Annotated in this window: 38 protein-coding genes, 5 tRNA genes and 3 pseudogenes (2 of these 46 only partly in view); 30 read left to right on the top strand and 16 right to left on the bottom strand. The window is 40.2% G+C overall.

Annotated features, from left to right (window positions below; genetic code table 11):
* The 10 genes and pseudogenes from rsxD to ACGEDC_RS18175 all read right to left on the bottom strand — a co-directional run.
* A protein-coding gene (gene rsxD, locus ACGEDC_RS18130; protein WP_394494885.1) for an electron transport complex subunit RsxD crosses the window boundary here: on the bottom strand, positions 1-1012 show its 5' portion. Its footprint begins 38 nt before the window's first position; the window shows 1012 of its 1050 coding nt (coding positions 1-1012); its start codon is at positions 1010-1012; its stop codon lies beyond the left edge, outside the window.
* 193 nt (positions 1013-1205) lie between these two features.
* Positions 1206-3724, bottom strand: a pseudogene (rsxC, locus tag ACGEDC_RS18135) (electron transport complex subunit RsxC); the annotation flags it as partial.
* Complete coding sequence (gene rsxB / locus ACGEDC_RS18140) at positions 3718-4317, bottom strand: electron transport complex subunit RsxB (RefSeq protein WP_055025920.1); 600 nt, start codon at positions 4315-4317, stop codon at positions 3718-3720. The pseudogene rsxC and the gene rsxB, both read right to left, overlap by 7 nt.
* A 2-nt stretch (positions 4318-4319) precedes the next feature.
* Complete coding sequence (rsxA, locus tag ACGEDC_RS18145; RefSeq protein WP_055025921.1) at positions 4320-4898, bottom strand: electron transport complex subunit RsxA; 579 nt, start codon at positions 4896-4898, stop codon at positions 4320-4322.
* 124 nt (positions 4899-5022) lie between these two features.
* A complete protein-coding gene (locus ACGEDC_RS18150) occupies positions 5023-6924 on the bottom strand; it encodes an EAL domain-containing protein (protein ID WP_394494888.1) in 1902 nt (633 codons plus the stop codon).
* Between the two features lie 185 nt (positions 6925-7109).
* Positions 7110-7185: transfer RNA gene (locus ACGEDC_RS18155), tRNA-Asn, on the bottom strand.
* A gap of 20 nt (positions 7186-7205) precedes the next feature.
* A tRNA-Asn gene (locus ACGEDC_RS18160) sits at positions 7206-7281 on the bottom strand.
* Between the two features lie 27 nt (positions 7282-7308).
* Positions 7309-7384: transfer RNA gene (locus ACGEDC_RS18165), tRNA-Asn, on the bottom strand.
* Positions 7385-7407: 23 nt separating this feature from the next.
* Positions 7408-7483: transfer RNA gene (locus ACGEDC_RS18170), tRNA-Asn, on the bottom strand.
* Positions 7484-7522: 39 nt separating this feature from the next.
* Positions 7523-7598, bottom strand: a tRNA-Asn gene (locus ACGEDC_RS18175).
* Positions 7599-9274: 1676 nt separating this feature from the next.
* On the opposite strand from ACGEDC_RS18175, the gene uvrB reads away from it, so the two are divergent.
* Both uvrB and ACGEDC_RS18185 read left to right on the top strand, forming a co-directional pair.
* Positions 9275-11314: an excinuclease ABC subunit UvrB gene (gene uvrB, locus ACGEDC_RS18180; protein WP_055025923.1), complete on the top strand. Its 2040-nt coding sequence runs from the start codon at positions 9275-9277 to the stop codon at positions 11312-11314.
* Between the two features lie 318 nt (positions 11315-11632).
* Positions 11633-13204 (top strand): BCCT family transporter, encoded by a 1572-nt coding sequence (locus ACGEDC_RS18185; RefSeq protein ID WP_394494891.1) that lies wholly within the window; start codon positions 11633-11635, stop codon positions 13202-13204.
* 191 nt (positions 13205-13395) lie between these two features.
* Here the strand turns inward: ACGEDC_RS18185 and ACGEDC_RS18190 are convergent, their stop codons facing one another.
* A complete protein-coding gene (locus tag ACGEDC_RS18190) occupies positions 13396-14112 on the bottom strand; it encodes a 3'-5' exonuclease (RefSeq protein ID WP_394494893.1) in 717 nt (238 codons plus the stop codon).
* A gap of 2 nt (positions 14113-14114) precedes the next feature.
* Positions 14115-15998 carry a DUF294 nucleotidyltransferase-like domain-containing protein gene (locus ACGEDC_RS18195; RefSeq protein WP_394494895.1) on the bottom strand — a complete coding sequence of 628 codons (1884 nt, stop codon included), beginning with the start codon at positions 15996-15998 and terminating at the stop codon, positions 14115-14117.
* A 195-nt stretch (positions 15999-16193) separates the two neighbouring features.
* On the opposite strand from ACGEDC_RS18195, the gene ACGEDC_RS18200 reads away from it, so the two are divergent.
* The 21 genes and pseudogenes from ACGEDC_RS18200 to ACGEDC_RS18300 all read left to right on the top strand — a co-directional run bounded on the left by ACGEDC_RS18200 (position 16194) and on the right by ACGEDC_RS18300 (position 40389).
* A complete protein-coding gene (locus tag ACGEDC_RS18200) occupies positions 16194-16514 on the top strand; it encodes an antibiotic biosynthesis monooxygenase family protein (RefSeq protein WP_394498398.1) in 321 nt (106 codons plus the stop codon).
* 1028 nt (positions 16515-17542) lie between these two features.
* Positions 17543-18178 (top strand): GntR family transcriptional regulator, encoded by a 636-nt coding sequence (locus ACGEDC_RS18205; RefSeq protein WP_065108186.1) that lies wholly within the window; start codon positions 17543-17545, stop codon positions 18176-18178.
* Between the two features lie 43 nt (positions 18179-18221).
* Positions 18222-19376 (top strand): mandelate racemase/muconate lactonizing enzyme family protein, encoded by a 1155-nt coding sequence (locus ACGEDC_RS18210; protein ID WP_394494898.1) that lies wholly within the window; start codon positions 18222-18224, stop codon positions 19374-19376.
* A gap of 110 nt (positions 19377-19486) precedes the next feature.
* Positions 19487-20838: pseudogene (locus tag ACGEDC_RS18215) on the top strand (MFS transporter).
* Entirely contained in the window at positions 20835-21905 is a 1071-nt protein-coding gene (locus ACGEDC_RS18220; protein ID WP_394494900.1) for a PfkB family carbohydrate kinase, read from the top strand. The pseudogene ACGEDC_RS18215 and the gene ACGEDC_RS18220 overlap by 4 nt, the downstream one beginning before the upstream one ends.
* A gap of 52 nt (positions 21906-21957) precedes the next feature.
* Positions 21958-22545: a bifunctional 4-hydroxy-2-oxoglutarate aldolase/2-dehydro-3-deoxy-phosphogluconate aldolase gene (locus tag ACGEDC_RS18225; RefSeq protein WP_394494902.1), complete on the top strand. Its 588-nt coding sequence runs from the start codon at positions 21958-21960 to the stop codon at positions 22543-22545.
* Between the two features lie 187 nt (positions 22546-22732).
* On the top strand, positions 22733-25015 hold the full coding sequence (locus tag ACGEDC_RS18230; protein WP_425233808.1) for an agarase: 2283 nt from the start codon (positions 22733-22735) through the stop codon (positions 25013-25015).
* Positions 24999-26258, top strand: coding sequence for an SMP-30/gluconolactonase/LRE family protein (locus ACGEDC_RS18235; protein WP_394494906.1), 1260 nt, complete (start codon positions 24999-25001; stop codon positions 26256-26258). Before ACGEDC_RS18230 ends, ACGEDC_RS18235 begins: the two co-directional genes overlap by 17 nt.
* Positions 26259-26303: 45 nt before the next feature.
* Positions 26304-28871, top strand: coding sequence for an agarase (locus ACGEDC_RS18240; protein WP_394494908.1), 2568 nt, complete (start codon positions 26304-26306; stop codon positions 28869-28871).
* 120 nt (positions 28872-28991) lie between these two features.
* On the top strand, positions 28992-29615 hold the full coding sequence (locus ACGEDC_RS18245; RefSeq protein WP_394494910.1) for a VanZ family protein: 624 nt from the start codon (positions 28992-28994) through the stop codon (positions 29613-29615).
* Between the two features lie 424 nt (positions 29616-30039).
* Complete coding sequence (locus tag ACGEDC_RS18250) at positions 30040-31008, top strand: AAA family ATPase (RefSeq protein WP_394494912.1); 969 nt, start codon at positions 30040-30042, stop codon at positions 31006-31008.
* Between the two features lie 9 nt (positions 31009-31017).
* The gene (locus tag ACGEDC_RS18255) at positions 31018-31947 is read left to right on the top strand and encodes a DUF58 domain-containing protein (RefSeq protein WP_394494914.1); all 930 of its coding nucleotides are present in this window, start codon (positions 31018-31020) and stop codon (positions 31945-31947) included.
* On the top strand, positions 31944-32447 hold the full coding sequence (locus ACGEDC_RS18260; protein WP_394494916.1) for a DUF4381 domain-containing protein: 504 nt from the start codon (positions 31944-31946) through the stop codon (positions 32445-32447). Before ACGEDC_RS18255 ends, ACGEDC_RS18260 begins: the two co-directional genes overlap by 4 nt.
* Positions 32440-33192 carry a VWA domain-containing protein gene (locus ACGEDC_RS18265; protein WP_394494918.1) on the top strand — a complete coding sequence of 251 codons (753 nt, stop codon included), beginning with the start codon at positions 32440-32442 and terminating at the stop codon, positions 33190-33192. The genes ACGEDC_RS18260 and ACGEDC_RS18265 overlap by 8 nt, the downstream gene beginning before the upstream one ends.
* Before the next feature lie 241 nt (positions 33193-33433).
* Positions 33434-34402, top strand: a complete 969-nt coding sequence (locus ACGEDC_RS18270) for a VWA domain-containing protein (RefSeq protein WP_394494921.1) — start codon at positions 33434-33436, stop codon at positions 34400-34402.
* Positions 34396-35157 (top strand): hypothetical protein, encoded by a 762-nt coding sequence (locus ACGEDC_RS18275; RefSeq protein ID WP_394494923.1) that lies wholly within the window; start codon positions 34396-34398, stop codon positions 35155-35157. The genes ACGEDC_RS18270 and ACGEDC_RS18275 overlap by 7 nt, the downstream gene beginning before the upstream one ends.
* The gene (locus tag ACGEDC_RS18280; protein WP_394494925.1) at positions 35154-36680 is read left to right on the top strand and encodes a hypothetical protein; all 1527 of its coding nucleotides are present in this window, start codon (positions 35154-35156) and stop codon (positions 36678-36680) included. The genes ACGEDC_RS18275 and ACGEDC_RS18280 overlap by 4 nt, the downstream gene beginning before the upstream one ends.
* 472 nt (positions 36681-37152) lie before the next feature.
* Positions 37153-37362: a hypothetical protein gene (locus ACGEDC_RS18285; protein ID WP_080915633.1), complete on the top strand. Its 210-nt coding sequence runs from the start codon at positions 37153-37155 to the stop codon at positions 37360-37362.
* Positions 37363-37371: 9 nt separating this feature from the next.
* Positions 37372-37809 (top strand): hypothetical protein, encoded by a 438-nt coding sequence (locus tag ACGEDC_RS18290; RefSeq protein ID WP_394494927.1) that lies wholly within the window; start codon positions 37372-37374, stop codon positions 37807-37809.
* Between the two features lie 113 nt (positions 37810-37922).
* Positions 37923-39836, top strand: a complete 1914-nt coding sequence (locus ACGEDC_RS18295) for a S9 family peptidase (RefSeq protein ID WP_394494929.1) — start codon at positions 37923-37925, stop codon at positions 39834-39836.
* A gap of 136 nt (positions 39837-39972) precedes the next feature.
* Positions 39973-40389 carry a GNAT family N-acetyltransferase gene (locus ACGEDC_RS18300; protein ID WP_055024043.1) on the top strand — a complete coding sequence of 139 codons (417 nt, stop codon included), beginning with the start codon at positions 39973-39975 and terminating at the stop codon, positions 40387-40389.
* A gap of 135 nt (positions 40390-40524) precedes the next feature.
* On the opposite strand, the gene rsgA is transcribed toward ACGEDC_RS18300, so the two are convergent.
* Positions 40525-41550 carry a ribosome small subunit-dependent GTPase A gene (gene rsgA, locus ACGEDC_RS18305; protein ID WP_394494932.1) on the bottom strand — a complete coding sequence of 342 codons (1026 nt, stop codon included), beginning with the start codon at positions 41548-41550 and terminating at the stop codon, positions 40525-40527.
* 785 nt (positions 41551-42335) lie between these two features.
* Between rsgA and ACGEDC_RS18310 the strand changes: the two genes are divergently transcribed.
* From ACGEDC_RS18310 to ACGEDC_RS18340, 7 genes are all read left to right on the top strand, one after another.
* Positions 42336-43874 carry a family 16 glycosylhydrolase gene (locus ACGEDC_RS18310; protein ID WP_394494934.1) on the top strand — a complete coding sequence of 513 codons (1539 nt, stop codon included), beginning with the start codon at positions 42336-42338 and terminating at the stop codon, positions 43872-43874.
* Between the two features lie 154 nt (positions 43875-44028).
* On the top strand, positions 44029-45549 hold the full coding sequence (locus ACGEDC_RS18315) for a sulfatase-like hydrolase/transferase (RefSeq protein WP_394494936.1): 1521 nt from the start codon (positions 44029-44031) through the stop codon (positions 45547-45549).
* 177 nt (positions 45550-45726) lie between these two features.
* Positions 45727-47094: a hypothetical protein gene (locus tag ACGEDC_RS18320; protein ID WP_119969546.1), complete on the top strand. Its 1368-nt coding sequence runs from the start codon at positions 45727-45729 to the stop codon at positions 47092-47094.
* 101 nt (positions 47095-47195) lie between these two features.
* Positions 47196-48143: a HEAT repeat domain-containing protein gene (locus ACGEDC_RS18325; RefSeq protein WP_394494939.1), complete on the top strand. Its 948-nt coding sequence runs from the start codon at positions 47196-47198 to the stop codon at positions 48141-48143.
* 97 nt (positions 48144-48240) lie between these two features.
* A complete protein-coding gene (locus tag ACGEDC_RS18330) occupies positions 48241-49800 on the top strand; it encodes a sulfatase family protein (RefSeq protein ID WP_394494941.1) in 1560 nt (519 codons plus the stop codon).
* A gap of 75 nt (positions 49801-49875) precedes the next feature.
* Entirely contained in the window at positions 49876-51771 is a 1896-nt protein-coding gene (locus ACGEDC_RS18335) for a CRTAC1 family protein (RefSeq protein WP_394494943.1), read from the top strand.
* A gap of 234 nt (positions 51772-52005) precedes the next feature.
* The gene (locus tag ACGEDC_RS18340) at positions 52006-53199 is read left to right on the top strand and encodes a cation:proton antiporter (RefSeq protein ID WP_394494945.1); all 1194 of its coding nucleotides are present in this window, start codon (positions 52006-52008) and stop codon (positions 53197-53199) included.
* 73 nt (positions 53200-53272) lie between these two features.
* On the opposite strand, the pseudogene ACGEDC_RS18345 reads toward ACGEDC_RS18340, so the two are convergent.
* The 3 genes and pseudogenes from ACGEDC_RS18345 to ACGEDC_RS18355 all read right to left on the bottom strand — a co-directional run.
* Positions 53273-54627, bottom strand: a pseudogene (locus ACGEDC_RS18345) (sodium-dependent transporter).
* Between the two features lie 259 nt (positions 54628-54886).
* A complete protein-coding gene (locus ACGEDC_RS18350) occupies positions 54887-55360 on the bottom strand; it encodes an Lrp/AsnC family transcriptional regulator (protein ID WP_055024035.1) in 474 nt (157 codons plus the stop codon).
* 610 nt (positions 55361-55970) lie between these two features.
* Positions 55971-57671, bottom strand: partial view of a TonB-dependent receptor gene (locus ACGEDC_RS18355; RefSeq protein WP_055024034.1) — the 3' portion only. It continues 846 nt past the right edge of the window; 1701 of the gene's 2547 nt are visible here — the last part of the coding sequence; its start codon lies beyond the right edge, outside the window; the stop codon is at positions 55971-55973.

The raw sequence follows: 57671 nt of genomic DNA on the forward strand, positions 1-57671 counted from the left end.
TGTAATAGTCAATAAATGGTGCGCACATGTTGGCCAATAATACGGCAAATGCTACGGCATCAGGGTATCCACCATAAGTGCGTATCACAAAAATTAACACGCCAATTATTGCGCCGAACAGTAATCTGCCTTTTGGACTCGTTGCTGCTGTTACAGGATCTGTAGCGATGAAAAATGCGCATAACATTGTGCCACCAGAAAACAAATGCAGAATCGGGCTTGCATGGGTGTCAGGGTTAAGTAAAAACGCAAAACCTGAACAAATAAAAATACTGAGTAATATTGCACTACTGATATGCCAGCGAATGACCTTGAGCTTCAACATCACCAAGCCACCAAGAAGGTAAGCCATGTTTACCCAAAACCAGCCGATACCTGTCATACCGTCAAATACGTTACGCTGCAGACTTTCTGTACTGGTCATTCCCATAGATAAATCTGTTTTAAACGTATCTAATGGCGTGGCCATCGTGTGTCCATCAACCGTGATTTTGAAGTAATCTAAACTTGCTGGGCTAATTTCAAAAATTTGGCTTAAAGCCGCTGTTATTCCAACATGGTTGGCAGTCAGTTCTGCAGGTGCTACCCAATTAGTCATTTGCAGTGGAAATGAAACAAGCAATAACACATATGCAGCCATTGCAGGGTTGAAAATATTATTGCCCAACCCGCCATATAGATGTTTAACGATCACGATGGCAAATAAACAGCCAATCACGGTCATCCACCAAGGCGTTAGCGGCGGAATGGCAACAGCAATTAGTAGTGCGGTAACTAGAGCGCTGTTATCTGATAACGCATTTTTTATCGACTTGTTTCTCAATTTCATCACAGCAGCTTCAGCAGATAATGAAACCAATACGGCAATTAATATTTGCACCAAGGTGCCCATGCCAAAAAAGTAAACTTGCGCTGCAATACCTGGAATAAGGCATAGCGCGACTCTTTGCATTACCTTATTGGTTTGCAAATTGGTACTCACATGGGGTGAAGAAGCAATTTTAAATGCCATGTTTATTCCTTTTCACTGCTCTGTTGATTCGCTAATTTTTTCGCTTTAGCTTTGGCTACAGCAGCGGCGATTCTTGCTTTTTTACCTCAGCAGCCGATTTTATTGGCTCAATTGAGGTTTGCTCTGATTGGGTGTCGCTAATGTCGGTTTCAACTGCTTTTGTTTCACTTTGCAGTGGCTGAGTAGCGCCTTGTGCGAGCTTTTTCGCTTTTGCTTTAGCGACAGCAGCGGCAATTCTTGCTTTTTTCTCATCTGCAGGAGACAAAGTGGCTGTTTCAGTTACCGAATCTGATTGTGTTTCAGGTTTAACGGTAACGGGAGTGTCAATTGCTTGTGTTTGAGCAAGGTGTTTATTATCTTGCTGCGGTTGACCAGCACTTTGGCCAGCACTTTGGCCAGCACTTTGGCCAGCACTTTGGCCAGCACTTTGGCCAGCACTTTGGCCAGCACTTTGACTAGCGCTTTGAGAGAGCTTTTTCGCTTTTGCTTTAGCGACAGCAGCGGCAATTCTTGCTTTTTTCTCATCTGCAGGTGACAAAGTGGCTGTTTCAGGTACCGAATCTGATTCTGTTTCTGGGGTAACGGTAACGGGAATGTCAATTGCTTGGGATTGAACAAGGTGTTCATCATCTTGCTGCGGTTGACCAGCACTTTGAGCGAGCTTTTTCGCTTTTGCTTTGGCGACAGCAGCGGCAATTTTTGCCTTTTTCTCATCAGCAGGAGATAACGACGCTTGTACTGACGACTGCTCGTTAACTGAAGACGACTCTATCGTTTGCTGTTGATCTTCTGATTGAGTTTCAGCTTGTTTAGCCAGTTTTTTAGCTTTAGCTCTGGCTACTGCAGCAGCTATCTGGGCTTTTTTATCATCAACAGGCACAGAGTGCTTGGTGTCATCGAGTGCTTGTTCAGAAACCTTATTATCGCTCTGTTGCGCACGTTTTTTGGCTTTTGCTCGTGCAACTGCCGCAGCTATTTGTGCTTTCTTGTCATCAACAGGTGAAGCCTGTTCTGTTGTTTGATCTAACTGTGCTGATGGTTCCTGAACTGATGCTTGATTTTCTGCCTGTTGCGCGAGCTTTTTCGCTTTAGCACGTGCAATGGCAGCGCTAACTGCTGATGACTTACCTGTGGAAGCGGCAGGTTTACTATCTGATTGAGTGTTTTGTTCTGCCATTTTCTTTTTCGCAGCCACTCTAGCCATTGCTTCAGCAACCGCGTTTTTCTTATCACTATTTTCCATCGCAGCTTTACGTTTTTCTGCGGCTAAGCGTGACTTTTCTTCTCGTGCACGTTTTTCATCTTCTAAACGCTGCAGTCTTGCCTCAAATCGGATTTTTGCTTGTTCTGCTTGTCTTTTTTCTTCTGCTTCGTTTTTAAGAGCAGATTTTGCAATACGATAATATTCAACTAATGGTATATCGCTTGGACAAACGTAACTGCAACAGCCGCATTCGATACAGTCTTTTAAATTAAAGCTGGCTGCTTTGTCATACTCTTCTGCTTTTGCATGCCAAAATAATTGCTGAGGCAATAATAGTGCAGGGCATGCAATCGCACATTCTCCGCAGCGTATACATGCTTTTTCTTCAGTATCAGGTGCTATTTCATTTTGACTTGGGGTCAATATACAGTTGGTGCCTTTTAGCACTGGAACATCAAAATCTGGTAGTGCGTAACCCATCATTGGGCCACCAATAATCACTTTTTGTAAAGGCGCCTCATCAAAACCAACTTGTTCAAGTATATCTTTAACACTTGAACCTATAGGTAACCAGTAGTTACCTGGTGTTGAGACTTGCTCACCAGTTAAAGTCACTAGGCGCTCAATTAACGGTTTCCCATGTAGCACGGCATCTTGAATAGCGTAAGCCGTTCCGACGTTATGCACAACAATGCCTTGCTGAGCAGGAATGCTGCCTGTTGGCACTTCACGGCCAGTAATGATTTGTATAAGCTGTTTTTCGCCACCAGAAGGATACTTAGTAGGGATGACTGTCACTTTGACAATCCCTTTCAATTCAGTAGCATTATCAAGTGCACTACGCATTGCACCGACAGCTTCTGGTTTATTATCTTCAATAGCAATAATAATGCGCTGAGGAGAGAGCAAAGTATTAATGATGTTAATGCCTGAGAGGATCTCGGTAGCGTTTTCACGCATAATTACATCATCTGAGGTAATGTAAGGTTCGCATTCCACACCATTAATGATAACTAAATCGATTTCACTGGCTGGGTTTAATTTTATATGGCTAGGAAAACTTGCTCCCCCATACCCGCTATGCCAGCTTGCTTGATTTTATCTAGAATTTGTTGATTAGATAAGGTTGCTAATTCACTGCTCTGATAATCAATGCTGTCGTCTTTACCATCGGCTTGTATCACACATGTCAATACGGGTAAGCCTGATGCATGATTACTTGGCTTTAACGCAATATCAGCAATAATGCCTGATGTTGGCGCATGCACTGGTAAGTACATAAAGCCTTCACCTTCAGTCAGCATTTGGCCTTTTAATACTTGGTCGCCAACCTTTACTTGTAAGCGTGCGCTGTCACCCACTTGCGGGACAGGTACAGAATAATAACGCGATAACGGTAGTCGAGCGCTACTAACTTGATTGGACACGCTTTTTAATTGTGGTGGATGGATCCCGCCTGGAGAGTGCCATAACGTCCCTTTATCAATTTGTTCTAATAAAGTTAGCACTGAGATTCCTCTTTTACTTCACGGTTAGGGGATTGAACACCTTCTACAATGGTTACTGGGATACGGCTTAACTTCCAATCCCAATTTTTAAGGTTTTGTTCAACAGGTATCATGTCAATGCAATCTACCGGGCAGGGCTCGACACACAAATCACAGCCTGTACAGTCTTTAGCGATAACGGTATGCATTAACTTACCTGCGCCTAATATGGCATCCACTGGACAGGCTTGAATACACTTAGTGCAACCAATACATTCGTCTTCGCGAATAAAGGCGACCTTTTTAATATTTTCTTGAGCGACTTCATTTAACGGCTCAGGATCAACGCCCATCAAACTGGCAATTTTTTCCATTGTCGCAGTGCCGCCTGGTGGGCATTTATTGACATTATCACCATTGGCAATTGCTTCTGCGTATGGGCGACAGCCAGGGTAGCCACATTGGCCACATTGTGTTTGCGGTAGCAGCGCTTCAACTTGTTCAACAATGGGGTTGCCTTCAACTTTAAACTTGATGGAGGCATAACCTAAAATGAGTCCGAATATGAGTGCTAATACGGTGAGCACGATAACTGCGATTACAATACTAGACATGATTATTTAACCAGCCCCGCAAATCCCATGAAGGCAAGAGACATTAAACCCGCTGTGATCATGGCGATAGCGCCGCCTTTGAAAGGTAGAGGGACATCTGCTGCAGCAAGACGTTCTCTCATGGCTGAAAATAAGACAAGCACCAATGAAAACCCAATAGCGGCGCCAAAGCCATAAACTGCAGATTGAATAAAGTTATGGTCTTCATTGACGTTCAATAGGGCAACACCTAATACAGCACAATTGGTTGTGATAAGTGGCAGGTAAATACCTAAAGCTCGATGTAATGATGCACTGGTTTTTTGAACCATCATCTCAGTAAACTGCACGACGACAGCAATGACCAAGATAAAACTCATGGTTCTTAGATAGTTGAGGTCGAAAGGCTTTAATAAGAACTCATTGGTTAAAAAGCTGAGAATACTAGCTAAGGTCAACACAAACGTTGTCGCCATGGACATACCAATGGCTGAGGCGAGCTTGCTTGATACTCCCATAAAAGGGCACAAACCAAGGAATTTTACTAACACAAAGTTATTGACTAACACGGTGCCAATTAACAGTAAGAGATAGTCTGTCATTACTACACTTATTAATTCAGATATTAGTTGTATTATCTAAGGTTTAGGCTTGAGAAACAACGGATAAAAAAAGGGTTATGTAAATAATAACCCTAATTTGTAAGATTGGACTGACATTGGTCGATTATTTATCTGTTTTAGCGATAATTTCTGGCCTAGCAATATAATAACCTTGTAATCCGTCGACTAACATTTTTTCTAATGTGAGTTTCTCATCTTGTTTTTCAACGCCTGTGGCTATGACTTTAATCCCAATTCTGCGTGAAATATCAACAATCATTCTGACAAAGAATTTGTTGTTATTATCTTGATCAATATTTTCGCTGTAACTGCTGTCTAATTTAATGACATCTGGTTTTACTTCGCGGAAAAATTTAAACGAAGAAAAGCCTAATCCGAAATGTTGAATGGCTACTTTTGCGCCCACTTTATGCATTTCGTTGACGAAACGGCTACTGGCAGTGACATTTTTTTGCATGCCAGATTCATTAAGCTCAAATACGATTCTTGCAGAGGTAGAACGGTGACTCGACAATATATCGCGTAACCATGACACAAACACTTCTTGTAGGGCTGATGAGGCACTGATGTTAATACCGAAGTTACCCGTTAGGCTTGGGTTTGAATTTAATAGTTGTAGCGTGTGCACCACAATCATTTTATCTAAATCCACATTTAGCCCATGACGTTCTGACATGGCAATGACACTGGCTGTGGGCAAGTTTGAGCCTTCACTATTATAAAAACGGGCAAATAACTCTCGATAAACATCCACTTGGTTGTTACAAGGTAAAATAGGCTGCTGGAAAAACTTGATGCCCTTACGATTAATTAATTCATTAATGGTCACTTTCCAGTGATCGTCGCCCAATTGCTGATTACCAGAAAACTTTTCGAGTATATGGTAACGATTAGGCCCTGATGTTTGAGCAATGCTGACTGCAGTATCTGCAAGTGTCAGCAGGGCATGAGAGTCACAGTTTTGTTCAAACGGCACCATTCCGCTATGGGCGATGCTGTCGGTATCAACTGTTTGAGCATATTCATCCAGGTAACGTTTTAAGCTGACTAAAAACTGTTCGCCTTCTTTAACGGTAATATCGTTGATGAATAGCGCAAAATCACTACTCGATACTCGATAATATTCATTGACCCCAGTTTTGGCTGCTGCTTGACGTATGCACGTGGCAATTTTACTTAGGTAATCATCGCCAGCTTCACGGCCATGAAGCTGATTGATACTTGATAATTCGGCAGCTTTAATAATGCAAAGCACACCAAATTGTTGTTTATCTGAATCAGTAATCGTTTTTAAATAATCATTAAATCGACGACGAGTAGAGAAGCCTGTTACAGGATCTTGATAAGCGGCTTTGGTTAATAAGTCGTTTTCTTTATGGAAGTTACCAATACTAGTTTTCAGTTCAATTCGGCTTTTCTCAAGAGCAACGCCAATGGGTTTTAATGAACCACGTAAGCGTGAGGTCTCAACAGCCTGAAAAGACAGCTTGGGGATATTATCTACGTAATCACAAATGTATTTTATGCCACGGCGATGAATGGCCATAAGTATTGCAAAGCTAATCATTATCAACAAGTAAGCGACAATTGTTAAGGTTGCTGCTTTTTCAAGGTTGACAAAACTTGCAGAAATCACCGAACTCGTACTCAGTCTGACTTGCAGTCGGCCTTCTGAGAATACTTTTGTATGGCCAAGTTCAATTTTAAAAATGGTATCTTCAAAATTGCCATCAGCTTTAGCGAGTGAACCAAACGTGAAGTTCTTATCACTGTCACTTTCATGTATGTATTGAAAAAATTGAAAAGTAAACTGTTGAGAAAGTAATTCATATAGTGATTTGCCGTCACCTGTCCAATCAGACATTTGATTAACATATTCAGTGTACTTTTCGGTCGCTATAGAACCTTGGCGCTGCATTTCTTTATTTTCTAGATCGTAAATCCGATAAAGTAATAATCCGAAAATGACAAATAAAACTAATTGGAAAGATTTTGATAAACCCATGAATAGTCCATTTCCTATAATACACAGTTGTCTTCATTCAATTTTGGTATAGCGGGAAAATAAAAAGCTACAACAAATAAAGGAGTTAACGAATAGAATTGTAGTGTAATTTACAAAAAAATATAAGGGAATTAAAAAAGATAGTAATAGGAGGAAGGTAGTAATTTTAACGATTGAATTCTTCTTGGCTCCCCAGACTGGACTCGAACCAGTGACATACGGATTAACAGTCCGCCGTTCTACCAACTGAACTACAGGGGAATTGAAGAATATATAAGAATTGGCTCCCCAGACTGGACTCGAACCAGTGACATACGGATTAACAGTCCGCCGTTCTACCAACTGAACTACAGGGGAATCGCTATTTCTTAATTGTGTTTTAATTGGCTCCCCAGACTGGACTCGAACCAGTGACATACGGATTAACAGTCCGCCGTTCTACCAACTGAACTACAGGGGAATCGATTAAAACTAAGATAAAATTGGCTCCCCAGACTGGACTCGAACCAGTGACATACGGATTAACAGTCCGCCGTTCTACCAACTGAACTACAGGGGAATCGCATTTTATCTTTATTTTCAACAAACTAAACTAAATTGGCTCCCCAGACTGGACTCGAACCAGTGACATACGGATTAACAGTCCGCCGTTCTACCAACTGAACTACAGGGGAATCGTTTTTAGCAATGTATTGCTGAGAACGGAGCGCATAGTAAAACGCCCTGATCAATGAGTCAACTCGAGATATAAAAAAAGTGAAAAATTGATGTTAACTGCTCATCTAATACCCATCGTGGCTTATAAATGCCCATAATGGCTATTTTTTACTAATCAATTTGAAAAGTAACACTTTTACTCAACGGCAATGAATCTTGTCATTTAACTCATCATCTCCACTTTAATGGGTTAATTCAAGTATCAACCACGGCAAAATAAGGTTTTAACTGCTGTCAGCGCCGATTTTCGGTTGTCTTTTTGCTTTTTATGATTGATTCAAGACGAGTATGTTATGTCGTTTAGCGATTTGGACTGCCACTAAGCTTATTTTGAACTAAGCATCAAGCACTAAATATTGAGTTAATGAACAAACAATGCACGTGAATTAATGTACAGCTGATAACCGTTAGCGAACAGCGCATAGAGTGTAAGGCGCTTAGCGGCAAATGCATAGCAGATTAAAGATAAGGTTCAGTAGAACAGATCAAGTAATGAGAAATCTTTAGTCAATAAAGGGGCGGCAGAAATGATAAATCGACATTATTACCTATATAGGTTTAAGGTTCACGTTAGCTATAAAAGCACTTCTTATATAAAGCTCTTCGTATGAAGCACTTCCTATAAAAGCAATTTGTATAAAACATTTTGTGTAGAGAGTTAAAGAAGGGCGCTAAAGAAGAGCGCTTGCAAGCGTGTGCTAGAAGAGCATGCTGAGTATCGAGCATTTCAACGTGGGTAATTAGCATTGGTTAATACTGCTGGGTAATTAACAATAGCGCTCTGAGTAAAGTAGCGTTAGAGCATCACCCTATAGAACGGCTTTCTATTGAGCTGCGGGAGTATTCAAAAAATACCGTCGTTTTTGACACTAAGCAGTAAACCTGTTCTGCAGCCTTTACTCAAAAGCATCAAGAAATGTGCTGTAAATGGCATTGTATTATTGAAGCTAAACCATAGGTTTTCATCAAACCATTGTACTAGTCTTGTATGCGCTAAAATAGGGCACTAATTTAATCAACTTACAAATGTAATTTTATTTCATGTTGCTTTTCTTACGGTTTTATTAATTTCTGTTTACGTCGATAGCCCACGATTAATGGGTTTGAAGCACTTATCCACTAAATCTGTGGATAAGCCTGTGAGTTACTCCTTAAATATGCTCTGTAACCCTTATTTTTATTGAAACAGACTTAAATTTGGCTGATATTCAACAAGATTATTTTTTATATATTTTTCAGTATGTTGAAAAAAGCAATAACTATTTTTTAGCACTTGTTATTTAGGGATGGGTAAAGTATTCAGTTATTGCACCAGATTGTGTATTAAATTGCCTAATAAACGGGGTTTTTGGTGGTTTTACGTACAAATAACATAGTGTGTAACTGTTGTAGCATTATTTCATCTTTCTTTCTTTATATTGTAATAATCTCTTGATAAGGAAGTGGGGGTGCTCTATTCGTTAGCGACTTGATTAAAGGTCATAAGGGGTGGGTATTTACGCTCCTAACTCATCACTTTAGCTCATCAATTGAATACACTTTGTTTTTTGTTTTGGGAAATTCAATCGAACGGTTAGCTAAATTTATCGGGTTCAGTATAAAATAGCATGACGTTATATAAAGGGTATTTGCTTTGACTGACACAGTATTCAACCTCGTTTCAGATTATTCACCCGCGGGTGATCAACCGACTGCGATTAAACAACTTGTTGATGGCTTAGAAGCGGGAGTGGCTAAACAAACGCTGCTTGGGGTGACGGGGTCTGGTAAAACCTTTACGGTTGCTAACTTAATTCAAACCTTAGGCCGCCCAACGATTATCATGGCGCCTAATAAAACCTTAGCTGCACAATTATATGGTGAAATGAAAGAGTTTTTTCCACATAACGCGGTCGAGTATTTCGTTTCATATTATGACTATTATCAGCCTGAAGCTTATGTGCCTGCTTCCAATACCTTTATCGAAAAAGATGCTTCTGTAAACGCCCATATTGAACAAATGCGTTTGTCTGCAACTAAGGCCTTGTTAGAGCGCAAAGATGTAGTATTGATTGCTTCAGTTTCTGCCATTTACGGTCTAGGTGATCCAGAACTTTATATGAAGATGTTATTGCATCTTCGTCAAGGCGACTTTATGGGGCAACGTGACATCATTACCCGCCTTGGTGAATTGCAATATACTCGCAACGACATAGATTTGCAGCGTGGTACTTTCCGTGTTCGTGGTGAAGTAATAGATATTTTCCCAGCAGAGTCAGAAAGAGATGCTGTCAGAGTTGAATTGTTTGATGACGAAATTGAACAGTTAAGTGAGTTTGACCCGTTAACAGGTCAAGTCACTCGAAGATTAGCACGCACCACGGTATATCCTAAAAGCCATTATGTGACGCCAAGAGAAAAAATCATCGAAGCGACAGAGCATATTAAAGAAGAATTAAGAGAGCGACGTCAGGAATTATTGGATAACAATAAGCTGATTGAAGCGCAGCGTATCTCTGAGCGAGTACAATATGATATCGAGATGATGGTTGAGCTTGGGTATTGCTCAGGTATCGAAAATTACTCTCGCTATCTTTCTGGTAGAGCTGAGGGGGACGGGCCGCCAACCTTACTTGATTACTTGCCTGCCAATGGGTTATTAATTATTGATGAGTCACATGTTACCGTACCGCAAATAGGAGCCATGTATAAAGGTGATCGTAGCCGTAAAACGACGCTTGTAGAATATGGTTTTCGTTTACCCTCTGCATTAGATAACAGACCATTAAAGTTTGAAGAATTTGAGCAATTAATGCCACAAACGGTATTTGTGTCGGCAACCCCAAGTGATTACGAACTTGACCAAAGCGACGGCGAAGTCGCAGAGCAAGTCGTTAGACCAACAGGATTACTTGACCCTGAAATTGAAATTCGTCCAGTGGCGATACAAGTCGATGATTTATTATCTGAAATTCCTAAGCGGGTCGCTGCTAATGAAAGGGTGTTAATCACGACCCTGACAAAACGAATGTCTGAAGATTTAACCGAATACCTTGATGAACATGGGGTTAAAGTGCGCTACTTGCACTCAGATATTGATACTGTAGAGCGGGTGGAAGTGATACGAGATTTACGACTCGGTCATTTTGATGTGCTGGTAGGGATTAACTTACTTCGTGAAGGATTAGACATGCCAGAAGTCTCACTGGTGTGTATTTTAGATGCGGATAAAGAAGGATTTTTACGCTCAGAACGTTCACTAATTCAGACCATTGGCCGCGCTGCACGAAACGTTAACGGCAAAGTTATCTTATATGCCGATACGGTGACTAAATCGATGGAAAAAGCGATAGGTGAAACTGAAAGGCGTCGTGAGAAACAGCACGCTCATAATGTTAAATTGGGACAAACGCCAAAAGGGGTGACTAAAAAGATCACTGATGTGATGGATTTAGGCGATCCACATCGGGGTAACAGCAAACATAAATATACCGCATTTGGTAAAGTTGCAGAGTCTGAGCCTCAATACGATACCGCTACCAGTAAAGTACAAAGCGTTGCTGAGCTATCACAGCAAATCGACGAGCTTGAAAAACAAATGCATCAACATGCAAGGGATCTTGAATTTGAACAAGCAGCGGCGCTCAGAGATCAAGTTAAGCAGTTAAGAGAGCAAATCATCTTAAACAGTTAACAAGGTTTGATCACATCGCTTTAGTATGAAACAAGCTCAGCCTTTGCTGAGCTTGTTTGTTTTTGGCATATGTAAACCGGGGCAAGACAAAAACAATTGATATTTAACTAAAAATTATTTTGATGAAAACTCAACTCATCGAAACAATAACCCGCCGATTTGCCATTTTACGCATTCATTTTGTTAAAAATATCTAACTTTTGGTGTAAATAGTGACATGAAGCAAGATTGTTCGGGTCATTTCTCAGCAAAAGCTCACCTTATAACGTAAAATATAAATACAATTTTCGAATGAAAATTTCTTCTAATTGAGGATCAATGAAAAAGAATAAAGATAAGTACAGTATAGATAATACCGATTACACAGTCGGTCAGGATAATATTCAAAAATGGGGTTTTGATGTCCACAACCCTGTTTTTGGGATCAGCGCTTCTCTCATCGGCATATTCATCATTGCCTTACTCGTTTTAGACCCTGCCACCTCCAAAGCCGTACTTGATGGAATTAAATGGAAAATCATCGGCGCATTTGACGGCTTGTTTATGTGGTCTGCCAACATTTTTGTTTTGTTCTGCTTGCTAATGATTATTTCTCCTTTTGGTAAAGTGCGTTTAGGAGGAGAAGAGGCGAAAACTGACTATTCAAGACTATCATGGGTGGCAATGTTATTTGCTGCCGGTATGGGAATTGGTTTGATGTTTTGGGCGGTTGCAGAGCCTGTTGCTTACTTCACAGGCTGGTATGAAACCCCGCTGGGCGTTGAAGCGAATACGCCTGAAGCAGCTAAATTAGCAATGGGCGCGACCATGTTCCATTGGGGACTGCATCCTTGGGCCATTTACGGTGTGGTGTCATTATCGTTAGCATTTTTTGCTTTCAATAAAGGCTTACCTTTATCAATGAGATCGGTTTTCTATCCTATTTTAGGTGATAGAACCTGGGGCTGGCCTGGTCATATTGTGGATATTCTAGCAGTATTAGCCACTTTATTTGGACTTGCTACTTCACTGGGCTTAGGTGCTCAACAAGCGGCAAGTGGTTTTCATCATATCTTTGGTATTGCTAACGGGTTAACGCTACAAATTACCATTATTTTTGCCGTCACCTTAGTCGCCGTTGTGTCAGTGATGAGGGGGATTGATGGTGGTGTTAAGGTCATTAGTAACATTAATATGTTAATGGCATTAGCCTTATTGGTGTTTGTCGCGTTAGTGACGTTTGCGGTTTCAATGGGTACCATCCCGACAACGGTCATGGGTTATATCGAAAACATCATTCCCCTCAGTAATCCTATTGGACGAGAAGATGAAGCATGGATGCACGGTTGGACTGTTTTCTACTGGGCTTGGTGGATATCTTGGTCCCCATTTGTGGGGATGTTTATCGCACGTATTTCACGCGGTAGAACCATTCGTGAGTTTATGACTGCGGTGTTAATCGCTCCAACAGTTGTTACCATCATATGGATGTCAGTATTTGGCGGTGTTGGCATTGACCAAGTGGTCAATGGCGTAGGGGCATTAGGTGAAAAGGGCTTAACTGAAGTGCCATTAGCCATGTTCCAGGTATTTGATGAGTTGCCTATTGGTAATATCATTTCGCTATTAGCTGTGGTGCTTGTTTTGGTGTTCTTTGTGACCTCTTCAGATTCAGGTTCACTGGTTATTGATAGTATTACCTCGGGCGGTAAAGTTGATGCGCCAGCACCACAACGTGTTTTCTGGGCACTGGTTGAGGGCGCAATTGCTGCAGCACTTGTGTGGGTCGGCGGCACAGAAGCTATCGAAGCTCTGCAAGCTGGCGCCATATCCACCGCATTACCTTTTACCATCATTTTACTGGTAATGTGTGTGAGTTTAATAATGGGGCTTAGAACCGAGAAACGTTAATTAAGGATTCGTTATTGGCTGTGTTAGCAATACTAATGTGTGCTAACGCCAGTAATGTTCGCTAACGCTAATAATCCAAACAATAGAAAAAGCCGATGAGTGCGTTGCACTCGTCGGCTTTTCATTTGTGGTTTGTGAATAATAGCTTAAACACAATAAGGTTACTGGGTGAGCCAGTTAAACAAACAACATTAGAGCCATAACTTTTTAATCGGTGTTTCGGGGCTAAAATGGTGCCTAATTTGCGCTTGTAATAATTCAGCAGTAGCAATCGCATCGGTGAGTGCATCATGGGGTGGGTAAGTTGGTAAATTATAGCGTGTGCGGCTATTGGCTAAACGAATAGAGTGAGGTTTAGGTTTAATAATCCAATCAAGAAACTGCTTAGGTCTAGCTTGATAAATATCAGCTTCAATTTGCATCGTATCAATCATAGGGAACACTATGCCTTCGTTAATTAAACTGCGAAGCGCAGCATCAAAGAAGTCGCGTTCAATACGGCGGTAATGCACTACCACAATTTTGCCTGCTAATTGATCTAATAACTGCTCGAGTATTCTTAATAAATCTGGCGCACCTTTTAAATCTGAGTGGGTTATGCCGTGGATGATAATTGAATCTTCTTGTAGTTTATCTTCTGGATTAATAAACCAATGCTTAGCTTGCCGACATGCGATTCGGTTTAGGGTAAATGGAACGAGTCCAATGCTAATAATGCTATTTTGCTGGGCATCTAATCCTGTTGTTTCAAAATCTAATGCCACGAACTCAATATCTTTCAACTGAGTCTCACCATGGTAGGTGTTAGCTTCGTAAAAGTGAGTTAAGCGGGCATCTTTGCTTTTTAAGGCTTTGTTTTGTAGAAATACCTTCCAGTTAAGCACTTCTTGATTCGCAAAATTTCGCATAATTACCCTTGCATGCTATTAGCGCTATAACGGAATTTCAAAAAGTTTTGCGCGCTACTTAACACCAAAAAAGCATCTTTTAAGTTGCGGCGTTCAAAACCAGACATGTTTTCAGGCTCAATATTGTTATCTGGTTCATGATCTGCCTCAATATCCAGTGCTTGATGACGAATACGCACAAGCGAGATAAGTTCCATTGCATGCTGCAAATCTTTACCTTTGGTTGGCGGTAAAATACCTGCTTCAATAATATCTTCTAATCGATCAAATGAATTTTGAGATTGTGAACCAATTGCTAACGCATGCACACGTATTAAATCAGCCAAGGGTGCTGTGCCACGGCGTTTTAAATTTATAGAGTTATTATGGCGCCCATCTTTTTCCATTACAAAATCTTTGAAAAAACCCAGCGGTGGGGTGCGATTAAGGGCATTTCTCGCTAAACATGCAAGAAAGCGGTTATTCTTTTTGGCTTTACGTAAAATGAACGCATTGAGTTGCTCAGCCCATTTAGGGCGACCATACACTCCGTATAAATCAAAAAATATCGAACAGTTAAGTAACGCTTGTGCATTAGGGTGTTCAATCCAATCAGTAAAGCATTCTTCCCACTCTGTTTGGGTTTTTCGGTATTCAGGGTTAGTGGCCATAATATTGCCAGTACAATACGAATATCCGCATGACGCTAATCCATCACATACAAATGTGGCTAAGGATGTAAAGTATTCACCATGAAGCGCTTCTTGGTAATCGTTATCTAAAATAATGGCGTTATCTTGGTCTGTTACGATTAACTGCTCGTCACGCGCCATAGAACCTAATGCAAGAAAACAATAGGGAATTGGCGGGGGACCTAATTTTTCTTCTGCAAGTTCAAGTAACCTTTGTTTAAAGCTCCTGCCAATTTCAGACATAGCGCGACCCACCATGTGGGAGTTAGCATCCTCATTCACCATGCGAACAAAGCAATCTTTAATTTGGCTTGAAAGTACGATCAAATCATCAATACTGTTTTGCTGAAAAATACTGCTAACGATTAACAGGCTGTTTTGTGATTCATAGCGAATGATGTCAGTGACTTCAATTAAACCTATTGGTTGTTTGTTCTTGAGGATAGGTAAGTGATGCACGTTATAACGAAGCATCATTAACATGGCTTCAAAAATATAAGCGTTGTGATCAAGTGAGATTAATTCTGTCGACATGATCTCATCGACTTGGGTGTTTACATCTAGCCCTTGAGCGATAACCTTGGCACATAAGTCTCGTTCAGTGATGATGCCGACAAAACTGTTTCCGCCTTCACTTGGCAAGTTAGGATCATGGATCATGGCTGCTGATACATTCTCATCAGACATGATTTTTGCCACTTGCTGAATGCTGGTGGTTGTCGCAAACATGACGGGCTCACCACTGACTAATGTTTTAACTTTTGAGGTGGTTAGCGAGTTTGCATCGTCGTTATTATCTTCAACTGCTTGCTGTAATCTAATACTGCCTTCAACTTCTACAAAGTCCGCAAAAACGTCATAACGTTCGCAAAATGCTTCAAACAATTTTTCAGGAATACAATACAGTAAGGTGTCTTTAATCGACTTAGCAGGGTAACGGACTTTATTATTGGTCAATAAGCCCATTTGACCGAATAAACCGCCTTGATCTAAACGATTGTATAACTCACCGTTGCGTCGATACACTTCTACAACGCCACTTCGGATCATAAATAAATCGTGTATTTTGTCTGCAAATTCAATGATCATACTATCAGCACGATAGTAAGAAATTTCAACGCTTTGCGAGACTTCTTCTAACGCCTGTTCAGGTAGCTGATCAAAAGGAGGATATTGGCGGATGAAGTTACGAATTTCTAATAGTTCGACTTCCATTATTCGCTCGATATTTTTAAGAATTGATTTTGTTAATACAGTATATGATATCAATGATATATATGCAGCTTAGCTAAGCCTAAATTAAAGGATTCGTTAAGGTTTAATTGATATTTTATTGATAAAGTGGGGCGAAGGTTTGATGTTAACTATCGCTATCATAATGTTTCTACAAACAGTTATTACGGAGTTATGATGACCTATATTGCTATTACCCCTAAGCCACCATATTACGCTGTGGTATTTTCATCTACACGTTCCGACGTTGATGAAGGTTACAGCGAAGTTGCGACCCAAATGGTAGCGTTAGCAGCGCAACAACCTGGCTTTTTAGGAATAGAGTCAGCAAGAGAAAATATTGGTATCACTGTGTCTTATTGGAGTGATATTAATGCGATTAAACAATGGAAAGCCAATTCAGAACACATGTTAGCCCAGCAGCATGGCCGAACCAAATGGTATAGTGATTTTAAAGTTCGTATCGCGAAAGTTGAACGGGATTATGGCACGTTATAGTGCGACAAGCCTTACATTGTTAAACGGAATATTGTTTGACAAAGGTAAGTCCAAGTAGCGCAGTTAACGGGCGGCTGAAATATTCTTTTATTACATGACAGACAATGCATTATTAATGGGATACACATAACAGCGTATTATATAGCTGCTCGATAATCTTCTGGCTAAAATCTAATTTAGCAGTAACCATACCAAGCCAACCGACTGTTTAATAATGATAAAAATAAAAAATTAGGACTGAAATTATCAATATTTAGGCCGTATAAAATGAGCGCAATAATAATGTAGAGGTCTCTTGAACCTTTTATCAATCATCGAAAATTCAATAAGTTATCAGGAACGTAGATGTTTATCGAGCATAAAATATCGTTTCTTTGCTCACTGGTCTCTATTCTAGTTATTGAACATCCACAGCTCTTGCCAATTTACTTTGAGCTAGGATGAGGGGCGGCTAACATCTCGATAAATTATTTAGTTAATTTGATAAAAAGATACTTCTTTTTTAAATTCACTTCACTTCACTTCACTTCATTTCACTTCACTTATTGAATTGTAATCCTCTGCCTGTTGAGGGTAACAGGGCGGTTGTCACTACCTTTCTCACATCGATGTATACCAGCTGCCTTGTATGTAGGTATATCTATGACACCTCGTGGGCTCATACCTGCTAGTGAATGTTAAATACTCACACTCACTCATCATTGAATGCCAAAGCTGTATGACAACAGTTTTAACAGCATTTTTATATCATTTTTTCAATTACTTAAGCCATGCTGTTTACGCCTTCTTGTTGATATTTTCTCTCTATTACCATCGCTCAATCTTATCTATTGTTTATTAAATGATAAATTATTTAATGTTAATTGTTGACAATAATGGTTAATTGATAGATTGTGTAATCCAACAGTGTTTGCTGCTTTTTTGAACTTGCGTGCTGGTTTTTGACGCAAAAAATGCTGTTACTAACTCAGGATTATGTGCAATCAAGCTGCGGCACTAAACAATATCTGTGTGCCAAATGGGACGTTATGCAATTAGAAACTGATATTTATAGCAGGATTTTAGCTGATATTGCGCAGGGCGAATTAGTCAGTGGCGATAGATTGATTACGACCTTGTTAGCTAAACGCTATGACTCTAGCGTTAATCCCGTCCGTGAGGCGCTAAAGCTGTTAGAGGGCGAAGGGTTTGTAACCTTTAAAAAAAATAGCGGTGCTAGGGTCGCTAATTTTGCTTATTCAAGCATGAGGGATGTTTTTGAAATTTTGCAATTGTTAGAGCCATATTTTTTGTCTTGGTATGTCAGTAACGCAAGCCAAGAAAGTTTAGACAAGTTAGCAAGAATACATCAAAAAATGACGTTATTACCTAAGCATGAAGCGAGTCAACTTAGGCAACTTGATACAGAGTTTCATTGGGAAATGTATCGCCATCACTATAACCAAAGTGCCTTAGTGTTGTGGAAAAACAAGAAGTTAATGTTACAGGCTTTATTGGGTAATTTGGCAGTAAAACCAAGTCGATACGAGGCTATTTTACGTGAGCACAGCCATTTACTGTATTTGATAAACGCAAAAGATGAAGAGTCTGCGGTTAGAACGTTAACAAAACACGTTAAAAGTGGCGGTGATTACTGGCAAAGCAATGTTGCACTTGAAAGCTGAAAATTGAAACGGCTTAGGTTTAATTATGTATAGGGAATGACAGATGATCATAACGGATATTAATACCTTTAATTTCTGGCTGGGTTTTAGAAATGTTTGCCTGGTTAAAGTTGAAACCGATTCCGGCGTTTATGGTTGGGGAGAATCTGGCCTTTCTGGTCGTGAACTTGCTGTTACTGGTGCAATTGAGCACTTCAAACAGTTTTTAATTGGTCAATCTGCGTTAAATATTTCTCATATTTGGCAAGAGCTTTATCGAAGTCAGTATTTTGAAGGCGGTCGAGTGCTTGCCGCTGCGATTTCGGCCATCGATATAGCGTTACATGACATTGCAGGAAAGCATTTTAATGTGCCTGTTTATCAACTGTTAGGGGGTAAACAGCGAAAACAGATCCCGCTATTTGTCACTTCTACGTTAGCCTTTAATGACGACTTTGTTGATGATGTAAAAAGACTAAAGCAACAAGGTTGGCAAGCTATTAGAGCCACCACAGGCGAACATGGCTGTGCAGAACAATCAAGCTTGTTTGATGCACGAAAATCAATTGCAATCGCCGCTGAGTGGCTAACTAAAACTCGAGAGAGTATTGGCCAAGAGATTGTTTTAGGTATTGATTATCACCATAGGTTAACAGTTGCTGAGACCGCATCTTTTTGTCAAAAAATGCCTATGGGTACCTTAGATTTTATTGAGGAGCCTATTCGCGATCAGTCCTTAACGAGTTATCAAAATCTGCGCTCAATGACGGACGTTCCATTTGCTATTGGAGAGGAGTTTTCCAGTAAATGGGATTTTGCTCCTTATGTTGATACTGCGCTAACCAATTTTGCCCGAATTGATATCTGTAATGCTGGTGGCTTTACCGAGGCTATGAAAGTGGCCGCGATGTGTGAAACCAAATATATCGACATGATGCCACACAATCCATTGAGTCCGATTTGTACCGCAGCTTCGATTCATTATTGCGCTGCAATAAGTAATTTAAGCTGGCTGGAGTTACCGCCTTATGATGGTGATTTATCTGAATATGACGCCATTTTTACTCATCGGCCTCGAGTCTCTCACAATGCATATCCCGTTTCTGACCTGCCTGGTTTAGGCATTGATGTTGATGAGGCCTCATTACCGAAGCAGGCTTTCAAGTTCTGGGAGCCGCCAAGATTACATAAACCGGATGGCTCTTACACCAACTGGTAACAGGCAACATAACGAATTAAGTCAACCTAGCCAACAGCATAGAGCATGACTCATCTTAGAGGCTTGTATGAAGCTGTTATTAACAATGCTAACGCTTTCATGGATAGAAAATGAAACAAGAACAAGTTACACCTCATCAGACTAAACAAAAGTTTGCTGTACTGGCGCTGATATTTTGTAGTGTGGTTATTAATTACATGGATCGAACCAACATTTCGGTTGCAGCGCAGGCAATTTCTGCTGATCTCGACATCAGTAAATTAGAAATGGGGATGATATTTTCAGCATTTGCATGGACGTATTCCATTATGCAAATTCCCGGCGGCATGGTGGTCGATGCAATCAAGATCCGTGTTTTATATCCCTTTATATTAGTGGCATGGTCGTTAGCAACCATAGTGCAGGGGATGGTCAGTTCATTAGCAGCGTTAATCGGTTGTCGAATGGCGATTGGTTTTTTCGAAGCGCCTTCATATCCTGCTAATAATAAAATCGTGACGCAATGGTTTAAAGAACAAGAAAGGGCGAGCGCGATTGCTGTGTATACCTCAGGTCAGTTCATTGGTTTGGCATTTTTAATGCCTGTGCTGGCGGTTATTCAAGAGTATTTTGGTTGGCGTGGTTTGTTTTATGTTTCAGGTGCCATCGGCATTATTTGGGCTGGAATATGGTATTGGCTTTATAAAGATCCTGATGAGGCTGTCTCTGCTGAGACAGAAAAGACGCTGTCAGATGAGCCATTATCAAAGCAATCTCAAAAGCCTGTTCAACAAGCTGTAATCAACTGGTCAAATCTAAAAGTCGCCTTTACCAGTCGCAAGTTATGGGGCATTTACATAGGTCAGTTTTGTTTAGGCGGGACTTTGATTTTCTTTTTAACTTGGTTTCCTACCTATCTGGCTGAATATCGTGGATTAAGCGATATCAATACCGGATTTCTTGCCGCTATTCCATTTTTGTGTGCCTTTGCCGGTGTTTTGGTGTCTGGCTTTGTTTCTGATTGGTTGGTGCGAAAAGGCATTTCAAATGAAGTAGCCCGAAAAGCACCGATTATTATAGGGTTGCTGCTTTCTAGTTGTGTGATTTTCGCAAATTATGTCGATAGTACGGCTTGGATGACATTCTTCCTGTCAGTGACATTTTTGGAAATGGGTTAGCGTCTATCAATTGGGTGTTTGTTTCATTACTCGCGCCTAAACATATGGTTGGTTTAGTGGGAGGGTGTTTTAATTTCATTGGTGGATTATCTGCCGTGATCGTCCCCATTGCCATTGGATACCTAGCACAAGATGGCGACTTTAAACCTGCATTAATGTTAATCGCAGCCTTGGGTATGTGTGGTTTGTGCTCGTACTTGTTCTTGGTCGGTAAAGTCGAGCAGATAACTGTGCCATCTGATATGGAGCTTGATTCTGCGGCTGAACTAGTTGAAGCGTCAATCATTGAGGCCAAATCAAAATGAGTTTGCTGTTTTTTGGTGAAATGATGCTGCGATTAACGCCTTCAATCGCACAACAGCAACTGGTGTGTGCAGAACAGCTATCTGTAGATTTTGCCGGTGCTGAATCGAATGTGGCCAGTTCCTTGGCATTAATGGGCCATGAATGCCATTTTGTTACTAAGCTGCCAAGTAATGCACTTGGCGATCATGGCATTGCAAGCCTTAAAAAATACGGGATTCAAACTGATTATATCTGTCGAGGTGGTCAACGTATTGGCAGTTATTTTATTGAAATGGGCATGTCTATTAGGCCATCTAAAGTGGTTTATGACCGCGCTTATTCCGCTTTTTCGCAAATCTCTAATGACGAGTTTGATTGGCCAAGTATTTTGTCAGGTAAGCGTTGGTTGCATGTTAGTGGTATTTCACCAGCATTATCGACCCAATGCGCAGTAGAAACGATTAAAGCGGTCAAAATTGCCAAGTCTCTAGGGGTAAAAGTCAGTTTTGATCTTAACTATCGACGTTCGCTTTGGGATGACAGCCAAAAGGCACGTGATTATTTCAGCGAAATCCTAACCTATTCCAATCTAGCCTTTGGAAATGCTGGCGTTATAAGTGACGTGTTTGATTATCAGACGCCAGATATCTCTGAAAAAGAACTCGTCCACGTCATTTCTCAATATTCTGTTGAACGATTGGACAAAACTAGCCAACGCAGCTGGTATCAAGCTAATGATTTGGCTGAATTTTTACGAGCTAAATTTGATGTTGATTTTGCAATGACTGAGCGAGTGCATCATAGCGCTAATCAAAATACCTTAAATGGTTTTTATATTACTTCGACAACATGCAGCTTTTCAGCACCGATTACCGTAGAAATTAAAGACCGTTTAGGCACAGGTGATGCCTTTGCCGCTGGGGTATTGCACGGGATAGAACGTGGTTGGCATGGGCAGCAAATTGCGCAATTTGCCAATGCTGCATTTGCTCTAGCTCATACGGGTATTGGCGATCAAAATTGGTCAAATGAAGCTGAGATTCAATACATTGCGGACGGTAATTTATCTGGCCACATTATTCGATGAACAAGGTAACCAGTTCAGTCATTTAGGATAAAAATAGACAAAGGGAGACGACATGAGACACGAGGTGGTTGAGCAATTAATCAGTCAAAAATTGATTGTCATTATTAGAGTAAAAGACCCTAGTGACATTGAAGGCATTGTTCAATGTATGTCTGATGCTGGCGTACTTGCGGTAGAAGTCACCAGCAATACTCCAGGTTATGAAATGGCTATAACTCAGCTCAGGCAGCAATTCCCACACATGTTAATTGGTGCAGGAACGGTGACCGATCATCGAATCGCAAAACGGGCAATTAAAGCAGGTGCTCAGTTTTTGGTAACGCCTAATACTAACGAGGCGATTGTGCGACATGCCCACGCGTTGGATGTGCCTGTGGTCATGGGCGCAATGACCCCGACAGATATCGTCGATGCCTCTCAATTTAATGCTGACATTATTAAGTTATTTCCCGCAGGACCTATGGGAGCAAACTATTTACAAGCATTAGCTCATGGTCCTTTTCTTGATACCTACTTTTTCCCGTTGGTGGTATTGATGCCTCCAATATCGACGCTTGGTTTGACAGTGGAGCGTCAGGTGTTGGTATCGGCGGGAGTTTGGCGCAACCCGTTTACAGTCCGCAACAAGCCGAACAATTGACCAGAAATGTCAGTGAAATAGTCGCAAAAATTAATGCAAAAAAATTAACAAGGAAGGCAAGCTAATGACAATTAAACCTAGCTCAAGGCACAAACGTTTTTATTTATCTTTACTGATATCCAGTTTATTACTTGCTTGCAGTGATGGTGTTAATGATAACGGCAATAATCAAATCACCGAAAAAGACATGGAAGCAAGGGGTGAAACTGAGGCTGTAAACAGTATAGAACAGCAAAAAGCGCAAGCAACAGTTTTATTGTCGCCGTTAACAGGTTACGAAGATTTAAGTAAACCGGGAATACTAAATCAGTTTGATTTTGAAAATTCTCGTGGTGAGATTAAAAAAATTGATGGTAAAGAGCAATTAGTTGTTTATCTTGATTCAAAGCAGCACCATAGCGCTAGCTTTAGTGTTAAACCTGATAAAAGTTTTAATTGGCAATCGAATGAGCCAATTGGTTTTGCTGTCTCATTGGCTAACCCGAAGTCAACCTCAGTCTTTATTCATGTCAAAGTAAAAGACAGTGCTGGCTTAAGTCATAATCGAAATATTGTGTTACCAGCTAAAAGCCAAAATAACTACTTTATGTCGTTATCTGGTGAAGACTTGTCAATTGAAACAGGCATTAGAAGTAATCCTAATCCTTGGTTAACGGATTATACGCCTATAATTTGGCGTTATGGTGTGAAAAATATTGACCTTAAAAATGTCGCTGAAATTGAGTTTAGTGTTCATGGTGTGCCAGAAGACAAGCAAATCTTGTTGAGCAATTTACAATTGATTAAAGCGACAAAACTTAATGACCAATATTTAGAGAATTTAGTGGATGAATTTGGCCAAAGCACCAAGATTGATTTTATCAATAAAGTGAAATCTACAGATGAATTAATTGCCATTTCTGCAAAAGAACAAGCTAGTTTACGTAAGACCGTACCAGAGGGACGCTCAACTTTTAATGGTTGGAAGGCTGGACCTAAGCTTGATGCAACAGGATATTTTAGAGTTGAGAAGTATCAAGGAAAGTGGAGCCTTGTTGATCCTGAAGGTTATTTATTTTTCTCAAATGGTATTGCCAATATACGCATGGCAAATACTTCTACCATCACAGGGTATGATTTTAATACCACGCATATAACCCCAAGAGCTGAAGGCGATTTTACGCCTGAGGATTCTATTGGATTAAATAGGGCGCCTGAATCTGCTTGGGATACAAGGTATGTCAGTTCTGAGTTAAGAGCCAAGATGTTCAGTTGGCTGCCTAAATATGGCGAGCCGTTATCTGAACATTTTGGTTATCGTCGTGAAGTACATACTGGTGCAGTAGAAAAGGGCGAAACCTTTAGTTTTTATCAAGCAAATCTTGCGCGTAAATATCAATCTAACGACGCTGATGTGTTTATGCCTAAATGGCGAGATACCACAGTCGATCGCATGCTCAGCTGGGGCTTTACGTCATTTGGTAATTGGGTCGATCCCAGCTTTTACCAACTTAATCGAATTCCATACTTTGCTAATGGTTGGATTATCGGCGACTTTAAAACGGTCAGTAGTGGTAATGATTATTGGAGTCCACTGCCTGACCCTTTTGATCCCGAATTTGTAAAACGGGCTCATTTCACTGCAAAGCAAATTGCCGCTGAAGTTCAAAATAATCCTTGGTGTGTTGGTATATTTATCGATAACGAGAAAAGCTGGGGACAAATGGGCAGCATAGAGTCTCAATATGGTCTTGTCATCAACACGTTAGCTATAGACGCAAGCGATAGCCCAACTAAAGCTGAGTTCGTTAAGGTATTACAGACAAAATATACCGACATCGGCGAATTAAACCGCCAATGGGGAACAAATTTTTCTACATGGAAGCGAGTTGAAACCGGTATAGAGATTACTGATTTTAAGGATGAAGTGGTAACGGATTTATCGTTATTACTTGAGCATTATACCAGCGAGTACTTTGCGGTGGTGAGCGATGCTGTTGCGCAGTACTTACCAAACCATTTGTACTTAGGTGCTCGCTTTGCCAGTTGGGGCATGACACCCGAAGTGCGATCGGCCGCGGCTAAACATGTCGATGTAATGAGTTACAATTATTACAAAGAATCGGTAAATGACTCCTTCTGGTCATTTCTGGAAGGCATTGATATGCCAAGTATCATAGGTGAGTTCCATAATGGTTCAATGGATTCTGGTTTACTAAACCCTGGACTTATTCATGCTTCTTCACAAGCCGACCGAGGCGCTAAATATCAAGAATACGTTAACAGCGTACTAGATAATCCGTATTTAGTTGGCTCGCATTGGTTCCAATATATTGATTCTCCTCTGACAGGTCGTGCCTACGATGGTGAAAACTACAACGTTGGGTTCGTGAGTGTGACAGATATTCCTTATCAGCCATTAGTTGATGCAGCAAAAGCCGTCAATCAGCAAATTTATACGAGGCGTTTTGGTGATGTTTACGTTAAATAAAATGATGTCTCGGCCAATTTGCAACACTATTTCTGCCGCTGGCTATAACTATGAATATAACAGTGTTTATAACAGTAGTGATTACAGCAGTGATTACAGCAGTGATTACAGTAGTGATTACAGTAGTGATTACAATAGTGATTACAATAGTGATTACAGTATCTATGGCAATACGTGCAGTAACATAACTCGCCGTTTCGGGTCACAGGTGTTGGCGTTGTTAGTGATGTATTGCACTTTGGCTGTGAGTCATCATAGCCAAGCTGCGCCGGTGCTGAATTTACCTGAGCAAGAAAAACCAAGCTTAAGTAATATTCGATATGAGATCTTCGACGATAGAGCGTACGAAGTGTTAAACACATCTGCGCCGCTTCATACGTTAGCCTCTGGGTTTCAGTGGGCAGAAGGGCCTGTTTGGTCTTCTGCTGGCCAGTATTTGCTGTTTTCAGATATCCCTGCAGGCAAAGTATTTCAATTTCATCCCGATCAAGGGCTTAATGAGTATTTACCTGTAAGCGGCTTTTCTAATGGGCTGGTGATTAACACATCTGATAGTGAGGCTGAGCAATTAATATTGCTACAGTCTCGCTCTCGTCAGGTTGCAATAATGCAGGCGTCACTTGATAAACCTAAGGGTAACTATCAACGAGTAGTTAGTCAGTTCAACGGTAAGCGCTTAAATAGCCCTAATGATGGTGTATTAAGCCACGATGGTAGTTTACTGTTTACTGATCCGCCTTATGGACTAGCACAGCAGCTTAACGATCCTGAAAAGGAATTGGCATTTCAAGGGGTGTATCGGCTATCTAAGCAACATGAATTAAGCCTAATTGATGACAGTTTACGCTATCCCAATGGGATAGCGTTGGCTGCATCCGTGCCGTCGAGCGACAATACCTATACCTTGTACGTTGCAGCTTCAAATCCACAAAAGCCTGCCTGGTATCAATATACCTTGAATACTGATTGGCAAGTGATACAGCGTCAGGTATTTCATCAATTACCGCCAGTGAAAGACGAAGGACGCGGTTTACCCGATGGATTAAAAGTCCTGCCTTCTGGAGATGTTCTCGCCACAGGCCCAGATGGACTATGGCTATTTGATCATTCGGGAAAGTTACTAGCCAAAGTACATTTGCCCAGTATTGCTGCCAACCTTGCCTTTAACGATGACTACTCCACGGTTTTTGTTACTGCACATCAATATCTATATTCGCTCGATTTGGTCAAACAACCGCAATAGCACTTGTGGTTGATATTACCTTGGTTCATTAAAAGGATGATAAAAATGAAAAGGAAGTTTTATCTTACTAATACGCAAGCATTTCAAGCATCTGTTATTCCTTCAGCAGATCACTGTGCGGCAAATTCAAGCACTTTACCTGTTACTTTTAGTCAATCTAAAACAAAATTGAGTTCGTTATTGCTAGGCGTTTTGGTTGCGTTAACAGCTTGCCATTCACAGGAGGCAAGTATCGATAAAGCAAGTAAGGGGCAAATAGTTAATACGCAAAACCATCAAACTGATGATGTGTTTGCTGACGAAGTGGTCCTTAAACACTTGGTTGATTTTAATAATGATGAGCAGCTCAGTTGGCTAAAACTTACTGATACGCAAACCGCAGTTGTTCACAATTCCAGTAATAATAGCCAAAGTTTAAAAGTGGATTTTCCGCAAACAGCTAATATTCCCAAATTAACCATCAAACCTGATTCACCTTGGAATGTTGCTGAGTTTCCTCGTGCAAACTTAGCATTGAATGTCACGAATACCAGTGATGAATCTATTCAGCTTTATGTGGACATTACAAACCCTCTTGGACAGTACCAAAGTCGCTCTATCAGTTTAGTTGCTGGATATAATGGCACGATATATTTTCCACTGAGTGGAATTGAGGCGCAAACCGATACCGGTGTATGGGGTGACGTAAGACCTTGGAATACCAATGACGATATGATGGTGTGGCGTTCATGGCGTGAAAAAGGCGCATCATTTACTGAACTGTCGTCACTATCATTTTTTACTATTGGCAATTTACGCGCTAAGTCGGTGATAATTGATGACATTCGTATCCGTCAAAACCCGCCTGTAAAGACAGATAACCCCTTTGACTACCTCGTTGGCTTAATTGATCGTTTCGGTCAAAATAATAAACAACCCACGGCGCTACATATCAATTCAGAAACGCAATTAAAAGCGCTGGCAGATAACGAGCTCAGTCAGTTACAAGCGTCTAGTGGCATGCCTAACCGTTCACAATACGGTGGGTATACCCAAGGACCTAAATTAAACGCGACAGGGTATTTTCGAACTGAAAAAGTCGATGGTAAGTGGTGGATGGTCGATCCAGAGGGCAATCTGTTTTTCTCTCATGGGCCAGCTAATGTACGAATGGCCAACATGAGTACGTTAACAGGGATTGATTATGATGATCCTCGGATAAGGGTAAGAACCAGTGATGAAATTACACCTGAAGATTCGATGGGGATTGTGGATGTTGCTAAAGAGGTGAAAGAAAAACGCTACGTTATTTCATCATTAAGACATGACATGTTCACTTGGTTACCCGACTATGATGCGCCACTAGCTAAACATTACAGTTATCGCAGAACAACTCATAAAGGGCCAATACCTCATGGCGAAACATACAGCTTTTACCGCGCTAATTTAGAGCGTAGATATAATGAAATGGATGTTGCTTCCTATCCTGCGGTATTTAAGCCATCAAACTATCTAGAAGAAAATCAGCATCTGGAACAAAAAAAACAACATTCTTCGCAAGCTAAATACTTACAAGCTTGGCAGGATGTCACTGCAAAACGTATGCATGATTGGGGCTTTACTTCATTTGGCAACTGGGTTGACCCTGCTTTTTATCAATCCAATCAGGTTCCTTATTTTGCCAATGGCTGGATAATTGGTGATTTTAAAACCTTGTCAGGTAAAACTAATCATTGGGGCTTAATGCCAGATCCGTTCGATCCCGTGTTCGCCGAGCGAACAAAAATTACCATTGACGCCATTGCAAAGGATATTCAATCTTCACCTTGGTGCGCCGGTATTTTTATTGATAATGAGAAAAGTTGGGGTGAGAGAGAAGGCTCAGTTGAAGCGCGTTATGGTGTGATTCTTGATGCGCTTTCAAAAACCGCTAGCCAAAGCCCAGCTAAAAAAGCCTTTGTTAAGGTGCTGCAAGAGCAATATGGCGCTATTGATAACATTAATGCAGCGTGGGGAGCGCAATATACTCAGTGGAGCGATCTAAACCTTGGACTCGAGTTTGCCGACCATACACCTGAGTTAATTGCCGATTTATCACTGCTGTTAGAAAAACTTGGCGAGCAATATTTTAACGTTGTTCACAATACGCTAGAGAAGGTATTGCCGAATCATTTATATATGGGGGCAAGAATGGCAAACTGGGGGATGCCTGATGAAATCATTAAAGCATCGCTTAAATACTCCGATGTACTCAGCTTCAATATTTATGAAGAAGGGTTACAAACTGATTATTGGCAGTTTTTAGAAAAAGTGGATTTACCTGTGGTAGTAGGAGAATTCCATATTGGCACAGCAACCGACTCAGGTATGTATAGCCCAGGTATTGTCCATGCAGCGAATCAAGTCGATCGAGCGCGTATGTATAAAGCTTATATGAAAAGTGTGCTAGAAAAACCGTATATGGTTGGCGCACATTGGTTTCAATACATTGATGAACCCATTACTGGCAGGGCATTTGATGGCGAAAATGCCAACATAGGTTTTGTAACGGTCACTGACGTACCTTATCCTGAAATGATTCAAGCTGTTAAACAAGTCACCTCTACCATGTACCAACAGCGATATGGTCAATAGTGATTAGCCCTATATAAATCCAGCTTTAGGCTGGATTTATTTTTGTTCATCTTTCATTGATTGCGTGTTTTTAGTTACTGTAACATCATGAAATATACATGATATTAATGGATTATCTGAATGAACAAGGCTGTTAAGGATACAAAGCAACAGAGTAATAAGGCGATTTGCAACGTCATCAATACTGATACCAAAGCGCATTGCAAAACTTATGTAATAGCTGATATGGACATACCCCAACAAAACCTCCAATCAAATCTCCAGCAAACACCTCAACAAAGTACCCAAGATATTGAATCTCAGTCGGGAGCAACAACGCCAGTTTCATCAGAACAGCATGGAGTTAAAAGCCGTGTGCGGACCCAAGTACCTTTATTGAGTTTGGCATTGGTCAGTTTTGCTATTTTTATTGGCTGGATAATTTATCAAGCCAATATTGGTGGCAATAACATATTTTTTGATTTAGTGAGAGTCGTTCCTTACGGCGATAAAGTTGGCCACATGATGCTTTTTGGCACGCTGACATCACTGGCCTTGATTGCATCGCGAGCGGCATATTTTAACTTATTTGAACGTAAAATTTATTACGCCATTGTTGTAATCAGTACCTTAGTGTTTATTGAAGAAGTCAGTCAGGGTTTTATCGCGACACGTACCTTTGATATTGGCGATTTAACGGCTGATGCAGTAGGCATCACTTTATTTAGTGTGATCACCATTAAATGGATTAGCCGCAACCGATAGTTGAGCGGGACAATGACATAGGATTCATCAAGATTTAATAAGTAAAGTCTTCAATCTAAAAGCTATCCTTTGTTTGACTGATTGGCAGTATCGCCACAAGTATAATAGGTTTTATATAAGTGACTTATGATAATGTGTCAAATATGGACTAGACTAAGGCGCAAGTATCACACTGTGTCTTGATAACGCCGAATGGCTAGCTTTTCAATTTCATTAGGTTGCACTCGCTAATAAGTTGCACGAGTTTTATTTTTCCTTTCTAGATACAAGAACTTTCATAAGGATTTTGAATGGTCTTCTTTATCGTTTCTTCATTGTGTTCACCACAGTCCATGGGCATAAAGCTGTGGCTCACTATTCAGTTGTACATTCAAATTTCAACGACATTACACGCTAACTCAACGATAATTTACAAAGGTGATTTATGACTGTTTGTTTTGATGAAATTCAACGCTTAAAGCAAAGTATTCAAGCATCAGTCATTGGACAAGAACATGTTGTCGATGCGCTCATATTATCCTTATTAACGAATGGTAATGTGTTGCTAGAAGGCTTACCTGGCACGGCTAAAACTCGTTCAATCAAAGCGCTTTCAAATGCGTTAGAAGTGAGCTTAGGGCGTGTGCAATTTACACCCGACTTATTGCCATCTGATGTGACAGGGACTGAGATTTATCAAGAGGTTGAAGGAAAATCCACGCTGACTTTTCAACCAGGGCCAGTATTTAACAACTTACTATTGGCTGATGAAATCAATCGTTCCCCAGCTAAAGTGCAAGCGGCACTGCTTGAAGCAATGGAAGAAAGGCAAATCACTGTGGCAGGTAAAACCCATGTGCTACCTAAACTGTTTATGGTGCTTGCGACTCAAAACCCAATTGAGCAAGAAGGAACTTATCCTTTGCCTGAAGCGCAAATGGATCGCTTTATGATGAAAGTCTTGTTGGATTATCCCGATGATGAGACTGAAGTAAAAATTATTGAGTTAGTGCGTGCTGAAGAAGCCTTATCAGTAGACAAACCGGCACCGATAGATCCTACTCATATCTTTACTGCACGAGATCTTATTCATCAAATTCATATGAGTGATGCAATAACCGCTTATATAGTTGCTATTGTGATGGCCACTCGTCAACCTTCTCGTTATCCAGATTCTCCCTTGGCTCAATGGTTATCAGTCGGTTCAAGTCCTAGAGCCAGTATTGCGTTAGATAAATGTGCTCGTGCCTCGGCATGGCTTGCTGGTAAAACCTTTGTCGATCCTGACGATGTACGCTCAATAGTACATGGTGTATTGCGTCATCGTTTGGTACTTAGCTACGATGCAATTGCCGATGGGGTAACGCCTGATCAGGTTATCGATGAAATATTACGTCAAGTGATAGCGGCCTAGTCGAGCTTTATGATGGATAAATCTGACAGTGATATTTATGTTTCTATTGAGCAACTTAGAAAGCTGCAATACCAAGCTGTAGGGGTTAACTTTTCTCCACGCCAAGCAGTAAACAGTGTCTTAAATGGGCGCTATTCATCTAAGTTACGTGGTCGTGGATTAAATTTTGAAGAACTCCGGCATTATCGTCCAGGTGACGATATCCGCTGCATGGATTGGAAAGTCACTAAACGCACAGGTAAACCCCATATAAAAGTCTATACCGAAGAGCGAGAACGCAACGTATATTTGATTGTCGATCAACGTGCTGCGATGTTTTTTGGAAGTAAAGGCAAAATGAAATCAGTAATTTGTGCCGAGTTAGCAGCACTGATTGGTTGGCGCATTGTTGGTGCAGGCGATCGAATTGGCGCGTTGGTATTTAATGATGATTCTGCGTCGGTTATTCCTGCCAAAAGAGGCGGTCAGCATCTTGCGCAAATCTTTAAATCGATAGTAAAACAAAATCATCAATTAGGTGCGAGCAACAATAGCTCTCATGCCAGTGACAGCCTGAATCAAAGCTGGCATAAAACAGCACAAGTTTGTGGTCACGACTCGTTAATTATTTATATTGGTGATGGTAATGGTTGGAACGATAAAACAACATATTTAATGAAGAATATCAGACGCCATAATGAAGTGATCGCCTGCAACATTATTGATGCGTTAGAGCAAAAATTACCGAGTATGGCGCAAATGGTCGTCAGTGATGGAAAACTTCAAATCCAATTTGATGCTTTAGGCAAAACTCAGCAGCAATATCAACAACAAATAGAGTCAAAATTGACTTTATATGCGCAAACCGCCCGTAAATATCGCGTACCTTTATTGACCATTAATACCGTTGACCCTGTTAGCACTCAGTTGATCAATGCGTTTCGCCGAGGTGGTGAATGACTCAATTTGGTGATACGTGGGGCAGTAGTATTGTAAAAGACTTAATTGAAACAGATGCGCCCAATGCCATTAGCTGGTGGCCACAAACTATTGGCTGGCAGGTTGTTGCACTAATCGGCCTTACGCTTGTTTGTCGTAGACTGTATTTTGCTTGGCGTTTATACCAGCATAATCAGTATCGTCGTGATGCGATAGCATGGTTAAACTTATTACCTCCCTTTGAACAATTATCTGCTCAACCTATCTATCGTCAATTACCGAATCTTGTTCGTAAAACCGCTTTAGGCGGTTATAAGCGCACCGAAATTGCAACATTATCTGCTGATGAATGGACACAGTGGTTGAGTAAGCAATGTCCTCAAGCCAAGTTTGAAGATATCGGCTTTACATTACATGAGTTAGCTTATGATTCTGCTTTAGAAGTGAATACGGCACAGATGACGAAGTTAATTAACCAGATACGAATTTGGATAAAACAACATCGAGGTGAGTATGATTGAGTTTGCTTACCCACTATGTTTTGTTTTGCTGCTTGCCCCAGTCATTATGTATTTTATTGCGCCTGCTTATAAAGAAAAGCGCAGCTCTATTCAAGTGCCGTACTTTGAACAGTTAGTTGATATTACAGGTGAGAAACCGCAAAAAGGGGCGGTAATACTGTCAAGAAAGCATATTCAAAAATTGCTGTTAATACTTGCTTGGCTATGCATTGTTGTCGCGATGGCCAAACCTGAAGTTATCGGAACACCCGTCACCCAGCAAAAGTCGGCTAGAGACTTAATGATTGCAGTAGATCTATCAGGATCTATGGCGGTAGAAGATTTTGTATTGCCAGAAAATCAGTCTAACAAGGTTGATAGATTAACGGCAGTAAAACAGGTTTTACGTAAGTTTGTCAGTCAGCGCGACAGTGACAGGTTAGGGCTGATTCTTTTTGGCGATGCGCCATACCTTCAAGCGCCATTTACCAATGATTTAGATACATGGTTAACACTGTTGAATGACACGCAAGTTGGGATGGCTGGACAAAGTACCGCTTTTGGAGATGCCATTGGGTTATCCATTAGCGTGTTTAACAGCCATGAGACACAAAATAGAGTGCTTATTGTGCTTACCGACGGAAATGATACCGCTTCGAAAGTCCCCCTGTTGAAGCTGCAAAGGTTGCTGCGGCCTCTAATATCAAAATTTACACCATTGCCATTGGTGATCCTATCGCAGTTGGTGAAGAAAAAGTTGATATAGCTGTACTAGAAAATATTGCCACAATAACAGGCGGGCAAAGTTTTCAAGCTATTGATACACAAGCGCTTGAAAATGTTTATGAAGCGATTAATGACTTAGAGCCAGAGTTATTCGAGTCACAAACCTTTAGGCCAAAAACCAGTATTCATTATATTCCCATTGCACTGTTTTTAGGTTTGTATCTAGTGTCGTTGTTAATCGTCACCTTGCGTTTCCCTAATGTGAAAAAAGGGGCTAACTAATGGAGCAATGGTTAATCCAATTACAGCACTTTCATTTACTCCGACCTTGGTGGCTATTAGCCTTATTACCGCTGGCATATATTGTTTATCGTTTAAAGTACCGTCAGGATAATTTAGTGAATTGGCATGAGTATATGTCAGCTAAAATTTTACAAACATTGACAGTCAAAGGGGATAATCAACGGGTTATTTCACCTTTAAATTTGACCATAGTTTTAGGCATTATCAGTGTATTGGTTTTAGTAGGTCCAACATGGAAACAGCAACCAAGCCCATTTACAGAAGATAAGTCAGCGCTGATTATTGCGTTAGATTTATCTGAAACGATGGAGCAAACGGATGTATTACCTACACGCTTAACACGTGCGAAACAGAAAGTAATTGAGTTATTGGCTGTTCGCGGTGATGCCAATACAGCACTGATTGCTTACACAGGCTCGGCACATACAGTGATGCCGATAACTAATGACAGCAAGATGATAAAGCAGTTTTTAGATTCACTGAGTTTTAAGATAATGCCTAATTCAGGGAAGCAACCACAGACTGTTTTACCGATTGCCAACGGATTACTTGAAGCAACTCAAACCCCTGGAACCATTTTATTCATTACCGATGGCACCAGTGATAATGCATTTAGCGCTTTTGACACCTATTTTTCCGAGGCACAACATCAGTTAGTGGTTTGGGCGATAGGGCGTGATAATGCGAGCTCGCTTGAATCCGGCTCAACCATTATTCCAATGCAGCAAGAGCGATTAGAAACCCTTACAGATAAGGCTGGTGGACGGATAGTTATACTGACTGACGATAAACAAGATATCGAAAAGGTAAATGGCTATATAAATAATAATCTCGTTATTAGTGAAGATGAAAGCCGGCCTTGGTTAGATGCTGGCTATTGGTTGGTGTATATCATTGCAGCAATATATTTACTCTGGTTTAGACGAGGGTGGACACTGCAATGGTAAATTCGTCGATCAAATTTATCGTAAATGAACTCACCATGATGATTGTGAGTTCGTTGTCGAAAGTATCTGCATGGTATACAAAGTGGCGCACTCGAATAATGGTTTTTATTATCATTATTGGCGCTTTATTCGCTATTTTAAAACCTCAATCTTTTGCTGATTTATGGCTAACTCGAGATCAACAAGGAATGTTGCTGTTTAATATGGGTTATTACCAGCAAGCGAGTAATCATTTTAGTCTTGTACGCTGGCAAGCATTCAGTTTGTATGGCGCAGAAGAATTTGATCAATCTGCTATTTTATATGACCAGTTTGAAGATGAAATAGATCAAATTGCTCGTGCCAATGCATTAGCGCACGCAAGGCGATATGTAGCAGCTAAAAATATCTATCAACAAGTATTACAAACTGCACCAAATAATAAGCAAGCGAAGCATAATTTAGCCCTTGTTCAAGGCATTATTGATGAAGTGAATCGCATAGCTGAAAGCCAGCAGGGTGAAGCAGGAGACTCGCCACAAGAGCTAGGTGACGATCCGCAAACTGGTGATGGTGCTAAGAAAAAAGAAATGGTGTTAAAGGTAGCTGAGCATTATGACGCAAGTCAGTTGTTGCTTGACCCTAAGTTAAATGAAATGTGGTTAAGACAAGTTCAAAAAGATCCTGCGCGGTTCCTAGCGAATAAATTTCAAATGCAAACTGCCCCAACATCGCTAAACTCGCGACCGTTAACCACCAATGAGGAGAGTCAATGATGTCTTTTCTCTGCGATGTTTTTACAAGGCAGATATTGCTGTTTAAACTTTTACTTTTGCTAGTTTTAGTCCTTTATAGCTTTAGCGTGGCTAAATTTAGCCAAGCTGTTGAATCTGCAGACTCAAGTATCACACTTGAGTCCTTGATAGATAAGAATCAACTAAGCATCGAGATTCGTGTTCAAAGTAAAGCTCCTTTTGTCGTTAAACAACCTATTATTGTTCAAGTTGAAGTGTCCAGCGATCGCTGGTTTTCAAAAGGCGTTCATGTAACGCCTCCTGCTTATAAAGATATTGTCTTTTTACCTACTTCGAGTTCATCGATTACAGGAACAAAAAAGATTAATGGCCAAACATGGACATACATTATTCGAGAAATAACCTTATATCCCATGCAAGAGGGCGTTTATGAGCTGCCAGCTTTTGATGTATTTGCATCGGTTAATACAGAATATGGCATTGTTGAAGGCGTACTTAAAACTGACGACTTTCAAATTGAAGCTAGAATGCCACAAGTGGTTACAGAACTGGATACAGGTGTAGGTTTTACAACTGAGGTTGAAGATAACTTAATTGTTTCACCTTCTGTCACACTGTCTGTAAAGCATGATATCGGCAATGAAGTACTCGATATAACAGACGTAGCGAGAACGTTTAATGTCGGGGATGCAGTCACCCAAACGGTTTCTATAACTGCAAAAGGTGTCCCTGCAATGATGTTACCAGTATTAGCACAAACAAAATTGAGTGGGTTAAGTGTTTACCAGCAACCCAGTAAACTCAGTGATAAATCTAACCGAGGTGAATTAACTGGCATAATGTCGCAAACGACGAGTTATATATTTGAACAAGCAGGTGAGTTTACTACGCCTAAGCAAGTTTTGTATTGGTATAACTTACAACAAAATGAGGTAACAGAACTCACTGTGCCTTCAGTAACTTGGGTAGTCAAAGGTGGCGCTATAAGCGCGAGCAGTGATGGCACCGCTTCATCATTTAAAGCGTGGTTGAGTAAATATAGTTTAGTGATTGTCAGCCTATTCATTCTGATTTACGTGCTAACGCGACTTGCCCCGTATCGCACTAACCTTAAGGCGTTATATTTATCTTTATCTCAGTATGAAATTAAGCAATTACAAGCAAGCTTACGACAGGAATATGAGCAAGGAAATTACGCTAAAGTGTGTCAATTGTTGTACCGCTATATTGAATATCAAGATGCGCAATTATCAAAAATTGGTTCAGCAGTTTCATTGTTAAATCATCATCACTCAAATGAAAGAGGCCTAGATAATAGTCATTTAAATAATGACATTATTCTGAGTCTCAAACAGTTTTACAAATCTGACAGTGAAAAATATTCACTGCTAGAGCGGTTATTAACTCAAACATACTCAATAGATACTGCTGCACCGCTAACAGATGAACAGTTTAATACCTTATTACAGGTGACGGTATTGCTAAAATATAACCAGAGTAAGGGAAGTGGCGATATTTCTGCTAGTGCAATAAAATTAAATTAATCACAATAGCAGTAGCGGGTTATCTGATTATTTAAAGTTATAGGTAAGTGCTCGGGGCAAGTAAGGTAAGTGGCGCTTGTTTTTATACGCGTTTTTTAATGAGGTATCCATTCTGTAATCAATATTTTTGAACCAAAAGTCAAGCTACACTTTTTCACTTATTCTGAATGTTAAGTATCTCTATCATTGTCAGTGCTATTAAAAGTTGTGAATATCAATCCATACGAACAGTCTTTGGCCTAAATAACTGACTAACTGCAACGCTCAACTGATTCATTAACTGTGATATATTGAGTTTTTAGGCTGTCTCACCTCACCGACAATGATGCTTTATCTTCAGTTATGATTGGCGTGATTAATTGGCCTGATTGGTGAGTTTGATTGGTGTTAGTGAAACACTTACTTTTAATTGATGCTTATTGTCGTTTAGTTTTGACAGTACAGTATGAAACATGATGTTAACTGAGAATGTATGTCTAGCGTTTTACGATTTATTGTGGTTATTTTTGCAGCATTGGCAGTGACGTTTTTAGTGTTTTTTGTCATTGCAGCGCTAATTGAATTCCATATTCCAGAGCAAACGGCCCAACTCGTTCTTGATTCAAATGCTGATTCTTATGCTGATTTTTATGTTAATTCTTTAGCGAACAGTTCAGCTGCACAGTTTTTAATGATTTTGTAAGGCCGTTATATGTTTAGACAACACCATTATCGAGCTTGGGTTTACCTGTTGGTAAGTTCTATTTTTATCGCACAACCCCTCGTAAATTATGCTCATGCGGATGATATCGTGCCATTTACCTCTGATGGTTGTAGTGTTTTCCCCGATGGCACTTTGGCCGACAATCAATTATGGCTTGCATGTTGTACTGCACATGATTTTGACTATTGGCAGGGCGGTACGGCCAAGGAACGCCTTGAATCAGATCAACGCTTAAAGCAATGCGTCGCCAACCTTGGCCAACCGCATATAGCTAGCCTTATGCTTGCAGGTGTGAGAGTTGGTGGCAGTCCATATTTTCCAACAACCTATCGTTGGGGTTACGGCTGGCCTTACCCAAGAGATTATCAAGCCCTGTCAAAACAAGAGAAACAACAAATTCAACGAGTCCTAAATAATCAGAAATAAGTAAAATATTCGCTATAGCAGTAACTCAGTGCTAGGTTAACTAACAGTATATTAACGTTCAGAGTCGTTACGTTAGTAAGTTAACCCTTTTTCACGCAAAATAAGGACATATTATGCTGAAAACATTGATTAGTAGTGCAGTGATAACGCTAATGCTCACAGGCTGCTCGACTGCTGATAAGCAAGTGCAAGTCACCCCACAAATATCCCCACCAGCGCAAAGTGTTTTTAAAACTTATACTGCTGAGGACTTTTATAAAACCACCAGTGTGTTCGGCTCTTCTATCAACCATGATGGCACTGCAGTACTGGTAAGTAATGATAAAACAGGGATATTTAATGCTTACAAAGTGCCTGTAGACGGCTCTGAAATCACTCAATTAACATTTTCCACAGAAGAGTCAGTATTTGTAAAATCTTGGTTTCCCAATGACAATCGCTTTTTGTTTAGTGCCGATAAAGGAGGGGATGAGTTAGATCATTTGTTTGTACAAGATGTCGAAGGGAATCAAATCGATCTCACTCCAGGTGAGGGCCTCAAAGCCGTGATGTTATCCTGGCATGAAAATGCTGAGTCTTTCTTTGCGTTGACCAATGAACGTGATGCTAAATACTTTGATATTTATCAATACAACACTGACGACTACAGCCGTAACTTAGTGTACAAAAACGATTTAGGTTATACCGTTGAAACCATGAGTCCAAATGGCCGATTCATTGTATTGAGTAAAGACCATTCAAACAGTAATACTGACTTGTATCTCGTTGATTTACGCTTGAAGATGGCCAAACCTCGTTTAATTACCGAGCACCAAGGTAACGTTTCTTATTCCGCCTACACGTTTACTAAAGATAACGAGCAACTATTATATTCAACTAACGAATTTGGTGAGTTTAAGCAAGCGTGGGCATATGACATTGCAACGGGTTCTCATAAAGTTAATTACAAAGCGGATTGGGATGTTAGTTTTAGTTATTTCTCAAAAGATGGTCGATATCAAGTTACTGGGATTAATGCTGACGCACAAACGCAATTAACCATCACTGATCTTGTCGAGCAAAAAGAGCTGTCATTACCTAAGCTTCCAAGCGGCGATTTACGTGGCGTTAACTTTTCACAAGATTCTAAATCAATGGTGTTCTATATCAATTCTGATACCTCACCATCCAATTTATACAGCCATACCATTGGTTCTTCATCTGTAAAGCGTCTGACCAATTCTGGTAATCCAGCAATTTTGGAGCAAAACCTAGTGACTGGTGAGGTGGTGAGGTTTAAAAGCTTTGATGGACTTGAGATACCAGCAATTTTATATAAGCCCAAACAAGCTGAGTTTAAAAAGGTACCTGCGTTAATCTATATTCATGGCGGACCCGGTGGTCAATCTCGCAAGGGCTACTCTGCAACCGTTCAGCATTTGGTTAATAATGGTTACGCCATTATCAAAATTAATAACCGTGGTTCAAGTGGTTATGGTAAAACCTTTTTTCATTTAGATGATAAACGACATGGTGAAGATGATTTACAAGATGTGGTTTTCAACAAAAAATACTTACAAACCTTAAATTGGGTCGATGCTGACAAAATTGGCGTTATGGGAGGGAGTTATGGTGGCTACCTTACTATGGCGGCAATGGCGTTTACCGATGAGTTTAAAGTAGGTATTAATATTTTCGGCGTGACTAATTGGGTAAGAACCTTAGAGAGTATTCCGCCTTACTGGGAAGCATTTAGAAAAAGTCTTTATGATGAATTAGGCGATCCTGCCACTGATAAAGAACGCTTACATAATATTTCACCCGTGTTCTTTGGTCATCAAGTCAAAAGCCCTGTTTTAGTGGTTCAGGGGGCAAATGATCCAAGAGTGTTGAAGATTGAGAGTGATGAAATGGTTGAATCTATTCGAGCTGGCGGTACACACGTTGATTACTTGGTATTCGATGATGAAGGCCATGGTTTTAGTAAGAAAGACAACCGTATTAGTGCATCAAATAAATATTTAGTCTTTTTACAGCAGTATTTATAGCCTATTGTTGCAAGCGATTAGAAAGCCATTTGATTATCAAATGGCTTTTTTATTAGTTGTTATACAAGGTACTTTTTAATAAATTAAAGCTAAAATCATTATTAAGTCACTCACACTTATAGAGTAAGGATGTCAATTGAACACGGAGATCATTCATTCTGAAGCCCCAGATATTGTCGACCAACTGGTTGATGGGGTAAGAGCGTTTAACATAATGAATATGGGAAGTGAGCTATCAAAGCCATTAACTATTGTAATGCGAGATGGAAATGACAAGATCATTGCTGGTATTGCAGGTAGAACGATATATCAAAAATTTTTAATCAATGTGTTATGGGTAGATGAGACTTTGCGCAGCGAGGGATTAGGCCATAAATTAATGATACTGGCAGAAAAAGCTGCTATTGAACGTGGTTGCCTAGCTGCTCAAGTAGATACCTTAGCATTTCAAGCGGCAGGGTTTTACCAACGACATGGATTTGAAGTCATTGGTTCTGCACCTGCATTTGGTAAAAGTCCTGCACAATATTTTCTTTTTAAGCATTACGGCTAACTACTCAGCGTTAAAGGCATCAAGTAAACATTGATACTTGTCGATAAAATACTGATTTTTCGTTTAGGTAAGCCAATAATCGGTTCGTAAATTATTGATTAAAAACGGCCTAGGTAAATATCAGTATTGAGCGAGTTAATAATCGCCTTTTTTACGAGAGCGAGATGCTGTCTGTACTGAATTGATCATTTTCCCTAAGGCTTTATCTTTAGCGCGTTTTTGCGCTAATGTTGCCCCGTTTAATGCTTGTTCTCGCATTAGTTTTTGGTAACTAATAAGTCGTCTTTCAGTTAACTCACCTGAAGCAAGCGCGGCTTGAATTGCACAGCCTGGCTCCGCTTGATGTTGGCAATCTGAAAAACGACACTGCGATGCAAGTTGTGTTATTTCACTGAATGTTTCACTGACGCCTTGCTCACACGCACCTAGCTGTAATTCACGCATCCCCGGGGTATCGAGTATTAATCCACCACTTTGATCACCTCGAGACATCCATTTAAGTGCTCTTGATGTGGTTGTATGACGACCTTTACTGTCATCTTCTCGTATTGCGCTAGTGAGCTGAGTTGAACTTCCCAATAATCCATTGACTAAGGTTGATTTCCCTACGCCAGAAGATCCTAACAAAGCGATAGTCTGTCCTTGCTTGCAATAATCGAGTAGCGGTAATATTTCGGTTTCATCAAGAGCATTGACTGAATGCACCATCATTAAAGGATTCAATGATTGGACTAACTGAGTTTTATCTGCCACATCGTCACACTGATCTGCTTTAGTTAATATAACAATAGGAGTGACTTGTGACTCATTGGCCAGCGATAAATATCGTTCAATTCGACTTAGATTAAAGTCATTATTTAATGAGCAGACAATGAACAAACTGTCGACATTAGCTGAAATAAGCTGCGACTCAACCTTAGTACCAGGCGCTTTTCGTTGAAATACTGATTTGCGCTCAAGTAATCGAACAAACTTATGCTGTTGATCAAATAACACCCAGTCTCCAACACACAATCTATCAGTGACACTGGCTTGATGTGCCGTTTGCGACATTGCCCATTGACCGCTCGGGGTGAGTACGATCACGCCACTACGGTGTTGTTCAATAACTCGGCCAATAATTAGCCTATCATCTGCGTTGTCATTGCTAATTAATTCCATCTCTTCCAGCGATAATTGTTGCTGAAAAAAGGTTGCCAACCGAGTTGTATTAATGAAGGGGATTCACTCATTTACTGTCCTAATAAGGCGTCTTATGTGGTGTAACGTTAAGTATAGTCATCAGCTTAACTGTGCTCATTACGTGAGTCACTACTCGCGATAAATAGCATGTTATCAGATTACGAATTAACGACTTGTGACTATGGTAGCTAATTTAACTAGCGATACAGGGCGAGCAGCAAATATACTACACGTTATCAGTACGACGGCTTAATTTGTAGCCTAATTGAAGCCTGAAAATGTCAAACTGACTAGTTGATGGTATTTTGCTCAGTAGTGTTAATTAATTGCACTACAATAGCACAAGTGTGATTTGACATGTCATAACCCCACCCAGGATAAAAAACTGAACATGCTTTGTTATTAGGCAATAAATTTACGCTTAGTATCTTTTGAAACATATCCTTCTAAGCAAAAACTGAGTTTATAAAGTCTTTAATTACAATATCTTATCTTTATTCTTTGAGCATGGGATATTTTATCGTTGTAATGCTATGATTTTGAAAAAATGATTTATTCTGCTTTAACAAATTGAATAAAAATGACTCAAAATAGATATTGCAAATGCAAACATCATATGTTTACATAGTGGTTAATTTAACAAGTTTCACAAATCTGTAAACAAAATCGTTAGTAATAACAGATTGCAACTGTGGAATGATTATTAGCTAGTATTTCCTTAATTTATTCAGATGATTAAGGTTGAATTAAAAGGACGTCCTTCAATGAAGTCTATCGTTGCCAAGCCACTATTGGTCAAATCGATGTTTAAAAAAACTGCATTAGTACTTTGTATATCTCAAAGCTTGATGGCTTGCCAAAATAAAGAAGCTAATGCAGAGGTTGAGTCTGTTGTAAATAGCGCAACAGTAGAACAAGAAACATCTACTCAAATTTTGCCTTTCTCTGATCCAACCAATTCAGGTGGTTGGGTGCTTAATACTGAAATCAGTGATGAATTTGATGGCACTGAAATTGACCAAGAAAAGTGGTTTGTCCAAGGGGCAAACGGTGATTACTACATTTGGAAAGGTCGAGCACCGTCTCAGTTTGCTCCTCATAATGTGATTGTTGAAGACGGCTTTTTAAAATTACGTAGTCAGTGGGAACCTGATTTTGAATTTGCTAATGAAAACTACGCTGACGGCAAAGTCGATGCGAAATATGGTTCATTGGCTAATGGCGATCCTATGCCAATAACAACCGCAGCCATTGTCAGTAATAAACGCTTTTTAAATGGCTACATGGAAATACGTTCCAAAGCGGTTAACGCTTCAATGACCAGTGCGTTCTGGGCCATTGGTTATCAGTCTGAGTTAGATATTTATGAACAAATCGGTAATCCGAAAATCATTGGCGATATCAAACCTGATCAATCTAAGTCAACTGTTCATGATTGGAGCCCACCAGCAAAACGTCCAACTCGTGTATTCCATCACAAGGAAAATTTACCATATCGCGTTGCTGACGAGTTTCATATTTACGCAGCAGAGTGGGGCGAAGATTACTTAAACTTATATCTTGATGGAAAATTACTGCAACGCTTTACTCAAAAAGAGCTAGGCGATCGTTGGGTGCTTAATAACCCGCTTGAAATTTGGTTAGATTCTGAAATTTTTGCTTGGTTAGGGATGCCTAATAAAGAAGAACTTCCAGCTGATTTTGAAGTTGACTATATGCGAGTATGGCAAAAGCCTAACCCAGAACTTCTCGACCGTGCATTCTTCGGATTTGAAGGGCCTATACTGTTCCAAGAAAACAAACGTCCGCTTAAATTGGTACCTGAAAATTCTGAAAATAATCAATATCAAAAGTTTTGGGATATTGATGCTAACTCAGCAAACTATGCAACCATCACTAAAGAACAGCGAATCACTGGTTTACGTAGCCTTAAAATTGCCGCAGGCAAAGATGCTACAGATGAGCTAATCAAGGTTAGTTCACCTGAAAAAGCGGTGAGATTAGACAAAGGAGATTATCGTTTCTCAATGCGTCTTTGGGTTGATACTAGCAACTCTCTTAGTGAGTTTAACGTGACTGTTAATAATGCAAATGGTGATGATGCAGGCTTTGTTTTAGCACCATTCAATCTAAGCGAAATTGACCATGCGCACAAAGCACAATGGATTACAGTAAGCCAAGATATCAGCCTTAACGCGCCTGTAGCCAATGACGCTAAGTTAACAATCACGGTTGATCCAAGCCAGATTAAAGATGCGTCTGCATTGTTTTATATCGACGACATTTCAGTCGTTAAACAATAAGTTAAGCTGAAAGGAAAGCCACATAATGATTTAGTTATGTGGCTAATTTTAATGGATTTAAACCGCGTTAATAGCAGATAAAAATGTATGTTAGCGCAGTAATATACGAGATTGACTGAAGTCTGATGTATCGAGCGGTCTCAAGAGAGTGATTATGATATTTCACAATAAAACGACAGCACTAGCACTTGCATGTGTCACTGCCATGGCATTGAGTGTGTTACCGATACAAGTCAGCGCAAAGGATAGCGAGAAACAGCCCGACGTGTTGATTTTGATGTTTGATGATATGCGCTTTGATACATTCTCTTATCGTGATGGCCCGGTTAATACCCCTAATATTGATGCATTAGCGCACGAAGGCATCAGATTCGATAATGCGATGACGAGTACGGGATTATGTTCACCTTCAAGAGCCGCGATGTTTACTGGTCGCTGGGGACATAAAACGGGGCTTGATGACAACGTTGGCCTGTATCATTCTCGTTTAGACGAACTGCGTGTCGAAGAAGGTGGAGTCATCAGACGTGCCGTCGATGCCGGATATAAAGTAGGCTATGTTGGCAAATGGCATATTGGCGCACAAGGCCCTGCGTTAAGAGGGGCTGAGTTTGTTTATGGTCATGATAAAGATGTAGAGCGTCATGGTCGCCAATGGGCGCCTTACGAAACGAAAGAAAATATCGCTAAATTCAAACGTGGTGAACGCGATGCTAATGGTGAAAAGCACGAATATTACCGCACAATGCCAGGCACTTTTGAGGATACCAAAGCAGGTAAGGAAGTCCGAGAAGGGCAAAAAATGCTTAAAGCAGCGGCTAAAAAAGATGAGCCATTTTTTGGCATTATTAGCTTCGAACAACCACATCCACCATACCGTGTGCCAGAACCTTACGCGAGTATGTTTGATCCTAAAACCGTAAAACTTCCTAAAAACCATGGTGTTGAACGCGTTAATAAACCAATGTCTCAAGATGATATTTGGTGGCCTTGGCATGATGTAAGTCATATGACCGATGAAGATTGGCGCAAGTCACGCACCTTTTATTATGGTGCGATTGCCATGATAGATCATGCGGTTGGTGAGTTAATTAAAACCGCAAAAGAAGTTGGTATGTATGATGATTTACGCATTATCGTTATTGGCGATCAAGGCAGTATGTTAGGCGAGCATAACCTATACGATAAAGGCCCATATGCTTATGACGAACTCATGAGAATGCCACTTATTATTCGTGATCCGAATGTCGAACCCAAAATCATTGAACGCCAAGTGTCTATGTTAGATATCGCGCCTACGTTGGCTGATTGGATGACATTACCCAATGATGGGGACGTCGATGGCCGTTCATTAGTTCCCCTTATGGAACAAGGTGATATCGCTGATAGTAACAAAGCCGATATCGCTTTGTATGCTTACGAATGGTACAACGGCGGCTGGTTTGGTATTCGAGCGATTAGAACACCAGAGATGAAGTTTGTATGGAACCCTGGGGATAGTCGAGATGAGTTATACGACTTAAAAAACGATCCCTATGAAATGACAAATTCAATTAACGACCCTAAGTACAAAAAACAACTGAAACAGATGGTTAAGTATATGCATGATGAGCTTGTGAGAGTCGATGATCCTGCTATCACCAAATTTAAACAACATATGAAAGATATGTTGTAAACAGAATTTACGTTGGTCGGTTTGACATAACAATACTGATCACCGTAAACCACGGCATTCATTGCCACTAACCCCCTGTTTTAGATTGGAAACAGCTTTTGGCCAATGGCTAATAGCTGGGTTTTTGCGGCTCCAATGTTGGCAAAGCAGTAAAAATAATTTCAATTAGGAGACATTATGAATAGCGTTATTAATCAAAGCATAGGTAAAACAATTCAGCATTGTTTAATGGGAACTATGTTAACGCTTTCTATTGCATCAATGACTTATAGCACGTCAACAGAAGCTGCAAGTATTGGTAATCAAGGAAGATATTTCACTAACAAAGTGACTGGAACGTCAGAAACAGTCAATTTATCAGGAAACGCATCGCAGCAAACGAGTCAGCTGCAGGCTGCAATTAACCGTGCGAGTAATAAAGCAAATGGCGGTGTTGTTAAAGTTATGGGCAACGACATCAAATTAGCTCAAATCGATCTTAAAGCGAATGTAAGGTTAGAAATTCAGTCAGGCAAAACCATTAAAATGGCAGATAAAGTGCTATTTAACTTAAACCGCAATGGCCAAGGTCCCCGTGCGCCGTTAATGCAGAATGTTGAAATAACCTCAACGGGTAGCGGTCGTTTTAATATAGACGTAAATAAAAGTGCCATCTTCTCTAATGCTATTCCTGTCAGAGTGGGGTATGTCAAAAACTTCGCATTATCAAACTTTAACATCAAAGATAACTATTCTATTTTCCCTTCGTTATTTATGGTGGCAGACAGTGATGCAAGAACGGTGGCTAATAACGCAACTTATGGCCGGATCCCCGAAAAAGGCGTAGTAGAAAATATTTCTGCAACCAAAGTGGCAGCAGGCTATGCCCTAATTCAGCTATTTAGTGGTAAGAAAATGCGTCTTAAAAACTTAGACGCTGAGGGTGGGTTAACGATTAGGTTAGAACCTGGTAGTGGCCGTCCTTCTGATTATTTAAATCAGGCTGGGCCAAGAGTGGGTAACATCGCTGATATTAAGATGATTGATATTGAAAACACTGAAGGAATGGCAGCTTTGTTCCTCAAACCTCATCAAAAAATATGTTCAGACATTACCGGCTCAAACATTCGCGGCGTGAATAGTGCTTTTACTATTATGAGCAATTCCAGCGACTCTAATACATTCAGTCGTGGTTATTTTGAAAGAACAAAGTTTACTGGGCGTATTTCGTTAACTAAAACCAAAAATACACCATTGGCAGATATTGGAGCCTCTTCACAATATTTTGTTGAACCAAGTGAAAGTGTTGGCAGAACGAAAATTGCAGATTTTCCAAACGATCCATCAGGACGTCGTTGGCATACCAAGCCAATGGCACCAGTGTTAATAGCTTCGGCGTTAAATCGCAATACGGTTGGTACCTCTGCTAAAGGTCGTTTTGGGATAGATATTTCAAATGCCAATATTATTAAAACTGGCAACTATGAGCGTTCAACGAAAGTATTTTATCGTGAAGATGCAATAAAGCTGAACAATAAGCCTGCAACAGCCTGGATTAATAAATAATGCTTAATTGCCGTGAAGCAAACCATATATTGGCTTGTTATTAATACATAACCCAGTGCGGTAATTAACTTTACCGCACTGTTGATATTTGATGGGGCTATATGGATATCACAAACAAGCGAGTTCAGCTAAGTGCATTCACTGTGGTTTTGCTCATCCTAGTTGCCAGCTCATTTTCAAGTATTGCGGGATACCGATATGCCGTTATTTCTTTAAAGGGAAATCAGTTTATTACCGCTGCTGAAGAAGCGCATCATTTAGCTAGTGAATTGCATCTTGGTAATAGCAAAGAAAACAAACGCGCTTTACAGAGTCGTTCTTTCGCGGAGTTTGATGTTAATACATTGCCAAATAATGCCATAAATGAATTTACAACAAGCTGCCAATTATTGGTCGGATTAGACAATAAACTGAACAATTTACATACGGAATTAAATCTTATTGAGTTAATGGGTGAAATAAATTCAATAAAAAATGCTCAAGCTAAAAGCTTAGCAATTAACATCGTAGTTGAAGAAAGTGCTGGTTTTAAAGAAGAGGTAGCCAAGGGGTTATATAATTTTGTACTAGATAACCCGGATGATGAAATCGCATTCGAAATATTGGAACAAAAATTTTCACATAAAATAACCGCAGAGCAGCGACAAGCGTTAAGACGTCAATTACATGCAATGACACAGCCTGAATACATTAAGCGTGCTATTCAACTCACTAGTCAAACAGGGGCAATGACAGACGCTGAAACACAGTCTTTTAATCTGGAATATCTGCCTTTTTACGACTCTCCCTATGCTGAAGTTAGAGCCGCGGCAATAGAAGTGATTGGGCTTGTACAGCGAGAAGATGAGATTGAATTACTTGAACAAGCTTTGTTTGACGTTGATAACGATGTCAGTAATGCAGCCTTAACAGTGATAGGCCAAAGACAATTGAATGATCCTCAATTAATTAATGCCTTAACAATGTTACACGCACAAAATGGGCATAGTTTATCTACCGAGCATCAACAACATATTGAAGCTTTATTGTATGAATTTGGTGTCATTTGAATGAAGTAATTATCAGTAATACCTTGTGTCATTACAGAGAAGATTTGGCAAAAATATTAAATATAAATAATAACTTAGCGATAGAGAAATGGATGTTATGAACAATAAACGGATAAATAATATAGTTGAGGCTGTGAGTTATTGGCGTGGTGCGCTAATGGGGGAGTCGTTAACGCGTAATATCACAACTAACAATATGACTGCACTGTTAACAACGGCAATGCTGGCCATTTCTGTATCGGCAGAAGCTGCACCAGCGTTATCGGTTGATGCTAATACTGAAATAACGAAGGGTAAACAGCCTAATATTTTATTGATATTAACTGACGATCTTGGGTACAACGATGTCGGCTTTAATGGTTCAAAGGAAATTAAAACGCCTAATTTAGATCAACTGGCAGCGAATGGGACATCTTTTTCACAGGCATATGTCGCGCATCCATTTTGTGGCCCAAGTCGAGCAGCACTCATGACTGGGCGATACCCGCATAAAATAGGTTCTCAATTTAATTTACCGACTAAAGGCTCGTTTGTTGGGGTGCCGTTAGAAGAACAGTTTATTAGTAAACTATTACAAAGTAATGGCTATAACACCGGGGCTGTTGGAAAGTGGCATCTTGGCGAAGCGCCTGAATTCCATCCAAATGCTCGTGGTTTTGATGACTTTTATGGATTCACAGGAGGCGGTCACAATTATTTCCCACAACAATTCAAAGCGCAATATGCAGAGCAGTTAAAGCAGGGGAATACGAATATCAATCACTACATTTTACCTCTTGAGCATAATGGTAAAGAAGTAGACGAAAACGAATACATTACTGATGCTCTTTCGCGTGAAGCTAGCCGTTTTGTCAAAGACGCCGCTAAGCATGATAAACCTTTCTTCTTGTATCTTGCTTATAACGCACCGCATGTGCCACTTGAGGCGAAACAATCTGATATGGATCAATTTCCAACTATCAAAGACCAAAAACGAAAAACCTATGCTGGCATGGTGTACGCAGTTGACCGTGGTGTCGGTCAGATTGTTGAAACGCTCGATAAAACTGATCAGCTTAATAATACTTTAATCGTTTTCATGAGTGATAACGGCGGCAAGTTAAGTAAAGGCGCCAATAACTATCCTTTAAAAGAAGGTAAAGGCAGTGTTTATGAAGGTGGTTACAGAACGCCAATGTTATTCCATTGGCCTGACAAGGTGGCATCAGGGCAACGTTTTGAACATCCTGTTTTAGCGTTGGATTTGTATCCCACTTTTGCAGCGCTTGCTGGCGCTGACGTCCCGCAACAGAAACGTTTAGACGGTAAGAACATCTGGCCAGCATTCAGTGCCAATAAAAACCCTCATCAAGATGAATTATTTTATGTCCTTCGTCATCGCAAAGGCTATAGCGATGCGGCAGTGAGACGTAATGAATGGAAAGCTGTAAAACACAGTCAACAACCCTGGAAACTGTTTAACGTCGAAACTGATGCTAACGAAACTGAAGATCTCAGTTCAAAGCACCGCAATAAATTGAATGATATGGTTCGTGAGATGGAAAAGTGGAGCTGGGATAATAAACAGCCTTTATGGTTTCACGAAAACTTTGAAGGAGCGGAATGGCGTCTACATGGCATGCCACGTTTTGACAAAACTTACTCTACCGAAAAGTAATCACCACACTTTTCCGTGTTTAGTTAAGTCATCATCGTAAGCCCTTACGGTGATGCATTGCAGCAGGATGTACAAATGCATAATTTATCAAAGCGATCCCTTTCACTTGTTAGCCTTGCCGTTATGATGGCTATAGGCGGCTGTCAATCCACCCACGATAATAATAACATCGATAATGTGAAGCCTTTGCTGTCATTTAGCGACACTCACGAAGACATCAAACTAGAGAAAGTGAATCGCCGTAAATGGGATAACCCAGTCATTGCCGATTTTGATCAAGATGGCTTTCAGGATTTATTACTGACTGATCATGGATATAGCGTCAAACTATATTGGAACAATAATGGCGTTTACGACAAAGGTTATGATCTGATTGTCGGTGATATGCATGGTATTGGTGTAAGTGACTACAACAATGATGGCAAATTAGACGTACTTATTTCACGTGGCGGTGGCTCGGGTTCTAATGCTCGCAATGCAAAGCTTTACCATTTTAATGGCCGTGAAATCATCGAGGGAAATGAATTTAAACCACCGCTACAAAATTTACGAGGCCGAACCAGTAAGTTTTTTGATGCTAATAATAATGGCGACCTAGACCTGCTCTTAATGGGTTTTCCTTCAAGAGCAAAAGGGCCTAAGCCTAAAAGCGATTCTGAAAACTTTGTCTACAAAAATGACGGTAAAGGCAATATTGTACATGTGACAGATTTACCTCAAACCTATCAAGATGGACAAAAGGTACTTATCACGGACTTTAATCAAGATCAGATAGATGACTTATTAATTTATGGTCATAACAGACTGATTGCCCTTAAAGGCACAGGGGATTATCAATACCAAGATGTTACCGATACTTTATTTGAACAGGATATTAGGCATGTTACTGGTATTGCTGAAATAGATTATGACAATGATGGCGACTTTGATTTATACCTGACAAGAGCAAGGCCATTAGAAGCGGGTGACACCTTTTTCGATGAAAAATCTAACACTTTTGCGTTTTATACAAAACGTGGCAAATTTCGGTTTAAAGACTTGGTCATTGGCGACACTTTCGAGTTAGAAAACTATCAATCACCTTATCCGAGCCAAGATATTTTTGTGGGTGAAGGTACTTATAAATATCAATTTGAAGGTGAGCGTCATCGTGGCCAAAATGTCAAACTTGTTAGCAGTAATGCCTTAGGTTGGCCGGATAAACTACCTAATAAAGGCATGTATGTCGGATATATAGGCAATGACACTTGGCGGATTGCTGGTAATACATTTTCGCCGACCACTGGTGTTATAAAAGGAGTAAAACAGTATGATGCGAATGTGCAACCTAGTGCACCGACTGATTTACTATTAGAAAATAAACACGGACGTTTTGTTGATGTGACTCAAAAAGCTAATTTAGCGTTCAACGAGCATACTTCAAGTGTGACCGTTGCCGATTTTAATAATTCGGGACATCAAGATTTATTAGTCATAAAACAAGGTGACTTATCAACTGAAACAAGTCAATTGTTATGGCTCAATAATGGTCAAGGGCAGTTTACCCTTGCAAAAGGGCATGGAGTCGTCTCGAAAGAATTAGGCGCGCTAGGTGCTGGCAGTGATAGCTTTGATTATAACAAGGATGGTTTTGTCGATATCATTTATGCTAATGAACGGGGTCAATGGCACCTATTTAAAAATGAGTCGCTAATGAAAGACAATACCAATTATGTTGTGCTAGACATTGGCAATTCGCCATCAAACGATGCCACAGCTATGGGAGCTGTGGTGTTATTGAAGGCATGTGGCCAAACTCTTTCACGTAAAGTCGGTGCAACAGGAGCGCCGTATACTCAGTCTTATAATAAGCATTTACACTTTGGTCTAGGCAGTTGTGAAAAAGTGGACTCTGCTCATGTTAAATGGACTAATGGTGAAAATCTAAAACAAACTAATATCAGCATGAATCAAATCAATGTCGTCAACTAAACCTATCAATACGACTAAGTTAACAACGCCTCGATAATATCGGGGCGTTTTTATTGGTAATAAGGGTTGGTGAAATAATCATCATAGCTTAGGATGATATAAGTCACTGTTTTTCAATCTAAGAAGTTATGGCTTATATGATTGCGACGCAGTATTCAATGGTAATAAACACAATATTGATTGGCTTAAACCTCGCACTTTTTGCCTTAATGACCTCAATATGGAGATTGAGTTATGTACGAAGAGTTAGCAATTTTAACTATTTTTGCTTTCAGTTATTGTTTAATCGCTGGCCGAGTCGAAAACTCGATGATTTCCGGGCCTATGGTGTTTGTGGTTGTTGGTTTTGTATTAGGGCCTGAGATGCTTGGTTGGTTAGGCAAAAGCGTTGATGGTTCAGGCATGAGAGTATTCGCAGATTTAACCTTAGCTGTCGTGTTATTTTGTGATGCGTCAAACAGTAATTTATCCATTTTAAAGCGCCATATTGCGATTCCATCAAGAATGCTGCTTTACGGGTTACCTGGTGCTATTTTAATGGGCTTTGCTGTTGGATACTTATTATTTCCTAATTTGAGTGTTTACGAAGTCGCAGCCCTTGCGACTATGCTGGCAGCGACAGATGCTGCGTTAGGTAAAGCCGTAGTGACGAGCCCAATAGTGCCATCAAAGTTGCGTGAAGGGTTAAATATTGAAAGTGGCCTTAACGACGGCATATGTGTGCCTATTCTGTTCGTATTTCTTGCATTAGCAGCGGGCAGCGTTGTAGAAGGGCAAGTGACCCATATTGCATTTGAGTTTTTATTAGAAGAACTAGGTATTGGCTTAATCGTTGGGTTATCTGCCAGTTATTTGGCCAGTAAACTGATTCATTACTGTTATAGCAAAAATTGGATTACTGAAATTTGGAGCCAAAATATTGTTCTTAGCTTAGCGCTTTGTTGTTTTGCTATTGCGCAATCATTAGAGGGAAGTGGTTATATCGCAGCGTTTTCGGGCGGATTATTATTTGGCTACTTAATGAAAGAACACAAACATAACATGATATTACCCACTGAAGGCATCGGCGAGATTTTAGCGCTACTAACTTGGATGCTCTTTGGGGCGGTGATTATCAGTCGTGCGTTTGAAGCATTTACCTGGACTATGTTGATTTATGCGTTGCTAAGCTTAACGGTAGTGCGAATGTTGCCAATATTCTTATCCCTAGGCCTTAAAGGGGAAAACGTGGCGTCACGGTTATTCTTAGGCTGGTTTGGTCCTAGAGGGCTTGCATCAATCGTGTTTGTTGTCATCATGCTCGAGCGAGATTTACCGGGCGGAGAGTTCATGGCAATGACAGTAATCTGTACTGTGTTTATTAGTTTAATTTTGCACGGTATGACAGCAAAACCATTATCGAAATGGATAAGCAGCCGAGTGAATTAGGCCAAGACAAAGCGGCATAGACATGAGTCTGCATGTAAATCTGAGACAGATGCCTATGCCGCGAATGATAGCGTTAGTTAACTAGCTGCATAATGATAACGATAATAAGTAGTGGACAAATAAATTTGACGTAAACAGGCCATACTCGCCAGAACAAGCTATCTGCATCTACGCCTTCTTGATTGGCAATATCTTTTAATAAATCATTTCTATGCCATACCCAGCCAACAAATACCGCAATCCCCAAAGCAATTAATGGCTGAGCTCTTTCAGTTGTCATGGTAATAATAAAACCAAATAAACTAGCAAAATTAAACACGATTAATGAGGCAAGGATTGCAATAACCCCGCCGACCAATAATGTCGCCTTATTTCGGCTAATAGTGGTTTTTTCTACTATGTAACTGGTGGGTACTTCTACAATAGATATCGCTGACGTTAAGCCTGCTATGGTCATTAAGGCAAAGAATACAATAGCCAGTATATATTGACTATACCCACCAATTGAGTCGAATAATGCCGGTAATACTGTGAACACTAATGTATCAGAATTGAGTAAACTGCTGTCTTCTGCAAATATTTGCACCCCATTATGTTGTGCGACATACATTGCTGGAATAATCATCAGCGCGGCCAGAAATGCTACTGAGGTGTCCGTGAGAGTCACGTATGCAGTAAGCTTGGCTAAATTTTCTTGTTTATTTAAATAAGCGCCATAAACCATCATTGCGCCCGTACCCACAGATAATGAAAAAAGGTTTGCCCTAGTGCGCTAACCAAAACATCAGTATGAAATACCATAGTAAAATCGGGTAACAATAAGGCTTTTAATCCCTCAATTGCACCAGGCTGACTCAAGATATACATCGCACCAGCAATAAGCATGATTAACAGTAGTGGCATTAATCTTTTTGACCAGCGTTCAATACCCTGTTGTACACCTTGTCTGATGACTAAGATAACTAATGCAATAAACACTAATGTGAACACTAAATTACGTGATACTGAAAATTTGGTGAGCCAAGCAGAAAGTGATTGCTGTTGAGTGAGTTCTGCAACGGGGGCTAATGCAAAACTAACAAACCAACCAGATAAAATACTGTAAAAAGTACAAATGAGCGTAGCGGTAATGATGGAAACAAAGCCAATGGCTTTACCTATTTTTCTTGAAAGGGCATTTGAGCCAAGTTTTGCCATTGAATCAGCTGGGTTAGTTTGACCATGACGACCGACCATTAATTCCGCCATCAACATCGGGTAACCCAGCAATACGATCAGTAACGCGTAAACTAACAAAAATGCACCACCGCCGTAGGTCGCCGCTTGTGTTGGAAACCCCCAGATATTGCCCACTCCTACAGCTGAACCTGCTGCAGCCATAATAAAACCGATTCTTGAACTAAATTGTCCGCTTGTATTCACGCTCATGGTTACGCTTAACTCTATATGTTAAAAAAGAGAGCGCATCATAGTGAAAATCAATAATGGGTCAATAAATTAAATAGCTTATTCGGTAAGTTATCGTGCAATAAATGATATTTTTAGATTCTATTTTTGAAATAAAATTCTTTTATTTGGTCGATTCTAGCAATTTGTTGTTATGTTTTTATCAATTGCGTTAACTGACGCAATTTAATTTGAGTTAAGTGACTTAGACAAAGTGAGAGTTACTTCACAAAGGTCAGGGTCAACCCATAGGAATTGCAGTGGTACTTTTTACTTTTTTGAGTACGAAACTGGATTGAATACCCACAATATGCGGGTTTGTGGTCAACTTATTAAGTAAGAACTCTTTGTAATCTTCCATATCCTTAACTAAGACTTTGAGTTGATAGTCAGCCTCACTGCCCGTGATCAGACAGCATTCTTGCACTTCATCATACTCACTAATGAATAACTCAAATGCGTTTAATACGTCACTTGCATGTTTGGCGAGTCTGACTTGGATATAAACGGTGAGTTTTAGGTTAAATTGTTCAGGATTGAGTAATGTTGCATAACCATTGATATAACCCGCCTCTTCAAGAGATTTAACTCGCCTTGAGCAAGGAGAAGGTGACAAATTAACCTTTGCAGCTAGATCTTGATTTGAGAGTCTGCCATGGGTTTGCAATAACGATAATATGGCAAAATCTGTGGGATCTAATACTAAGTTGGTCATAGTCTATTCAGCACTCTCGTTAAGAAATAACAACATGGGTTAATGTGAAAACGACATGTTCATTAAAACTAGTAAAGGTTAATTATAAGCGGGTTAGGACTTATTGTAATTAACTGAGTATAGCCAGTAAATACTGTTACTCATTGACTCATTTGCAATAATTAAAATCGAACCAGTAACCAATAAGCATGAAGCTGACTTCACGCGGGGAGTCGCTCAGAAAGCTTACATGCTTATTCGTTAAAACTTAACAGAAGGGCGGATACCGAGTGATACCCATACTGGCAAACAATAACGTGATGCTATCGAGTAAAACCTATTAATTTAAGACGGTAAAGAATAAATACAAGCCTTAATGAAGGTAATACACCAGAAGGTTGAATATTAAAATTACATTATGATATTTAAAGAAAAATCGACAACGAAAGTTGCAGAAAGGGATGTAAAATACGTTGTCGATTGCTTAAATACAGCGGTTAAATAACTCAGTTGTCATCATTTACCAGACGCCTTTAATAAGGAATGTAACCGTATTAATTGGAGGCTGTTGGGGCAGCCTCCACAAGGTTAGCTATATAGCAAATGTGACTTCAGTTAAATCAGTGTCAACTTAGAAAATATACTGAACACTGCCACCGTAAAAGCGATTCCAATCACGTGGGTAGAACCCTTGACCGTAACCTTCTTGGTTGGTGTTTTGACGTGTAGTGTAAGCTTGGTCAAATAAGTTTTTCACGTATAAACTGAAACGTAAATTATCTTGGCCAAAGTTAAAGTACAGATCCCAAATACTTGATGATGGGTTAGCACTTTGGTTTAGTGCTAATTCATTAATTGATTGAGTATGTGCACCGTTATAACGCCAGTTAGCTTGTAAGCTACCGTTCCAACCAGTATTACCGAACTCGGTAGAGTATTTAAGCGTACTGAACAATTGCTGCTCGGCATTATTCGGGAATGAAAGACCGGTTTGATCGAAGCGTTGTAAACCAGTTACTGGATCTGTAGTACAACGATCTGCTAACTCTCCACCGTCACCAGCAGGACAGTTGATTGGTGTATCAGAAAAGTCTTCATAACGAGCATCAAAGATAGCGTAACTTGCTGTCCAACGAAGATCTTCGGTGATATCGACAATAGCATCGGCTTCAAAACCAGTAGAGCGTGCTTCATTCGCATTAACATAACCAGCAAACACAACGCCGTTTTCTTCGTCAATAACACGTGTTGCACGAACTTGATAATCTTCAACAGTCATATCAAAGTAGGTGATGTTAAATAACACATCATTATCGAAGAAGCCTGAACGTAAACCAACTTCAAAGTTAGTAGATTGTTCGGGTTTAGTTGGGAATTGATCTGCATCAGCTGGATTCGTATTCGTTGTTACAAAGTAAGATGCACCTTTGTAACCAGTCGAATAGTTGACGTAACCTCGGATAGAGCGAGTAAAGTCGTAACCGATAACTGCTTTATAGATAAAGGCATCATCTGAATCAGAAAACGTTGTTTTTTCAGTTTGACGTTTAATTAATGATGGGTCAGTTTGCGACATGGCTAATACATCGGCGTATGTATCCATTCCGATACCATCAGCAGGAGTGAACAAGTCTGTACGCTCAAATGTTGCTTCACCGTTTTCATGTAATGCTCGGAAACCAAAAGTTGCATCAAGCTGGTCAGTAATCTGATATTCAAATTGACCAAAAATTGCGTAGTTTTCGAAATTCGTTGTGAAGTTACCACCAGATAATAAACGCCCTGGGGTCAAGTCAGCCATCATGCTTTCATCGAATACTTGGCCTTCATACATACTTAAGAAGTTGCGGGTAGATTGACGGTCATAACAACCAGATAACTCTCCACCGTTAATAAAACCGAAGTTACCTGCAATACAGCCATCACGGTTTTCAGAACGTTGACCTTCAGTATTGTGGTAGAACAAACCGACAATCCAATCAAACTTTTCATTATCAAAAGAGCTTAAGCGTATTTCGTGTTGGCTCACATCGACAGATTCATTACCACCAAAGGCTGAGCGCTCTAATGGGAAGTTTAGAGTGAAGAATCCAGAGCTATTATATAAGTCAAAATCACGGTAGCTACCGTTATACGATAAGGTAAGATCGTCATTCAGATAATAGTCAGCTGCGATAGAAAAACCTAAATTTTCAGTAGAACCATAGTTCGCTTCTGGGTTACGTGCAGTAACTGGTTTTCCAACATCATCAAATGATTTAGATGAATTAATACGGTTGTAGGTTGTCCCTTCGATAGTACCGTCATCTTTCACGTTAATAATAGGTCTTGG

It is taken from the genome of Shewanella sp. ENK2, assembly GCF_043568515.1.
GTDB classification, from domain to species: Bacteria; Pseudomonadota; Gammaproteobacteria; order Enterobacterales; family Shewanellaceae; genus Shewanella; species Shewanella japonica.

Excerpts from the sequence above, each read along its gene's own strand:
- rsxB (WP_055025920.1), bottom strand. The coding sequence starts at position 4,317 with ATGTCTAGTATTGTAATCGCAGTTATCGTGCTCACCGTATTAGCACTC.
- rsxA (WP_055025921.1), bottom strand. The coding sequence starts at position 4,898 with ATGACAGACTATCTCTTACTGTTAATTGGCACCGTGTTAGTCAATAAC.
- ACGEDC_RS18150 (WP_394494888.1), bottom strand. The coding sequence starts at position 6,924 with ATGGGTTTATCAAAATCTTTCCAATTAGTTTTATTTGTCATTTTCGGA.
- ACGEDC_RS18185 (WP_394494891.1), top strand. The coding sequence starts at position 11,633 with ATGAAAAAGAATAAAGATAAGTACAGTATAGATAATACCGATTACACA.
- ACGEDC_RS18190 (WP_394494893.1), bottom strand. The coding sequence starts at position 14,112 with ATGCGAAATTTTGCGAATCAAGAAGTGCTTAACTGGAAGGTATTTCTA.
- ACGEDC_RS18195 (WP_394494895.1), bottom strand. The coding sequence starts at position 15,998 with ATGGAAGTCGAACTATTAGAAATTCGTAACTTCATCCGCCAATATCCT.
- ACGEDC_RS18200 (WP_394498398.1), top strand. The coding sequence starts at position 16,194 with ATGACCTATATTGCTATTACCCCTAAGCCACCATATTACGCTGTGGTA.
- ACGEDC_RS18205 (WP_065108186.1), top strand. The coding sequence starts at position 17,543 with ATGCAATTAGAAACTGATATTTATAGCAGGATTTTAGCTGATATTGCG.
- ACGEDC_RS18210 (WP_394494898.1), top strand. The coding sequence starts at position 18,222 with ATGATCATAACGGATATTAATACCTTTAATTTCTGGCTGGGTTTTAGA.
- ACGEDC_RS18220 (WP_394494900.1), top strand. The coding sequence starts at position 20,835 with ATGAGTTTGCTGTTTTTTGGTGAAATGATGCTGCGATTAACGCCTTCA.
- ACGEDC_RS18225 (WP_394494902.1), top strand. The coding sequence starts at position 21,958 with ATGAGACACGAGGTGGTTGAGCAATTAATCAGTCAAAAATTGATTGTC.
- ACGEDC_RS18230 (WP_425233808.1), top strand. The coding sequence starts at position 22,733 with ATGGAAGCAAGGGGTGAAACTGAGGCTGTAAACAGTATAGAACAGCAA.
- ACGEDC_RS18235 (WP_394494906.1), top strand. The coding sequence starts at position 24,999 with ATGTTTACGTTAAATAAAATGATGTCTCGGCCAATTTGCAACACTATT.
- ACGEDC_RS18240 (WP_394494908.1), top strand. The coding sequence starts at position 26,304 with ATGAAAAGGAAGTTTTATCTTACTAATACGCAAGCATTTCAAGCATCT.
- ACGEDC_RS18245 (WP_394494910.1), top strand. The coding sequence starts at position 28,992 with ATGAACAAGGCTGTTAAGGATACAAAGCAACAGAGTAATAAGGCGATT.
- ACGEDC_RS18250 (WP_394494912.1), top strand. The coding sequence starts at position 30,040 with ATGACTGTTTGTTTTGATGAAATTCAACGCTTAAAGCAAAGTATTCAA.
- ACGEDC_RS18255 (WP_394494914.1), top strand. The coding sequence starts at position 31,018 with ATGATGGATAAATCTGACAGTGATATTTATGTTTCTATTGAGCAACTT.
- ACGEDC_RS18260 (WP_394494916.1), top strand. The coding sequence starts at position 31,944 with ATGACTCAATTTGGTGATACGTGGGGCAGTAGTATTGTAAAAGACTTA.
- ACGEDC_RS18265 (WP_394494918.1), top strand. The coding sequence starts at position 32,440 with ATGATTGAGTTTGCTTACCCACTATGTTTTGTTTTGCTGCTTGCCCCA.
- ACGEDC_RS18270 (WP_394494921.1), top strand. The coding sequence starts at position 33,434 with ATGGAGCAATGGTTAATCCAATTACAGCACTTTCATTTACTCCGACCT.
- ACGEDC_RS18275 (WP_394494923.1), top strand. The coding sequence starts at position 34,396 with ATGGTAAATTCGTCGATCAAATTTATCGTAAATGAACTCACCATGATG.
- ACGEDC_RS18280 (WP_394494925.1), top strand. The coding sequence starts at position 35,154 with ATGATGTCTTTTCTCTGCGATGTTTTTACAAGGCAGATATTGCTGTTT.
- ACGEDC_RS18285 (WP_080915633.1), top strand. The coding sequence starts at position 37,153 with ATGTCTAGCGTTTTACGATTTATTGTGGTTATTTTTGCAGCATTGGCA.
- ACGEDC_RS18290 (WP_394494927.1), top strand. The coding sequence starts at position 37,372 with ATGTTTAGACAACACCATTATCGAGCTTGGGTTTACCTGTTGGTAAGT.
- ACGEDC_RS18295 (WP_394494929.1), top strand. The coding sequence starts at position 37,923 with ATGCTGAAAACATTGATTAGTAGTGCAGTGATAACGCTAATGCTCACA.
- rsgA (WP_394494932.1), bottom strand. The coding sequence starts at position 41,550 with ATGGAATTAATTAGCAATGACAACGCAGATGATAGGCTAATTATTGGC.
- ACGEDC_RS18310 (WP_394494934.1), top strand. The coding sequence starts at position 42,336 with ATGAAGTCTATCGTTGCCAAGCCACTATTGGTCAAATCGATGTTTAAA.
- ACGEDC_RS18315 (WP_394494936.1), top strand. The coding sequence starts at position 44,029 with ATGATATTTCACAATAAAACGACAGCACTAGCACTTGCATGTGTCACT.
- ACGEDC_RS18320 (WP_119969546.1), top strand. The coding sequence starts at position 45,727 with ATGAATAGCGTTATTAATCAAAGCATAGGTAAAACAATTCAGCATTGT.
- ACGEDC_RS18325 (WP_394494939.1), top strand. The coding sequence starts at position 47,196 with ATGGATATCACAAACAAGCGAGTTCAGCTAAGTGCATTCACTGTGGTT.
- ACGEDC_RS18330 (WP_394494941.1), top strand. The coding sequence starts at position 48,241 with ATGAACAATAAACGGATAAATAATATAGTTGAGGCTGTGAGTTATTGG.
- ACGEDC_RS18335 (WP_394494943.1), top strand. The coding sequence starts at position 49,876 with ATGCATAATTTATCAAAGCGATCCCTTTCACTTGTTAGCCTTGCCGTT.
- ACGEDC_RS18340 (WP_394494945.1), top strand. The coding sequence starts at position 52,006 with ATGTACGAAGAGTTAGCAATTTTAACTATTTTTGCTTTCAGTTATTGT.
- ACGEDC_RS18350 (WP_055024035.1), bottom strand. The coding sequence starts at position 55,360 with ATGACCAACTTAGTATTAGATCCCACAGATTTTGCCATATTATCGTTA.